The sequence below is a fragment of the Mycobacterium paraffinicum genome (assembly GCF_025822865.1).
GTDB lineage: Bacteria > Actinomycetota > Actinomycetes > Mycobacteriales > Mycobacteriaceae > Mycobacterium > Mycobacterium paraffinicum.
On the sequence record NZ_JACKUR010000017.1, the window covers coordinates 1 to 56,726 of the forward strand.

Sequence of the window (56,726 nt, forward strand, 5' to 3'; positions counted from 1 at the left end):
GACTCCTACCGCATCAAAGACCGCGACCTCGGGAGAGTCCCGGGCTCGACAACCGAAGAATGAACACCGAGGGGGTCAATTTTCAACCGACGAAACGGGGTCAATTTTCAGCCGCCGTTGACAGCCCCATCCCGGAACTCACGGTCATACTTCTTCCGTTTCTCTGACATCGCTACCCCTTATAGCTGATGCCTCTACGGTCTCGGGGGAACCTCATTACCCCGGTCCCCAGGCCAGACGATTGCCGTCCCATGGCCGGCTATGGCTTCCCCGGATCGCAAACGCGGCTCGCCGATCTAGTATCCGAGGCCGCAGCGACCGCGGAGAGACCGTTCGCGTTCTGGACGAGGTATGACGCGCCGCTCGGCTCGGTTGAGGGGGACCCGTTTGGTGGTCCAGTCGCTATGCGACTTGGGGTTGGTGGGTCGTGGTCCACTGTAGAGCGAACTCGGTGGGGGTGAGTTCGCCGTGGGCGGTGTGGGGTCTGTTGGCGTTGTAGTCACGGCGCCAGTCCTCGATGATCACGCGGGCTTCCAGGAGCGAGTCGAAGCGCCACGTGTTGAGCAGTTCATCGCGGATCCGGCCGTGGAACGACTCGACCCAGGCGTTCTGCCATGGCGAGCCGGGATCGATGAATAGTGAAGCGGTGCTGTTGAATCGGCAACAGTCGTTGATGGCGCGGGCCACGAACTCCGGACCGTTGTCGAAGCGCACATAGGTCGGCGCGCCGTGGGTGAGGGCCAGACGGTCCAAGACGGCAACGACGCCGTCAGCGTCGATGCGGCGATCAACCTCAATGGCGAGAGCTTCACGGGTGAACTCGTCGATCACGTTGAGCAGCTTGAGGGCGCGGCCGTCGCCGGTGGTATCGAACTGGAAGTCCATCGCCCACTGGCGATGTCAACTTGAAGTGGTCCCGGGGTGACGGCTCGAATTGGCTCCATGCGTGGGGTTGGTTGCTCGGGTTTTGTGGACCGGCAGACTCGGTGGTGTGGCGCAGTTGTTGATTGCGGTCAACCCGGATGAAGATTCCCGGCTGCCGTTTTTGTTGCGGATCCCCCAGCCCAGTGGTGACCTGTTGTGAAGCATCCCGATGCTCCTATGGTTGTCAAGCCGCTGTGGGAATTTCGTCTCGTTCGGTGTTTGTGCTGGTGAGGGCCTTGTAGACCTGTCGGGCAAGGTAGCGTTTGAGGCAGCGCAGGATGTCCTTGGGCGACAGTTGTTCTCGTGCGCGGCGATCACGGTAGGCCCGGGTCCGCGGACACGTGGCCAGGCGGGTGCAGGCGATCATGTGCAGGGCGCGATTGGCTTGCCGGTCGCCGCCGCGGGATAGCCGATGCTTTCGTGTCTTGCCGCTGGATGCCGGGATCGGCGCGACCCCGCACAGCGCGGCGAAAGCGGCCTCGGAGCCGATCCGGTCGGGTTTGTCGCCGGCGGTGACCAGTAGCTGGGCAGCGGTCTCGTAGCCGACGCCGTGGATGGCGAGCAGTTGCGGGCAGGCCGCTCGACGAGGGGTCGCAGCTGGACGTCATGGTCGGCGATCTCGGCGCTCAGGGCTTGGTGGCGCCGCGCCAGGCTACGCAGCGCGACGCGGACCGCGACCTGCGGGTCGCCAAAGTCGCCGGTGGGTCGCAGCCGCGCGCAGGCGGCCACGAGCGCAACCGGGGTGAGGCCGCGCATTCGGTCGCGCAGGTCGGCGGGTGCGGTGACCAGCAGTGCACGCAGCTCGTTCATCGCCGCGGTGCGGGCCTTAACCGCGCCCGCCCTGGTGGTGTGCAGGGCCCGGATGGCTTCGACGATGCCGGTGCCCAGTTTCGTTGTGACGATAGCTCTTTCGGACAAGACCGCCTCGGCGGCGGCGTAGGCATCAAGCGGGTCGGACTTGCCCTTGATACGGCGCTGGCGCCGGTCCGGCGGGTTCACCTCGACCGCCCGCACCCCCTCGGCGGTGAGGTGGCGGGCCAGGCCGGCGCCGTAGGCCCCAGTGCCCTCGACGCCAACCGCGAACAGCCGCCCAAACGAGCGCAACCAGGCCAGCAGCAGCGCGTAACCGGCGGCGGTGGCCGGGAACTCGGCGTCGTCGACGCGGATACCGTTGAGCAGCACCACCGCAGCGTGATGAGTATCGCCGTGGGTGTCCACCCCGCCGACGATGCGCCGCTTCTTGGGGTTTTTCCCCTTGCCTTGCTGTGTCATCCTGGAACCACGAGTGCGATCAGGTGATGGCCGCGTTGGACGCCGGGGTGGCGCACTTCGGCCGGCTCGACATCTTCTGTGCCAACGCGGGAATCGCTTCCGTGGCCTTCCGGCAGCTCACATCGAGGAGGAGCTGGCACAGTGGCGGGCCGCGGTCGGGGTAAACCCGACGGCGCTTATCACACCGCGTGGGCGGCCGTGCCGCATCTCTGTCCCGGCAGCGCGGGCGGTGCAATCGTGTTCACCAGCTCGACTTCCGGGCTGCAGGGTTCGGTGGTCTGAAAGGCGGCGGCCTGGGCTACGCCTCCAAGCAGGGCGTGTCGGGTTGATGCGGGCACTGGCGAACTCGTTGGTGCCCTTCGGGCAACACCGTTCATCCCACCGCGGTCCGCACGATGATGGCCGTCAATCCGGCGGTGACCGAGTTCCTGGAAAGCTCTCCGAAAACGGCGCGCACCCAACCTTGGGCCCATCTTCATGAACGCGCTGCCGGTTCTGATGACGGAGGCGGTCGACGTGAGCAACGCGGTGCTGTTCCTGGTTTCCGACCGAGGCGCGGCACGTGACGGGCTTGCAGTTCACCGTCGACGCGGGGGTGACCATCAGATGACGAGCAGCCCGGATCAGAGACGCGATCGCGACCCGCGGGCGTTCGCGGAGGTGATGACCGTCATGCGCCGACGGATGCCAGCCCGGCGATCGCCGATGGGCTCATCGACTTCGTGTTCGCGCAGGTGTGGGCGCGCCCAGGCCTGAGCCGGCGCGACCGGCGGTACGTCACCTGTTCGCGCCTTCGCCGAGACAACCCGTACTCCGGTGCGGGCATCCTCAACTTCGTGTTCGGTGAGATGTGGTTGCGGCCGGGGCAGGGGATGAAGGAACGGCGCCTGATCACATTGGCGTGCGTCGGATTTCAGGACGCCCAGTATCCGATCATGTCCCACGTCAACGCCGCACTGAAAAGCGGTGACGTCTCGTTTGACGAGATGGACGAGCTGGCCCTGCATTTCGCCGCGTATTACGGATGGGCCGAAGGCGTCCTACCTCAATCAGGTCATCGCCGAGCAAAAGCAACGCGTTCTCGACGAGGCGGGCTCGAACGCATCGGTGCTGCGGTGACGCTTCATGAGCGATCCTCGAGCACCGGAAGCAGCAACCGCGACGACGAGCGCACGGTGTTCAGGCTGGAGGTGCCGACGCTGGCATGCCGGAAGTTCATGATTGCCGGCGTCGAGGGGTTTTGGTCGTCGCTGGTGAGCGTCAGCCGAATGCGGTGGTCAGCCTTGAACCGGCGTGCGTTGGGAACCAACGGGATCCGATACTCGACATCCACTCCCGGGGGCACCGCTTGCGGGGTACGGCAGGGGAGCACCGGCGCACCGGGCCGGCTGGACGCGTCGTCGACCTCCCGCAGGCTGGCACGCAACCAGCCCGCGGTCACGTCGGTCGTTTTCCCGTCGGGCGCCACGTCCTGCAGCGTCGCGATCCACGCGGTGTCCATCGCCGTCGCCGAGGCCACCAGCCGCAGCTCGATATCGCCGACCACATCGACGTCCTGGCTCAGCGGCGCGCCGGTCCACACCAACAGCGACGGCGGATCGATCTCGCTGGCTTTGACGCGGCCCAGGCCCGACCCCAGCACCATGAATTCACGACCGCCCGGCTCGCCCTCGTCGGCGTCCAAACCGCCGTCAGCGCGCAGGGCCAGCTCGCGATGCAATGCCTTCGGCGGCCAGGAGTCGGCGGTTCGCCATTCGTCGGCGCCGGGCAAGAAGTAGCGGATCGGCGGTCCGTCGGTGATCCCGGTGTCGTGGCCCTTCAACCAATGGTCATACCAGGCCAATGCCTCGGTGTGCATGCTTTCCCATGGCCAGGTCAACCCGAACTCGCCTAGCATCCCCACCCGTACGCACGCGTTGTCGGGCAACGCTTTCCAGGTGGCGAAGGTCGATGGCAAGTGCAGCGGCACGTTCTGCCAGTCGCACCCCAAGTAGACCGGGATGTCGATTCCCTTGAGCAGTGGCAACAGGTTTCGTTCTTCCCACCACTCGTCGCGCGTCGGGTGCTTGACCGCCGCCTCTTGCCATAGTTCGTCCCACGGATGGGGATTGTGCCGCAGCCTGAGCAATTGGCGCAGCATGGTGACCGCCGCCTCGCCGTTCATGGTCTCGAACTTCTTATGGACGCCCGGCCTGTTGAGGACGCGCCGCGCCAACCCGACTGGCTTGCTGCGCCACAACTTGTCGCTGCGGTCAGAGGTCAGGCCCATCATGGCGAGAAACGGGGTGATGAACGACGAACTCAACAGCCCGTGGTGGTTGGCGCCCTCGTACAGGTCACTCGTCACCGCAAGGGGGAAAATCGCCTTGAGGTGTGGCGGCCGCTCGACGGCCGCCTCGAGTTGGGTCATCGCGAAATAACTGATGCCGATCATGCCGACGTTTCCGTCGCACCACGGCTGAGCCGCGGTCCACTCCACCAGGTCATGCACATCCTGGCGCTCCTGTGCGTCGAAGAAGTTGAACGTGCCCTCGGAGCCGCAGGTGCCGCGTAGGTTGGCGATGACGTGCACGTAGCCGCGTGGCACCCAGAAGTCCGATTTACCGGCCTCAATGAAACCCGCCGGGGCGCCGAGGTCCTGCATCTGCCGGGGATAGGGCGAGGCGGCCAACAGCGCCGGGAACCGGCCGTCGGCATCGGGTCGATGAACGTCGGCCAAAAGCATTGCGCCGTCCCGCATTCTGATCGCGGTGTTGATGTCCGTGCGCGATGCGTACCGCGGCTCGCTCAGGTTCCGGTATTCCCGGCCGGTGGTCTGCGGCCCATTGAGCATCGACATAGTTTCACGCTACGTTGAAACTAGTCTCAACGCAAGATGAAACTTCGGGTATGGTGGGACGGTGCCGCAGCGATCGATCACCCCAGGCCCGCGCGACGAGCGCGGCGTGCTGGCGGCGCGCATTCTGACCGCTGCCCGCGACGAATTCGCCGAACATGGGTGGGCCGGCACGCCCATCCGTGCCGTCGCCCGGACCGCGGACGTCGATCCGGCGCTGATCTATCACTATTTCGGCTCCAAGGAGGGTTTGCTCGATGCCGCCACCACGCCGCCGCAGAAGTGGCTCGATGCGGTGGCCGCGACGTGGGCGACGCCCAAGGCCGACCTCGGACGGCAATTGATCCGCACCGTGCTGGACACCTGGACCGATGAGGAAGTCGGGCCGATCCTGCGGGCGGTGGTGCTGACCGCCGCCCATGAAGACAAGACCCGAGACAAGCTGCGGCTGATCGTCGAACGCGGACTGATCGGCGGTTCCACGCTGGGCGCCGACGAGGACGAACGGCTTCGGCGCAGCGGCTTGATCGCCACCCAGCTGATCGGCTTCGCATTGTTGCGCTACGTCTGGAAGATGGAGCCGATCGCGTCGATGCCCGAGGACGAAGTGGTGGCGGCGATGGCGCCGAACCTGCAACGCTACGTCGAGGGCGACATCTCCTAGCAGATAACGCGACTCGGCGCCTCGAACCGCGACAATGACCAGATGCGTCACTTGCGCTCCGCGCTTGCGCTTGCGGTCGCGGTCTCCGGGATGGGGACCGCGCACGCGAGTCCCGATGTCCCGCCGGTAAGCGATGCGGCGCGCGCGGCGGGATTCGTCGACGTCCGCAGCGTCGTCTCCGACGCCGTCATCGACCTGCGCTACGCGACGACCAACAACTTCACGCACACACAGCTGTACCCCTCCGACGCCCGATGCCTGGTGCATCAATCGATGGCCCCCGGACTGGCGGCGGCCGCCACGGCGCTGCGCCCGCAGGGGCACCTGCTCGTGTTCTGGGACTGCTACCGGCCCCACGACGTCCAGGTCAAGATGTTCAACGTCGTGCCCAACCCGGCGTGGGTCGCCCGGCCCGGGCAGTATGCGCACAGCCACGAGTCGGGGCGTTCAGTGGACGTGACGTTGACGACGACTCAGCAGCCGTGCGCGTCCGGGCTGCACGCGGACGGGCTCTGCTTGGCCGACATGGGCACCGACTTCGATGATTTCTCTTCGCGCGCAAACGCTTTCGCAACGCAGGGAGTCGGTACCGACGCCCAGGCGAACCGGGCGGCGCTGCGGGACGCGATGAAGTACGGCGGGCTCGCTCCGTACTCCGGCGAGTGGTGGCATTTCGATGGTCCCGGCGCCGCGGTCGACCGCCCGATCCTCAACGTTCCGGTGGATTGATCTCATATAGTGAGATACAAGTTTCATATTATGGATTAGCCGCTTACGCTACAGGCATGACGGACGAACGCGGGGCCACCTACACGCATGGCCACCATGAGTCGGTGCTTCGCAGTCACCAGCGGCGCACCGCGGAGGACTCGGCGGCGTACCTGCTGCCCCACCTGAAGTCCGGCTCGTCGGTGCTGGATATCGGATGCGGGCCCGGGACGATCACCGCTGATTTGGCCGCCCGCGTCGCGCCGGGACAGGTGACGGCCGTCGACCAGTCGGCCGACGTGCTTGGCGTCGCCCGCACCGAGGTCCAGCAGCGTGGCCTGTCGAACGTGTCGTTCGTGACCGCCGACGTGCACCGGCTCGACTTTCCGGACGGCGCATTCGACATCGTGCACGCGCACCAGGTGCTGCAACACGTCGCCGACCCGGTAGGGGCACTGCGAGAGATGAAACGGGTGTGCGCACCCGGCGGCGTCGTGGCGGCCCGGGACGCCGACTACGCGGGATTCATCTGGTTCCCGCAGTTGCCGGCGCTGGAGCTGTGGCGAGAGCTGTACCAGCGGGCCGCTCGTGCGAACCGCGGCGAACCCGAGGCGGGGCGGCGGTTGCTGTCCTGGGCCCAGCGGGCGGGCTTCGCCGACGTGACGCCGACGGGCAGCGTGTGGTGCTACGCGACGCCGGCGACGCGCGAATGGTGGGGAGGCATGTGGGCCGACCGGATACTGCACTCGCGGGTCGCGCGAGACCTGCTGGATCTGGGTCTGGCCACGACGGCGCAACTCGACGAGATCTCCGCGGCGTGGCGCGCATGGGCCGCGGCGCCGGATGGCTGGCTGTCGATCCCACACGGCGAAATTCTCTGCCGCTCATAGGCGGAACAAAGCCCGATCGGGGCCGGAACACCGCCGAGCTGCGCTTGTTTCCCCAGCTCAGGTATGTGGTATTGGCATTCTCTTTTTTTGCAAGTACGTTATTCATCGATGGATAACGCTGCTCAGACACCATCCGGCATTCCGCTTGCGCCGGTGTACGGCCCGGGGGACGTTAACGCGTCGCCTCCGGCGCCCGGGGAGTTTCCGTTCACCCGGGGCAACTTCGCCTCCGGCTACCGCGGCAAGCTCTGGACCTTCAGGCAGTACTCGGGATTCGGCACCGCCGAGGAATCCAACCGCCGGTACCGCTACCTCCTGGAGCAAGGCGGGACCGGGCTGTCGGTCGCACTGGACCTGCCGACCCAATGCGGATACGACTCCGACGATCCCGAGTTCGGCGAGGAGGTCGGCCGGGTCGGCGTCGCGGTGGACACCCTGGCCGACTTCGAGATCCTGTTCGACGGGATTCCGTTGGACAAGCTCAGCACGAGCATGACGATCAACGGGACGGCGGCGATCCTGCTGGCGTTTTACGTCGCCGCGGCCGAGAAAAAAGGCATACCGCGGGCGAAACTCACCGGGACCATCCAGAACGACATCCTCAAGGAGTACGCGTCTCGCGGCACCTGGATTTGGCCGCCGGAACCGTCGCTGCGGCTGATTGCCGACACCATAGAATTCTGCGCGGCCGAGGTGCCCCGATTCAACGCGATCTCGGTGGCGGGCGCACACTTTCGCGACGCCGGGGCCAACGCGGTGCAAGAGATGGCGTTCACCTTGGCCGACGGGGTGACCTACTGCGACACCGTGGTGGAACGCGGCCGGATGACCATCGACCAGTTCGCACCGCAGATCTCGTTCTTCTTCTACACCCACGGCGACTTCTTCGAGGAGATCGCCAAATACCGTGCGGGGCGGCGGCGTTGGGCAACGATCGTGCAGGACCGTTACGGGGCGACGACGGCCAAGGCGGCGATGTTCCGCTTCGGCTGCGTCTGTGGTGGCGCATCGCTGTACGCGCCGCAGGCCCACAACAACATCGTTCGGGTGGCCTACGAGGCGATGGCCGCGGTGCTGGGCGGGGTCCAGTCGATGTTCACCGCGGCCTGGGACGAGCCGTTCGCCCTGCCCACCGAGGAAACCACGACACTGGCGCTGCGCACCCAGCAGATCCTGGCCCACGAGACCGGCGTGGCCAGCGTCGCGGACCCGCTCGGAGGCTCCTACTTTGTCGAGGCGCTGACCGACGCCACCGAGGCCCGCATCATCGAAATCATGGATGACCTGGAGCGGCACGGCGGAATGGTCCATGCCATCGAGGACGGCTACCTGCAGGGCCTGATCGCCGACGAGGCCTACCGGGTGCATCAGGACATCGAGTCCGGTGCCCGGCCCGTCGTCGGGGTCAACCGGTTCGTCACCGAGGAGCCCGAACCGGATGTCGTGACGTATGAACTGGACGCCGAGGGCCGCGATCTCCAGCTCAAGCGGCTCTCGAAGGTGAAGGCCGAAAGGGATTCGGCCGCCGTCAAATCCAGTCTCGCGGCACTATCGCGGGCCGCCGAAGGAGACGACAATCTGATGCACAGGCTGGTCGACTGCGCCAACGCATACTGCACGGTCGGTGAAATGGTCTCCGCGCTCAAGGCGGTGTGGGGCGAATTCCAGCAACCGGTGGTGTTTTAGTGGCCGCCCGGATTCTGGTCGCCAAGCCGGGCCTGGACGGACACGACCGCGGCGCCAAGATCGTCGCCCGCACGCTGCGCGATGCCGGCTTCGAGGTGATCTACACCGGCATCCGGCAGCGCATCGAGGACATCGCTTCGATCGCCGTCCAGGAGGACGTGGCGGTCGTCGGGCTGAGCATCCTGTCCGGTGCTCACCTGGCGCTCACCGCGCGCACCATCGAGGCACTGCGTGCCGCCGACGCCGCGGACATCGCGGTCGTGGTCGGGGGAACGATCCCGCACGCCGACGTGCCCAAGCTGCTCGCCACCGGTGCTGCCGCGGTATTCCCCACCGGGACATCGCTCGACGTCCTCGTGCGTGAGATCCGCGCATTGACCGGCACCCCCGAACCCGTTGTGGAGGACCAGTGCGCGTCGGAGTAATGATCGGCGCCGAGCGTGGCGACATGGCCCGCAAGGTGGACAAGCTGGCCTCGGACATCGAATGGGCCGAATCCGCGGGCCTGGACACCGCGTGGATGCCGCAGGTGCCCGACGACTTCGACTGCCTGACCATGGCGTCGCTGATGGCGGCGCACAGCTCGCGCATCGAGCTGGGCACCGCGGTGGTGCCGCTGCAGGCCCAGCATCCGATCGCCCTTGCCCGCCAAGCGCTCTCGACGCACGCCGTGGCCGGCGGGCGGCTGGCGTTGGGTGTCGGACCGTCGCACCACTGGATCATCCGGGACATGCTCGGCCTGCCGTATGAGAAGCCGGCCGCCTACACCCGCGACTACCTGCAGGTGCTCAACGCCGCGATCGCCGGACCGGGACCGGTTGACGTCGAGAATGATTCGTTCACGGTGCACAATCCGCTGGCGATCGGGGCCGATACCCCGATGCCGGTTCTGGTCGCCGCGTTGGGGCCGGTGATGCTGCAGATCGCCGGTGAACTCGCCGACGGCACCGTGTTGTGGATGGCCGACGAGCGGGCCATCGGTGACCACATCGCACCCAAGATCACCAAGGCCGCCGCGGATGCCGGGCGGTGCGCGCCGCGAATCGTCGCGGGCATCCCGGTATGCCTTTGTGCGCCGGGGCAAGTCGACGAAGCCAAGGAGCGGGCCAACCGCATCTTGGGCGAGGCCGAGGTGTCGCCCAACTACCAGCGCCTGCTCGAACGTGGCGACGCCCGCGATGTCGGGGATCTGTGCGCGGCCGGCGACCCGGAGGCAATCCTCGCCCGGATGCGCCGTTTCGCCGATGCCGGCGTCACCGATCTGTCCGTGCGGCTGCTGCCCATCGGCGACAACCGTGACGAGCTTGTCGCCTCCAAGCGGCGGACACGCGAGATGATCGCCTCGCTCGCAACGGAATTGCGTTGACGCCGGCATCCGCCGGACCGCTCGAGGGGATACGCATCCTCGAGGTCGGTACCATGCTGGCGGGCCCGTACGCCACGATGTTGCTCGCCGACCTGGGCGCCGACGTCACCAAGATCGAGCCGCGCGGCGGGGAGATCTCGCGTGGGGTAGGGCCCAGCTACTTCGCCAGCCTCAACCGCAACAAAACCAGCATCTGTCTGGACCTCAACTCCGAAGCGGGACAGCAACGGCTGGGTGAGCTGCTAGTGGAATCCCATGCGCTGCTGGTGAACCTGAAGCCGTCGGCGATCCGCCGGCTGGGCCTGACCTACGAGCAGCTGCGCCGGCACAACGAGCGGATCGTCTGCGTGGCCATCACCGGCTTCGGCCTGCACGGCGGCGACGATCCCGCCTTCGACTACGTGGTGCAGGCGGGCTTCGGGATCGCCGCGCTGACCGGTGACCCGGATGGCCCGCCGACGCTGCCCGGCTACTCCTCGGCCGACAACTCCACCGGAATGTGTGCGGCCCTGGGACTGTTGGCCAAAATCATCTCCGGCACCGGCGGGCAGGTGGACGTCTCGCTGCGCGACGTCATGCTGTCGCAGCTCAATTATCACGCCTCCGCCTACCTCAACGAGGGCGTCGAACCACAGCGAAGGCCCCACGGCGCCCATTCGTATTATGTTCCGGCGCAACTCTTTCCGACCGCCGACGGGTATTTGGCGCTGTTCATCACGCATGACGGCTTCTGGAAATCGTTCGCGACCGAGGCGGGTATCGGCGGCTTCGAGACGATGGCCGAACGGGTGTCTCGCCGTGACGAGGTGCTCGCGGTGGTCACCGCGATGCTGGCGACCGACACCGCCGCCGATTGGGAACGTAGGCTGCGTCCATTGGGCGTGCCGGCAGCTGCGGTCAGGACGCTGCCCGAGGCGCTAGAAGCGACCCCCGAAATCGTTGTGACTGCAGGCGATTTCCGCCTCGTCGGGAGTCCGATCCACGTTTCGGGTTACGAGCCCGAGTACCGACCGCCGCCGAGCTGAGCGAATAGGCCGCTGCGGAGCCTGCCGGAAGCGACTACGCGTTGACCGGGCCCGTGAGGTGCGCCTCGGCGACTCTGGTTACGACGAGTCACCGGCGGGCACCACCGCCGACACCACCAGCTGCAGATACGGGCGGTATAGATTTACTCCGTCGAGTTGGCTGCCGAGGGTGACGCCGTCGTTGACGGCAAGGATGACGCGGGCCAGCGCATCGGCCGGCATCGTGAGTGACGCCCCCAGTCTGGCAACGTTCTTGGCGATGAAATCGGCCAGCGAGCGGACGGTCTCCAATCGCTGTGTGGCGAGCCTGTCGCGGGCTTCCGGGCTCCGCAACAAGAACAACGTGAGTTCGTAGTTGAGCGCGGCACGGTTCGGGTCGTTGCTGGCTTGGCCCCACCGCTCGGCGAGTTCGTCGATATCGACGTCGCCGAGCCGATGGAAGGACTGGATGACTTCGGTGAAGCCGTCGAGGAACCGCTGCCGTTGACGGTCAGTTACCGCTAGGAACAACTCTTCCTTGGCGCCGAAGTGGGAGTAGATCGCGCCGCGCGTGTATCCGGCCGCGTCGGCGATGTCCTCGAGCGCGGCGCCGCTCAGGCCCTTGCGCGCGAAGATCTCCTCCGCGGCATCCAATAGCAGGCCGCGGGTGTGTTCGAGGCGTCGTTCCCTCGTCCACCGTTCCGCCACCCGCTCATCCTCCCACACCGCAGCACGCCTGCGGCCCTTTCATGCCGCGCGATCTACCTAAAAGATTTGTTGCGCAACAGTATTGACCGCTCATCCACGATCCGGAACACCCTTCTACCGCCGCGACGTTTCGATCAAGCGGCCGCGGGCGCGAGCCCCGTCGTGTGACATGAGCCACTTTAATACACTCTTGTATATCTAATACAGCGATGTATATGGTGACACCCGTCACAGGATGCTGCAGCCCGCTCGCGTCCGACTGTCGCCACGATGAGGAGATCGGCATGAGCCAAGTGACACGACCGGGGCAGTGGGTGGAGCGGGACGCAGCTGTGGGGCTCGACCAACACGACCTCGAAGCCTTCAACATGTCCATCTCGACCGACCGCTACACGTCGCGCGACTACGCCAAGGAGGAGCACGAACGCATCTGGATGCGGGTATGGCAGATCGCCGGGCGAGTCGACGAGCTTCCCAACGCGGGTGACTGGAAGCAATATCGGATCCTCAACCAATCGTTCGTGATCGTCCGCGGCAAGGACGAGAAACTGCGCGGATTTGTCAACGCCTGTCGTCATCGCGGAAACATCCTGTGCAACGCCGCCGCCGGGAACGCCAAGCGCGGGTTCCTGTGCCAGTACCACCTTTGGTCATACGACTTGGACGGCAAGCTGCGCGGGATGCTGCGAGAGAACCTCGCCGGCCCGATCGACAAGAACGAAAACTCCCTCCTGGAAGTGCCGGTCGACACCTTCGGTGGATTCATCTTCGTCAACCCGGACCCAAATGCTCAGCCGCTCAGCGACTTCCTCGGCCCCGACGTCATTGAACTGCTCACCCCATACCACCTCGACGACATGGTCACCGTGATGAATGTCCGAGAGCCCCTGGAGTGCAACTGGAAGGTCGTCATGGACGCCTTCGAAGAGGGCTACCACATCAACGGCATCCACCCGCAACTCCTCACCGTGCTCGTGATCGATCCGACGACAGCCCGATACCGTTTCTTCGAAAACCACAGCGTCGCGGTTGCTCCGTTCGAAGTGAAGGGTGCCAGTGCAGAGAAGCAGATCGAGGGCATTCTGAACCTTCCTGACACGTTCCCCTCGACCGTCGCGGTCATCCCGCGCTTCCAGGAGCTCGTCGCCGAATACCGCGCGCCGGACGGCTCGGTCGAGTTTCCTGAGGGCGTCACCGCGCGCAAGCTGCTTCAGCGTGCGACCCGCGACACCCTGACCGGCATGGGGCTCGACGTCAGTGGCCTCACCGACGACCAGATGAGCGACAACCAGGGCTGGGTGCTGTTTCCCAACTACTTCATGACGATCCGCGCCGGCGAATGCCACGTCATCATGGCGGTGCCCCATCCCGACGGCGACCCGAACCGGTGCATCTGGCACGTCAGCAGCTACATGTACCTGCCGCAGGAACACCGCGACGCCTTCAGGGTCCCGCTGACCGAAGTCGACGAGCCCGGCAGCTACAAGTACTTCGAAGCGTTGCAACAGGATTACGAGCAGATGCCTCGACAGCAACTCGGACTGCGCAACAGCAGACTCGACCACATGTCGCTGGTCAAAGAGGAAGTCGTCATCGGCCACTACCACTCCGTGGTGGATCGCTACATGGCCAATGGTGCGGTGAACCGGGAGGAAGTCCAATGAATATCGACGAACGCATCGCCCACCACCACCGGATGGCCGAGGCTTACCGTGACGCCTACCTGCGCCAGGGAGTCCAGGACGGCGAAGCGTTCGCCGATGCTTGGAAATTCGCCGACGACGGCATCTACGTATCGCCGTATTTCACCGGCGATCAGGTGTTCAAGTTCAGTGAGTTCCCCGAGGACACCGCACGCGCGTCGACGATGGAGGCCAAGGCGTACTCGCTGACCTTCCCGGACTGGAAACCCGCCGACTTCAAATACTGGCCGGCCGAAAACGGTGTGGTGATGAAGACCCGATGGGAGGGCCACACCAAGGACGGCGTCCGGATGGGCTTCTACTCATACAGCTTCATCGAGACCAACGAGGCGGGGGAGTTGACGCGCTGGGAGACCCACGTCAATGACGAGTACAACGCCTTCTTGGACGTCGCCATCGGAGTGCATGGTCCGTTCCACGGCACCGGGGAGTACGTCGAGGCGCTGGAACGTTGCCTGGCGAAGGCCGGGGTGTCGGTGTGAAGGTGCCGCTCAGGGTCGAGGACGTCATCGGCGCGCACACCGGTCGACCTCGCGCGGTACTGCAGTACTGCAACATCACGAAACGTCTTGTCGACGAGGCGAAGAAGCCGGGCTTCTCGGCAGACAGTTGGGGGCCGCTGGCCGAACTGGTCGCCGTCGGCGAGTTCGAACGAGTCGGCGCCTTCAAAGAGGTGATGAAGTGGCCCGATTATGTCGAATTCCTCACCAACTGGGCGACGTCATCGAAGTGGGAGTGCTCGTTCAAACGCATCACGGAGTCCGGCGGCCGGGTGTTCCTCGAGCTGGAGGAGCGCAGCGAAGTAGGCGATTTCAGCAGCGTGGTCAATTCGCTGTCGGTATACGAGTTCACCGACGATGACAGGATCCGGCACATCGACCTCTACCTGCAGATGACGCCGCCGCAACCGGAGATGTTCAAAAGCTTTGAGGGAGTGGAACTGCCGCGGTGAAGGCCGACGAGATCGACAAGAGGGACTTCTTCACCGACAAGAGGTGCTGGCCGATCCGTACGACTATCTCGCCGCGATGCGCGAGGATTGTCCGCTGCGACGCGAGCAACACCACGACGTGGTGATGGTTACCGGATACGACGAGGGCGTCGCGATCTACAACGACACCAAGAGGTTCTCGTCATGCATCTCGGTGACGGGCCCGTTCCCCGGGTTCCACGTAGCGCTGGACGACCGGGGTGACGACGACATCAGCGAGCTGATCGCGGCGCGGCGTGGCGAATTGCCGTTCAATGACCAGTTGCCCACCTTCGATCCGCCGGTGCACACGGCGCACCGCGCGTTGCTGTCCCGGATGATCACCCCCAAGCGGCTCAAGGAAAACGAAGAGTTCATGTGGCGCCTCGCCGACCGGCAGCTGGACGTCGCTCTGAGCGGCGAACGGTGCGAATTCATCGGGGATTTCGCCTCTCCCTTCGCGATGCTGGTGATCGCGGACTTGCTGGGTGTTCCCGAGTCGGATCACGAGGAATTCCGTGCCGCGCTGCTCAGCGAAGCGGGCACGATCGGTAGCAGCGAGGGCGACACCATGCGTCATTCACCGCTGGAATACCTCTATGGCAAGTTCACCGCCTACATCGACGACAGGCGGCGAAATCCGCGCGGTGACGTGCTGACCGGAGTCGCATCCGCCACCTTCCCGGACGGCAGCACGCCGGAAGTGATAGACGCGGTGCGCGTAGCGGCCAATCTGTTCGCGGCCGGGCAGGAAACGACGGTGCGCCTGCTCAGCGCCGCAGTGATGATGATCGCCGAAAACCCGCAACTGCAAGACAAGTTACGCGCCGACCGCGAACTCGTTCCCGATTTCATCGAGGAGGCCTTGCGCTACGAGAGTCCGGTCCGCGGTGACTTTCGTTTGTCCAAGTGCCCGGTGGCTGTCGGCGGGGTCGACCTTCCGGCAGGCACCACCGTGATGCTCGTCAATGCGGCGCTCAATCGTGATCCTCGCAAATTCCCCGAGCCCGATGTGTTCGACATCCACCGTCCTAACGCGCGCAGTCATGTCGCGTTCGGCCGCGGTCCGCATGCCTGTCCCGGGAGCGCCGCTGGCACGCACCGAGGCACGGGTCAGTCTGGAGCGAATGCTCGCCCGCACCAAGCACATTTGCATCGACGAGGAAAAGCACGGCCCTCCCGGCGACCGCCGGTACCGATACTTGCCCACCTTTATATTGCGGGGGCTCACCCGGCTACACATCCGATTCGAGTAGTGCGATGCCGTTTCAGGGGACAACCGCAATCGTGACCGGTGGGGCTATGGGACTGGGCTTGGCCATCACGGAGGCACTCGCCGCGCGCGGCACCAAAGTTGCGATGTTCGACGTCGCCGCCGAGTGGGTGCAGACGCAAGCGGCTCGGCTGAATCGAGACGGCGCCGACGTCCGGGGTTACGTCGTCGACGTGTCCGACCGCGCGCAGGTCGAGTCCGCGGTGTCCAAGGTCCGCACCGAGCTTGGGCCGGTGCTGATCCTGGTGAACAACGCCGGCATTGAGCAATTCGGCAAGTTCGCGGAGATCTCGGACGAGCAGTGGGATCGCGTCATGGCGGTGAACCTGCGTGGCCCGTTCGTCTGCACACAGGTGGTGCTGCCCGACATGCTCGACGCTCGATGGGGTCGCATCGTCAACATCTCGTCGTCCAGCGCCCAAGGCGGTCAGGCCCGGATGGCTGCGTACGTCAGCTCCAAGGCCGGTGTGATCGGGCTGACGAAGAGTTTGGCCTTGGAACTAGGCCCGAAGGGCATCACCGTCAACACGATTCCGCCCGGGATGGTGGTGACGCCGATGCTCGAGAAGGCGATCGCCGAGGGTAGGTTCACCGCTAGCCTGGAGCACTTCGCGAGCATCACGCCAGTGCGGCGGGCCGGCCGGCCGGAGGATATCGCCAACGCGGCGGTATTCCTCTGTCAAGACGAATCGTCTTACATCACCGGACAAGTCATCGGCGTCAACGGAGGGCGGAGAACATGACCGACGAGGACAGCGGCATGCGGCAAACGCTGACCCCCCTGGCCGCCGACCAGTGGGGGGATGCCGAGTATGCGGCTTTCGGTGTGCTGCTGGGCATTCCGGGGGACAGGGTTCCGCGCGCCGGGTCGGGTCACGCCATGGACCCGTTGAAATTCGACATCATCGGGCTGCTCGCCCGCCATCCCGCGATGGCCCAAGCCTTCCTGACCTTCAACGGCTTCCTGTTGCGGCGCGGTGAGCTGTCGCCGCGCCTACGTGAGTTGGCGATCCTTCGTGTCGCGAACAATCGCCGCTCGGCCTTCTTCTGGGGCGAGCACGCCAGACTCGCCATCGACAACGGTGTCCCGGAGGAGGACATCGCGAGACTCGCCGCAGGCAACGCGGGGTTCGCCGGCGCCGACTTGCTTGTCCTGCAAGCGACCGACGAAATGCTCGCCGACGGCCGTGTTGACAGCGGGACATGGGAGCGGCTGGTCGCCACACTCGATACCCACGCCGCAATGGAATTGATCTTCGTCGTCGGCACATACACCATGTTGGCCATGGCCTTCCAGACCTGGGGCCTCGCACCCCCACCTGGCAGCGCGCCGCTGCCCTGAACGAAAAACGCCGCCACCGCGCGAGTGTGCAGCTAGCCGCACACTCGGTGCCGAATGTGAATCGAGCCGCGCGCTCGCGTCACCTGCGCGTGCGAAGCCGCCCCGCTACGGCAGCTTGGCGAGTTGCTTCTCCTGATAGCGCCGGGCCCATTCGGCGCGCGACCGAATCGACACATCCACGTCAACCGCATTGGCGCGCAAGGCTTTCACGGTCGCCTCGTCGCGGGGGGTGCGCGCGAACGGATCCCAACCAAAGAACCGGCACGAGTTCTGCCAGGTGATCTTGTCGATGTCGCTGTCGTCAGCTCCGGCGGCGTTCAGCTCGGCCAGCACCTGCTCGGGCGCGTCTGGCCAGAAGCAGTCCGAGTGCGGGTAGTCACATTCCCAGGCGATGATGTCGATGCCGATCTCGTGACGCAGCTTCAGCGAAGTCTTGTCGGTGACATAGCAGGCCAGCGAGTGTTCGCGGAAGACCTCGCTGGGCAGCTTGTCCCCGAAGTCGCGGCGCAGCCACTTCTGATTGGTGTAGTGGCGGTCGCTACGGTCCAGATAGAAGGGGATCCAGCCGATGCCGCCTTCGGAGAACGCGAACTTCAGGTCGGGGTACTTGCGCATGGCGGGTCCCCAGAGCAGGTCCTGCGCGCACATCGCCGAGACCTGGGTGGCCAGGATGATCAGGTTGTCGATCGGCGCGTCGGGGGCCATGCTGATCGCCCCGAATCCGGTTCCGATGTGCAGGCACATCACCACGTTCTGATCGGACAAGGTGCGGAACACCGGTCCCCAGTACTCGTCGTCGTGATAGCTCGGAAGTCCTTCCAGGTGCGGCAGTTCCGGCATGGTCACCGCCCGGCAGCCCTTGGCCGCCACCCGGCGGATTTCGGCGCACATCGCCTCCGGGTTCCACGTCGGCAGGATGGCGATCGGAATGAACCGATCCGGGTAGGAGCCGGCCCACTCGTCGATGTGCCAATCGTTGTATGCCGAGACCATCACCAGGGTCGCCTCCTCGCGGTGCATGTTGAGGTGACGCGCGGAGAAGCCGGTGAAGGTGGGGAAGCACATCGAGGCCAGGATGCCGTTGCGGTTCATATCCCGGACGCGCTCATGGACGTCGTAGACGCCCGGGCGCATTTCGGCGAAACCGGCCGGGTCCCGGCCCCATTCATCGGGCGGCCACGACACCACCGCGTTGAGCCCGCTCACACCCTGCGGCCTGCCCTGGTACATCCACTGGTCGACGCCCTTGTCGTCGACCACGACGATCGGGGCCTCTGCCTTGTACTTGGCGGGGACGTGGCGCAGGAACATGTCCGGCGGCTCCACGACGTGGTCGTCAATGCTCACCAGGATCAGGTCATCGACATTCATCAGGCTCAGCGGCTCTGCTCGCTGGTCGTCTCGAGCAACCGGGGGACGGGCGCGGGATCCAACAGCAACGCATCGGACATGTGCAGCTGGCCGGCGTTGGCGATCATGTTGTCCAAGATGGCCTGCAGATCATCGCCTTCGAGTTCGTAAATGGCGACATAGGGGCCCTGGCCGTCAATCGGGCGCAGCCGGCGAGCCGCGACGATTCCGTCGAGCGCCAGCAGTTCGGGTATGTGGACTTCGTCGTACCAGGTGTTGTACTCCTGTTCGCGATCGGGCGAACTGGGCCGACTTTCGACGTACATGATTCCCTTGGCCATCGCCGTCACCTCTCTTCGGGCTGCTATTCGTAACGCACCGTTACCGAATCCGTGTCCGGCACGCCCTGGCACGTCAAAATGTAGCCCTCGGCGACCTCGTCTTCTTCAAGAGCGTCGTTGACCCGCATGGTGGCGTGGCCTTCTTCGAGCTTGGCCATGCACGTGCCGCAGTTGCCCGCCTCGCAACTGAACGGCGGTTCCAGTCCGGCCCGCCGCGCGCTCTGCAAGAGCGTTTCGCCGGGAACCAGCGGCACCGAGACCTTCTTCCGGTCCATGTGGATGGTCACCGTGCCCGCCCCGGAGCCGTTTGACGGATTTGTCACCCGTGGGGCCTCCTCGATGCTTCGGGCCACTGTCACTCCGACCGCCCCCTCCCCGTACTTGCATTCTTCACTGTAGAGAATACTATTCTCACAGAGCGATAGGATCTTCTCAAGTTTGCGCGGATGTCAGGTCGGCCCGGCCTGTCAGGGAAGGACGGGACGTGACCGAGCCGGCCGCGGTCGTGTTCGAGGAGCGGCGACTGAGCCTGCCCCAGCTCGACGCGCTGGCCGACGGCTGGGCCGCGACCCTGGCAAAAAAGGGTATCTCAGCCGGTCAGCGGGTCGCTGTGATGGCGTCCAACCGCCCGGAATTCGTCGCCGTTTTGCTTGCGATCTGGCGGCTGGCCGCCACGGCGGTCCTCATCAGCCCGGCATGGAAGCGTGACGAGGTCGACCACGCGCTCGCCCTGACCGATCCCGCCCACGCCGTCGGGGACCATCCCATACTGGCCGGCGCCATGCCGATGCTGCACCTCGATGAACCGACCGGGCCGGGGGAACCGATGGCCGGCCGGCCACCGCCCCGGTCCGACGCGGTGCTGGTGTTCAGCTCCGGCACCACGGGGCTGCCCAAGGCGGTCCGGCACACCCACACAGCGCTGGAAGAGGCCGTGCGGCACTGGCGCGAAGCACTGCGGCTGACGCCGCGCGATCGGATTCAAATCGCCACGCCGCCTTCCCACATCCTCGGGCTGCTCAACATTGTCACGGCGCTGCGCACGGGTGCCTGCGTGCGGCTGCATACCCGGTTCGACATCGACCGGATGCTCCATCACATCGAAAGCGACCGCATCACAGTCGAAATGGCGCTCGCGCCCATCGCGCTGGCCATCGCCTCGCATCCCAGGCTCGAGTCCTACGACCTGTCCTCACTCCGCTACATCATGTGGGGAGCGACGCCGGTCAGTGCCGACGTCGCGGAGACCGTCACCCGGCGCACCGGCGTCGGCTGGGTGCCGGCCTACGGGACCACGGAACTGCCTGTCATCGCATGCAATCCGATCGAAGGCGCCCGGTTGGACGCTGTCGGGCGTCCAGTACCGGGCGTCCACCTGCGGGTGGTCTCGCTGGAGACCGGTGAGCAGGTCCGTCCTGGAGAGATCGGTGAGATCCAGGCCCGGTCGTCGTCGCTGATGGCCGGCTACCTCCCGGCCGAAGCGACCGCCGAGGTGATTCGCGATGGCTGGTACCGGACCGGCGACGTCGGGTGGATCGACACCGGAGGCTGGCTGCGAATCACCGACCGCCTCAAAGAAATGATCAAGGTGCGCGGCTTTCAGGTTGCGCCCGCCGAAATCGAGACGGTGCTGCATGGTCATCCGGCGGTCAAAGACTGCGCGGTGTTCGGCGTACCCGACGGGATCAACGGGGAAGCGGTCGTCGCCGCCGTCGCGACATGCGCACCCGTCGACGCCGGCGAGCTCACCGCCCGGGTCGATCAGCGGCTGGCTTCCTACAAACAGCTGAGCCGGGTTGTGTTCGTGCCCGATATTCCGCGCCTGCCGTCGGGCAAGGTATTGCGCCGAGTCCTAAAGGAGCGCTATGGATGTACGTCTGACAGCTGAACAACAGCAATTGCGCGACGCGGCCGCCAAGCTGGCCGACGACCTTGGTCCCTCGGCGGTCCAAGACCTCGACGACCAGGGCCGGATTGCGCGGCTGGACAGGCAAATCGCGGGTACCGGCTGGAGGTCGCTGCGTTCCGACGGCGCGTCGGGTGTCGAAGTCGCCATTGTCGCTGAGGAATTCGGACGCCGGCTGGTCGACACACCGTTTCTCGGCCCGGTGCTCGCCGACGACCTCGCCCGCCGCGTCGGCGCCGACAGCGCCGGCGCGACGATAGCGATCGACGATCGCGCCCTCGACGCGCGCGGCGCCCAGCGGGCCCTGAGCCTCACGGGCGGGCGGGTCCTGGCCGCCGATGTGCGCGATGTGACCGACGGCGCGGACTTGACGCGGGCCGATGCCACAGTCGCGGAAACGAAGGCGACACTGGGCGAAGTCTCTTCCGATGTGGCGGGGCAATGGCGAGCGCTCGCGCTCGTCACCACGACGGCGGACCTGGTGGGCATCGCGCGGGGCGCCCATGCCGTCGCGTGCGACTACGCCAAAATCCGGGAGCAATACGGCAAGCAGATCGGGTCCTATCAGGCGATCGCCCACCTGCTCGCCGAAAGCCTTGCGCTGATTGAAGGTTCGATCAGCGTATCGCGGCACGCCGCGTGGGCGGTCGACGAGCTGCCACCCCCCGAAGCGATCCGCGCCGCCCAAGTCGCGAAGGTGTACTGCGCCCGCGCCGCGAGAACCGTCTGTGAGACGGCCATTCAGGTGCACGGCGGCATCGGCAACACCTGGGACTGCCTGGTGCACGTCTACCTGCGCCGCGCCCTGACATCGACCGAACTGTGGCCCGTCGCGTTGAAGGAGATCGATCTTGGACTTTCGTGACTCGCCAGACGAAGCGGCCTTCCGGGAGCGGCTCAGGTCCTGGCTTTCCGTGTACGCCAAGGAATTCTCCGGATCCGGCGACGAGTATTGGGCCCGGCAGGCCGAATGGCACCAGGCCTTGTACCGAGAGGGCTTCTTCGGGTTGTCGTTTCCCCGCGAATACGGCGGACAGGAATTGCCGCCCGTGTATGACGTCATCGTCGACGAGGAGCTCGCTCGAGCCGGTGCCCCCCCTCGTCCCAGCGTAGGTTACTTGATCTACGGGATCGGCCGACACGCGAACGATGAAGTGCGGCAACGCTTCCTGCCCGGCATCATCAACGGCACCGAGCGCTGGTGCCAAGGCTTCAGTGAGCCCGGCGCCGGTTCCGATCTGGCCTCGCTCACCACCACCGCTCGTCTCGAGGGCGACACCTATGTGGTGAACGGTCACAAGATCTGGACCAGCTACTCTGATGTCGCGGACTGGTGCCTTTTGCTGGCGCGCACCGACCCAGAGGCCAAACGCCACCGCGGACTGTCGGCTTTCGTGCTGGAGATGAAACAACCTGGCGTGCAACAGCGCCCGCTGCGCATGATCAACGGGGTGACCAACGAATTCGGTCAGGTGTTCTTCGACGGCGCCAAGGTGCCGGCCGACCGGATGGTCGGCGCGCCCGGTGACGGCTGGGCGGTCGCCATGACCGTCGTCGGGCATGAGCGCGAGCCGTCCACGCTCGGTTACGCGGCCCGATACGGCAAGCTGGTGCGAAGCCTCTACGCTCGCAACGGGAGTTCTGGTGGTCCGGTTCCCGAGGAGCTCGCGTGGGCTGCGGTCCAGGCGGAGATGCTGACCCATCATGTCCGGCGGCGGCTGTCCGAGCAGCTCGACGGGGTGTCGCACGGGCCCGAAGGGTCGCTCGACAAGCTGCTGATGACCTGGGTCGAGCAATCCGTCGGACACGCCGCGCTGGCGGTCACCGGTACCCGCGATGCGGACCTGCTCGGCGCCTATCTGTACAGCCGCGCGCAGAGCGTGATGGGCGGGACATCGCAGATACAAAAGAACATCATCGCTTCACGCATCTTGGGATTGGTGGAGTGATCGCGAACGCGGGCGAAGCCCGGGTGAAGCGGGTCACGACCATAGAAGGAGTGATCGCGAATGCGGGCGAAGCCCGGGTGAAGCGGGTCACGACCATAGAAGGAGTCTGACATGTACGACATGCCTGCCGAAATCGACGTCCAAGCCGACGGCCCGCTGCGGATCATCACCTTGAACCGGCCGGAGTCGCTCAACTCGGTCAACGACAATTTGCACGTCGGCCTCGCGCGACTGTGGCAGCGATTGACCGACGACCCCGCGGCTCGCGCGGCGGTGATCACCGGGGCCGGCAGGGCTTTTTCGGCCGGCGGCGATTTCTCGTATCTCAAGGAGTTGTCGGCCGACGCCGACCTGCGCGCCAAGACCATCCGGGACGGGCGCGAGATCGTCTTGGGCATGGCGCGCTGCCGAATTCCCGTGGTGGCCGCGGTCAACGGCCCGGCCGTCGGGTTGGGCTGCAGCCTGGTGGCGCTGAGCGACATCGTCTACATCGCCGAAGAGGCCTACCTCGCCGATCCACACGTTCAAGTGGGGCTGGTGGCCGCCGACGGCGGCCCGCTGACCTGGCCGCTGCACATCAGCCTGCTGCTCGCCAAGGAGTTCGCGTTGACGGGCACCCGTATCAGCGCGCAGCGTGCCGTCGAGCTCGGGCTGGCCAACCACGTCGCGGCCGATCCCGTCGCGGACGCGATCGCCTGCGCCAAAAAGATTCTGGAGCTGCCCCAGCAGGCGGTCGAAAGCACCAAGCGGGTGCTCAATATCCATTTGGAGCGGGCGGTCTTGGCCAGCCTCGACTACGCGCTCTCCGCCGAGAGCCAGTCGTTCCTCACCGAAGACTTCCGGTCGATCGTCACCAAGCTGGCGGCCGGCAAGAACTGATCCCGGTTACGCCCGCGACGAATCGTGTTGCCGCAGGAAGTCACGCATCACGGAGTCGAACTTGGCCGGCTCCTCAATGAAGGGCATGTGAGCGCTCTTTTCAAAGAACACGAACCGTGAGCCGACGATGCGCTGGTGCATGTCCCACATGTGTTCGGGCACGCATTCGTCGAACCTGCCCGCGAGAATCAGGGTGGGCAAAGTGATTTCGCCCAATCGGTCGAACACGTCCCATTCCTTGATTGTTCCGACGATGTGAAAATCACTGGGGCCGAACATCGTCTCGAAGATGTCGGTGCCCATCGTGGCGAAGGCTTCCAAAAGCTCAGGCGGCCAAGGGCGCACGCGGCACAGATAGGTTTCGTTCCAGGTGCGGATGGCGTCCTGATATTCGGCCTTGTACGTGGTCCCCGCGGCTTCGTGACGTTCGATGGCGGATTGCGTTGCCGGATCGAGCTCCGATTTCAGCCGGGCTACCATCTCCGAGAACTGCGGTATCGACGCGATGCTGTTCGAAATGGTGAGGCTGAACGCCCGCGATGGCACGTCGAGCGCGTACTGCTGAACCATCATCCCGCCCCACGAGTTGCCGAAGATGTGGAAACGGTTGAGGCCGAGGCCCGCCACGACGGCATCCATTTCGGCCACCGACCGCTGCATGGTCCACAGTTCGCGGTTCGACGGGCGCTCGGACTTGCCGCACCCGAGCTGATCCCAGTAGATGACTTCGCGCTCGTCAGCCAACCGCTCCAATGAACGCAGGTAGCTGTGCGGCAGACCGGGACCGCCGTGCACCACCAGCAGGGGAAGGCCCGGTCCGGCACCGACCCGCTTGAACCACACGGTGCCGCCCGGGACCGCGATCGTTCCCTCCATTGCCGACGATGCCTCCTGATTGGCGAGCAGACGCAAAACCGCAGCCTACGATGCCGGTTCATGCGATTTTCCGTCTGCTCGCGAGTCCGTCGCTCCTTGCAACGCTGACTCTCGTAATGAGAGAATATTGTTCTCATAAGCTGCGGGGGCTCTCGAGCACTCGCGACGCGCTCGCCGAAGTGGAGAAGACCGTGCCCGAAGCCGTCATCGTGTCCGCCCTGCGCACCCCCATTGGCACCGCCCGGAAGGGCACGCTGCGCGACACCAGCGCCTTCGACCTGGCACACCACGTGGTCTCCGAATCGGTGAAGGACCTGGACCCGGCTCAGGTTGACGACGTGATCCTGGGGGAGGGGCTCTATGGCGGCGGCGTGATCGCACGGCATGCGGCCATCACGGCCGGCCTGACCCAGGTGCCCGGTCTGGCGAACAATCGCCACTGCGCGGCCGGGCAGGCGGCGGTGCAGAGCGCGGCGGCAAGCGTGCGTGCCGGGATGGATCGGCTCGTCATCGCCGGCGGTGTGAACTCCGCCTCCACATCCCCACGATCCCGGATGCAGGTGGACGGCGAATGGGTCGACTGGTTTCCCCCGACCCATCCAGACAGTCCCGAGGCGCCGAACCTTGACATGTCGATCACGGTCGGCTGGAACGCCGCGGTGAAAGCCGGGGTGAGCCGCGAAGAGATGGACGCGTGGGCGCTGCGGTCGCACCGCAACGCCATCGCCGCGATCGACGAGGGCCGCTTCAAACAAGAGATCGTCCCGATCGAAACGCCGCACGGACTGTTCGCCGTCGATGAACACCCCCGGCGCGACACCACCATGGAAAAGCTGGCCGCCCTCAAGCCGCTGCATCCCGAAATTGAGGGCTTTTCCATCACCGCCGGCAATGCCTGCGGCGCCAACGACGGCGCGGCGGCGCTGACGATCGCAAGCGACGAGCTTGGGCTACCGGCGCTGGCCACGGTGCGGTCCTGGGCGTCGGTCGGGGTGGACCCGGCGATCACCGGTTTGGCGCCGGTGGAGGCCATCCCGAAAGCTCTTGCCCGCGCTGGCCTCTCGCTCTCCGATGTGGACCTCTTCGAGATCAACGAGGCCTTCGCCGCAATGTGCGTGGCCACCGTCAAGCTGCTCGACCTCGACCCGGACAAGGTCAATGTCAGCGGCAGCGGATGTTCGCTGGGCCACCCGGTGGCGGCGACGGGAGCGAGGATGCTCGTCACGCTGATCCACGAATTGCGCAGCCGTGGCGGCGGAATCGCGGTCGCCGCCATGTGTGCGGGCGGCGGCATGGGGTCCGCCACGGTCATCGAGGTCCCAGCTCCCTAAATGGAGATCGCCGACTTGATCGCCGGCGCGCGCAACGGATCACCGCGCGCGGTGGGTCGGCTACTGTCTCTCGTCGAGGGCGAGCGCCGCGACGAGGTGCTGGCCGGTATCGAGCCCTCATCGGTGAGCGTTATCGGCATCACCGGGCCGCCGGGCGCGGGCAAGTCCACCACGATCGCCGCCCTGGTCGGCGCCTACCGCGAGCGGGGGGACCGGGTGGCGGTGTTGGCGGTGGACCCGTCGTCGCCGTTCAGCGGTGGTGCGCTGTTGGGCGACCGGATACGAATGGCCGCGCATATCAACGACTCCGACGTGTTGATCAGGTCGGTGGCGACCCGCGGTCATGTCGGGGGGTTGGCCGCCGCGGTCCCCGCAGCCATCCGGCTGTTGGGGGCGATCGGTTACCACGTCGTCTTGCTGGAGACCGTGGGGGTGGGGCAATCCGAGATCGAGATAGCCGCGGTCGCCGACCCCACCGTTGTCATCCTCAATCCCGGTGCGGGCGACGCGATTCAGGCGGCGAAGGCGGGGGTGCTCGAAGTCGCCGACATCGTGGTGGTCAACAAGGCCGACCGCGAAGGTGCCGAACGGACGGTGCGGGATCTGCGGGAGGAGACTGATGCCCCGATCGTCAGCCTCATCGCCGCTCGCGGCGAAGGCATCGCGGAGTTGATGGCCGCCATCGAGGCCCACCACCGCGCCGACAGTCGTGCCCGTCGACTGGCCCGCGCCCGCGCGCAGATCCTGTCGCTGGCGCAAACCCGGCTGCGTAGCCGGCCGGATCTCGACCGGCTGGCCGAAACGGTCGTCGACGGCGACCAGGACCCCTACTCGGCGGCCGAACAGTTGCTGTCACCGACCGATGGCCCGCAGGACTGACCATCCGTCTTGTCCCCCGATTGGGGGAATGGGGATTCATCCCCTTTGCGGACCGATCGGCGGAGGTCCGGACGCGGCACTCTCCCTACGTTGATCTTGTGTACAACACGGCGGTCACCTCTCGACGCCACCACCCAGATCAGTTAGGAGACCCGCACATGGCTCGCACACCCGAATTGTCGGCCGTAAACCTCGGTGAACAGCTGGAACTGTACCGCCGGATGTGGGTGACGCGACTGCTGGACATGGCGCTGGAAGAGCGGCGCATCGGAGGTCTGCTCAAGGCGACGACGGTCGCGGCATGCGGCCAGGAGGCGGTGGCCGTCGGCGCCGTCGCGGCGCTTCGACCGGGCGACGTCATGAGCACCGCGATGCACCACTTCGAGCACGCCCAGCGGGTCGGCCTCGCCCTTCCGCTGGGCCCGGCTATCGCCGAGATGATCGCGCCGAGCCGGGCTGCGGCCGGCGGCGCGAACGAAAGCCCGTTCGCGACGGAATGGAAGCAGTTGTTCGCCACCACCGACCCTGTGCGGCAGTCGATCTTGTTCGCGTTGGGTGATGCGTATGCGCAGCGGCATGCCGGCGAGGGGAAGGTGACCCTGTGTGTCATCGGGGACGAAGCCGTGAACTCCGCCGAGTTCAAGTCGGCCACGCAGATCGCGCTGTCGTGGCGACTCCCGGTGGTGTTCGTCGTCGAAAACGTCCGCGACGCGTCGGGCGTGCGCCGGGGCCCCCGTGAGCACCACGGCCTGCCCGTGCTGTCGGTGGACGGCAACAGCGTTGCAGCCGTGCATGATTCGGTCGCCGAGGCGGCGGAACGAGCGAGCGCCGGCGGCGGTCCTGCGATGGTGGAAGCGGTGACCTTCCGGACCAACCACCCCGCCGCGGTCGATCCGTTAGTTTCCGCCAAGCGGCAGCTGACCCGGGCCGGGGTGAGCGCCGGACACCTCGACGCGGTGGAACACCGGGCTCGCCGGCTGGTGGCCGAGGCCGCGGCCTTCGCGAACGCGCTGCTGCGGGCGGACGGGCCGGCGCCGGTCGGACCCGACCACCGGTCGGCCGCTAGCTGAGCAGACCTTGCCGCATCGCCTCGGCAACGGCGGCCGCGCGATCGCTGACGCCGAGCTTCTCGTACAGGCGTTGCACGTGGGTCTTCACCGTCGACGGAGCCACGTACAGCTCACCCGCGATCACCGGGATGCTTTGACCACGCGCAATCCGGTTGAGCACCTCGCGTTCTCGCGCGCTGAGTACCGGACCCGTCGGCTCGGCCCGGTGCCGGATCTCCGCGGTAAGGCCTCCCACCAGAGCCGGTGCCACCACGTCGCGGCCCTGGGCGCAGTCGAGCACTGCCTTGACGATTTCGCTGCGGGTCGAGTCCTTGAGCACGAACCCGGCTGCGCCCTGCTGCAGCGCCTTGTACACGATGGCGGGCTCGTCGTGCGCCGAGATCAGCAGCACTCGGGTCGGCAACTCCTGGCTCCGCACCGCCGCCGCCACCTGACCACCGTCCATGCCGGGCATCCGGTAGTCGAGCAGAGCGATGTCGGGCAGGTGCTCCTTGATCAATTCCAGCGCCGCCGAGCCGTCCTCCGCCTCGCCGACGACGTCCACCGAACCGCTCGACGAAAGCGCACGCACCACGCCCTCGCGAAAGAGCGGGTGGTCGTCGCCGACAACCACCCGCACCTTTTCTGGCGTTGCTGGCCCGGCCATGGCGATGAGTGTAGCGGTCTGCTCAAGAGCGCCGTTCTCAATTTCCGGGCAATCTGATGGGGAATCTGCCGGTTTGCTTCGGCGGGGCCGCCGCGGATTACTACGGTGATCGGATGGCCGATAGCAGCGACACAGAACTGGACCGGGTGCGCAGGGTCCACCAGTTGCGCTCGTATCGAATCGTTTCGGTGCTCCGGATCTGTGTGGTGGGCCTCATGGTTGCCGCCATGGTCGTCGACACCCCGCGGTGGGAATGGCCGCAGCAAAGCGCTCTCGTCGTCGCGTACGCCTTCGTTGCGCTCTGCGCGTTCGTGCTTGCCTTCACCCCCGTGCGCCGATGGGTCGGGTTGGGCGGCTCGGCCGGGGTCGGCCGGCTGGAGCCGTTTACTTTCACCATCCTCGATGTGGTCGCGTTGACGGGCTTTCAATTGCTGTCCGCCCTCGGGATCCTGCCGCTGCTGATCATGGTGCTGCTACCGGTTTTGGTGGGCGTGGATGTGTCGTCGCGGCGTGCGGCGGTGGTGCTCACCTTCACGCTCGTGGGCTTCGCCATCGCCGGCATTCACGACGGGGTGCTGATGAGTCCGGGGCACTGGCCAAGCACGGTATTCCTGCTCGGGCTCTACGGGTTTCTGTGCGCCACCGCGTTCGTCGTGGTCCGGATCGAGGAGCGACACGTGCGATCGGTCGCGGGCCTGAGCACACTGCGTGAGGAGTTGCTCGCTCAAACGATGACCGCGTCCGACGTCGAGCAGCGGCGGATCTCGGAATCCATTCACGATGGGCCACTGCAGGACATCTTGGCGGTGCGCCAAGAACTCGTCGAGTTGGGCGCGGAATTGCCCGGCGATGATCGTGTCGGACGGGCGCTCACCGGCCTTCAGATGGCGTCGGAACGCCTGCGGCAAGCGACTTTCGAGCTGCATCCCGCGGTTCTCGAGCAGGTCGGCCTAGCGGCCGCGGTGCAGCAGCTGGCCGTCTTCGCCGCCCAGCGTTCGGGCATCGAGATCTCCACCGACATCGATTACCCGATTCGCAATGCGATCGACCCGATCGTGTTCGGTGTGGTGCGCGAATTGCTGTCCAACGTCGCGCAACATTCACGGGCTCGCAGCGCTTCGGTCATGCTTGGAATTACCGACGACAGGTGCGTCCTGCACGTGGTCGATGATGGTGTGGGATTCGACGTGGGGACCGTGGCGCGCCGCCTCGGTGAGGGACACATCGGATTGGCGTCGCACCGGGCGCGCGTGGACGCCGCCGGAGGAGAGTTCGTCTTCCTCGATGTCCCGGTCGGGACGCACATCTGCGTCGAAGTGCCGGTCGCGAAATAGACCGATCGGCGGCTCGTTACTTCAGGTCGATGGACTTCCCGGTGGCGGCCGCATAGCCGGCGCGGTAACCGAAAACCATTGCGGGACCCAATGTTCCGCCAGCGCCACCGTAGGCGCGTCCGGTCACGCCGCCCATCGCATTGCCGGCGGCGTAAAGACCCGGGATCGGCTCACCGCCCACATGAAGCACGCGCCCGTCGCGATCGGTCCGGGGACCGCCCTTGGTGCCCATCGCGCCGATGCACACCGGCACCGCGTAGAAGGGGGCGGTGTCGATCGGGCCGAGGGTTTTGCCGGCAAGTGTGGTCGCGCTCTCGTCGCCCCAGTAGCCGTCGTACGCGCTGGAGCCGCGCCCGAAGTCGGGATCGGCGCCGGCGGCCACGTGGCGGTTCCAGGCCTCGACGGTGCGGATCAGGCCGTCCGCATCGATGCCGGTCTTGGCGGCCAACTCGGCGAGGTCCGCCGACTCACAGAACCAGTCCGGCACGGGCTGCCCCGGTTCGATGCCCAGGAACCCGTAGCGCTGCAGGTGAATTGAATCGAACACCATCCACCCGCGGTCGTTGACGTATCCGCCGCGGGGATCGAGGTAGTGGAATGCGCCGGCCATCGAGTTGTAGTCGCAGGCCTCGTTGACGAATCGGCGGCCCGCCGAGTTGACGATGATGCTCCTTGGCCGCGTTCGTTCCAGCCGTACGCTGCGGCTGCGTGGCTTGCCTTCGATGGTGTCGCCGGGGATTTGGACGATCGGCACCCACCAGGCCTCGCCCATGTTGGCCAGGTCCGCACCGTGTGCCATCGCCATGCGCAGGCCATCGCCGGTGTTGTTGGGCGGCGAGACCGCGCCGTGCATCGGGCCGCGCAGAAAGGCTTGCGCCAGAGCGGGATCCCACTCGAAGCCGCCCGTGCCCAGGATGACGCCGTGTCGGGCGCGAACGTTGATGTTGCGTCCTTGCAAGCCGATCCGCACGCCGGTGATTTCTCCGTCGTCGGCGATGAGGCGTTCGGCCCGCGCGTTGATGTGCGGGGTGACGCCGGCATCCAGTAGTCCCTTGAGGAGCCCCGCGATCAGCGCGGTGCCTGCGACGCACAGGTGGCCGGTTCGTTCGTCGATCGCCGCGTGCAGACGGGCCCTGGTCTCGGCATCGAATCCGACGTTGGACCAGTCGGCCGGAAACGATGTGATCCAAGTGGCCCACTCGCCCAGCTGCGCCAGATCGAAGGGAGCGGCACTCAGCGAACGGCCGCCGGCCGGTTGCCCGCCCGGCAATTCGGGCCGATAGTCGGGGAAGCCGGTGGCGATCTCGAAGCGCAAACCGCTGTGCGCCTCGACGAAGTCGAGCATCGCCGAGCCGGTGTGCACGAATGTCTCGACCAACTCGTCGTCCATCGAGCCCAGGGACTGCGCGCGCAGGTATCGCAACGCGTCGGCGGGCGTCAATTCGCCGTCGGGCGAACGGTTATGGGCCGGGATCCACACGACGCCACCCGACACCGCGGTGGTCCCCCCGACGGTCGGCGCCTTGTCGAAGACCTCCACCGAGGCCCCGGATGCGGCCGCGGTGAGGGCGGCGGTAAGCCCGGCGCCACCACTGCCGAGCACGACGACGTCGGCTTGCATGTCCCACGACATTGATCGTTATCCCTTCAGCCCAGCAGCTCGGACAACTGCTTCGCGGCTTTGATGACCGCATCTTTTCCACGCATCACGACGTCTTCTCGGTGGGAGATGAGGTTGATGCACGTGGGTGGGGAGGGCGGGTGGCGGCGCACCGCCACGGCCAGGCCGTAGGTGTTCGGCTCGATCTCCCCGTAGGTGCTCACCCAGCCACTCTCGCGAGCGCGGGTGACCAGGTCGCGTTCCCCGGGGCGCGGCGGCATGCTCGCGAGCAAGGCGATTCCGGCCGCACCCCGTTCGAGCGGGTATCGACTTCCTTCGTGGAAGGACAGTTGGTAGGCAACGTGGCTCGGCACGATGACCGCGATCGCCACCTGCTGGTCACCCTCGGCGATGAGCAACGACACCGTGGTGCCGAGTTCGTCGGCCAGCGCGCGCAGGGTCGGCAGGCTGACTTGGCGCACGTTGCGGTCGAACGATGCGCCGAGAACGGCGAGCCCGGAAGCCGGCCGGTAGCGCCCATCCTCTCCCTTGGCCACTAAACGGAATTCGGCCAGTGTCGACAGCAGTCGATAGGCGATGGTGCGATGCACCCCGACCTGTTCGGCGAGCTGTTGCACGGTAAGCCCACCTGGGGAATCCGCCACCATCTGCAGCGCCGTCAGCCCCCGGGCCAGCGTCTGTGAACCTGTCACCGAACCTGCCACAGCCTTGACAGACCTCCCTGCGAGAGCGAAGCTCTATTAATAACGCACGTTAGTGTGCGATATTAGCACACGAAGTTGGTCAAGAACGAGAATACGATTTCCACGAGCTGAAGGCCAGAGAGGAACCGTGGCGGAGTTCGAAAGCATCTGGAGCGATCTCCAGGGCGTCGCGTTTGAGCAGGGCTACGTCGACGCCGGTGGCGTGCGGACCCGCTATCTGCGGGCCGGCGACCCGGGTAAGCCGGTGTTGATGCTGTTGCACGGATCCGGTGGCCACGCCGAGGCGTACGTCCGCAACCTGGGGGCGCACGCCGAGCACTTCTGGACCTGGTCGATCGACATGCTGGGCCACGGTTACACCAGCAAGCCGGGCCACCCGCTGGAAGTTCACCACTATGTCGAGCACCTGATGGCGGTCCTGCGCACCATCGGCGTCAATCGCGCCAGCATCAGCGGTGAATCGCTGGGCGGTTGGGTCGCCGCCCGCGCCGCCATCGACCATCCCGGCGTGGTCGACCGGCTCGTCCTGAATACCGCCGGCGGCTCCCAGGCCGACCCGGTGGTGATGAAACGCATCATCACGCTATCCATGGCGGCCGCCGAAGACCCGACGTGGGAAACGGTGCAAGCGCGGATCAAGTGGTTGATGGCCGACAAGTCCAAGGGCTACGACGACCTGGTCGCCAGCCGCCAACGCGTCTATCGCCAACCGGGATTCGTCGACGCCATGCGCGACATCATGGCCCTGCAGGATCCCGAGATTCGGGCGCGCAACATCATCGGCCCGGGCGAATACGGTGCGATCACCGCGCCGACGCTGGTGCTGTGGACCAGCGACGACCCCACCGCGGACGTGACCGAGGGCCGCCGCATCGCGTCGATGATTCCGGGCGCCCGCTTCGAGGTGATGCCCGGCTGCGGGCACTGGCCGCAGTACGAGGACCCCAAGACCTTCAATCGGCTGCATCTCGACTTCCTCTTGGGGCGGTGATGGTCGACGCGGGGCGCGAGCCGGCAGGAATCGAGACCGAGGTCGTCGTTGTCGGTGCCGGCCCGGTCGGCCTGACACTGGCCAATATCCTTGGGCTGCAGGGCATCCGGACGGTGGTGGTCGACGAACGCGACACGCTGATCGACTATCCGCGCGGGGTGGGGCTCGACGACGAGGCGTTGCGGACCTTCCAGTCGATCAGGCTGGCCGATCGCATCGTGCCGCATACGGTGCCCAACCAGATCCTGCGGTTCGTCGACGCCAAGCGGCGGGTGCTCGCTGAAATGGCGCCGCCCGATGCGCGGTTCGGGTGGCCGAAGCGCAACGGTTTCGTGCAACCGCTGGTCGACGCCGAATTGCTGGCCGGGCTAAAACGATTCGGGCACGTCGAGGTGCGGTGGGGGTGTCCGATGGTGGCGTGTCAGGACGACGCCGACGGGGTGACCGTCGAACTCGGGGGTGAGCGCGACCATGAAACGTCCAGCCTGCGAGCGCGTTACGTGGTGGGTTGCGACGGCGGTCGCAGTATGACCCGCCGCATGATGGGCGTAACTTTCGACGGTACGACTTCGTCGACCCGTTGGCTGGTGGTCGACATCGCCAACGACCCGCTCGGTCACCCCAACAGCGAGGTCGGCGCAGACCCGGAACGCCCATATGCCTCGATCTCGATCGCGCACGGAATTCGCAGGTTCGAGTTCATGATTCACGCCGACGAGACCGACGAGCAGGCGCAGGATCCGGCGTTCCTGACGCGGATGCTGGCCCGGATGGTGCCGCACCCGGACCGCGTCGACGTGATCCGGCGCCGGGTCTACACCCATCATTCAAGGATCGCCGGCGCGTTCCGCAAGGGCCGGATGTTGCTGGCCGGGGACGCCGCGCATCTGATGCCCGTCTGGCAGGGCCAGGGTTACAACAGCGGCATCCGCGACGCGGCCAATCTGGGTTGGAAGCTCGCCGCGGTCGTGAACGGGCGTGCCGGCGAAGGCTTGCTGGACACCTATGACATGGAGCGCCGCAAGCATGCGCGGGCGATGATCGACCTTTCCACCATGGTGGGGCGAGTGATTTCGCCCACCAACCGCCGGGTGGCCGGCGCGCGAGACCTCCTCGTGCGGTCGGCGTCAATTGTGCCGTCGCTCAAGCGGTATGTCCTGGAGATGCGGTTCAAGCCGATGCCGCGCTACGAACAGGGGGCCGTTGTCCACGAACCCGGCACCGGCCGGGCCGATTCGGCGGTGGGCACGCTGTTCATCCAGCCCCGGGTCGACACCCGCGATCAGCAGAACGTGCTGCTGGACGACGTGCTCGGTGACTGGTTCGCGGTGCTCTGCTGGAACAACAACCCCCGCAAGATCCTGGGCGACGTCGCCTTCGCGAACTGGAAAGCCCTGGGCGCCCGATTCATTGCATTGCGGCCGCTGACCCAGCTGGACTGGACCGGCCACGACGATCCCGACGTCGTCGTCGTGGGCGATCGCGACGGCGCGGTCAAATCCTGGTTCGACACCCACCAGGAATCGGTTTTGTTCCTGCGCCCCGATCGGTGCATCGCCGGTGCGTGCATCGCTCAGCGCGCCCCAGACTTGAGCGCCGCGCTCATTGATGCACTCACGCTCACGCCGAGAGGGGGTGATCCGCAAAGTGACACTGGCTCTGTGCTGTATGTCGCACAGCCCGCTCCTGAATCTTCCGGGGCCGTCGCAGGACCTGCTTGACGACATCGAAGGCGCGATCGCCGGCGCGCGGCAATTCGTCGCCGACTACGACCCCGAACTCGTCGTCATCTTCTCCCCGGACCACTACAACGGGTTCTTCTACAAGATGATGCCGCCCTTCTGTATCGGGACGAGCGCCAACGGAGTTGGTGACTACGGCACCCATGCGGGGCCGCTCGACGTTCCGGAAAAGCTGGCCACCGAGTGCGCCAAAGCCGTCCTCGACGCGGGGGTCGACGTCGCGGTCTCGGCCTGCATGGACGTGGATCACGGGACCGTTCAGCCCCTTGAGAAGCTGTTCGGCGAGGCCACCGCACACCCGGTGATACCGATCTTCATCAACGCGATCGGCGTCCCACTGGGGCCATTGCATCGTTGCCGGGCACTCGGTGCGGCCGTCGGCAGCCATCTGGCCACGCTGGACAAGCGGGTCCTGGTGCTGGGATCCGGTGGGCTTTCCCACAGCCCGCCGGTGCCGACATTGGCGACCGCACCGCCGCCGGTACGGGAGCGCATCGTGCACGGCCGGCCGATGACGCCCGAGCAGCGCCAGGCCCGGCAGGCGGCCGTGATCGATGCGGCCAAGCGCTTCGCCGCCGGCGAGGACGAGCTGCAGCGACTGAACCCGGTGTGGGACCAGCGATTCCTCGAGATCATCGACGGCGGGTGGCTCGCCGAACTCGACCAGTGGTCGAACTCGTTCGTCGCGCACGAGGGCGGCGGCTCCGCCCAGGAAATCAGAACCTGGATCGCCGCATTCGCGGCGCTGGCGAGCGCCGGGCCGTACGAAACCGTGGGGCGCTACTACAAGCCGGCCGCCGAACTGATCGCCGGGTTCGCGATCAGAACGGCAGTGCTGAAATGACGGGGGAGGACGGCTTCGACCACGTTGTCGACGTACTCGTCGTCGGGTCGGGCGGCGGCGGCATGACCGCCGCCCTGACCGCCCAAGCCGCGGGGCTGGACGCGCTGGTCGTGGAGAAGTCATCGTTCTTCGGCGGTTCCACCGCGCTGTCCGGGGGCGGCATCTGGGTACCGGGAGCGCCCGCGCAGCGCAGGGAGGGCTACCTGCCCTCACCCGAGGGCGTCGTCGAATACCTGCAACAAATCACCGACGGATTGGTCAGCGAGGCGCGGATACGGCAGTACGTCGAGACCGCACCGAAAATGCTCGAATTCCTCGAACGGCTCTCCGGGTGGTGTGAATTCGTCTGGAAACCCGGTTACGCCGACTACTACCCGGAATTGCCCGGTGGATCCGAACTCGGCAGCACGATCAATGTGCCGCCCATCGACCTGCGGAAGCTGGGACCCGACGAGCACAAGCTTCTCCAGCCCTTGGCGCTGGCTCCCAAGGGAATCTGGCTGGGGCCCAAAGAACTCCGGACCTTCTACCGCATCCGGCAATCGTGGGCCGGCAAAGGCGTCCTCCTCAAGCTGATTTCGCGGATGGTCCGGGCGCGGCTGTTCGGCGAACGGATGGCGGCGATCGGGCAGTCACTGGCCGCGCGCCTGCGGCTGACCATGCGGGAACGCGGCATCCCGCTGTGGCTGGACTCGCCGATGACCGCGTTGCTCACCGACGCGGACGGAACGGTGACCGGGGTGTCATTGGAGAGGGGCGGTGAAACGCAGCGGATCGGGGCGCGCCTCGGGGTGATCCTGGCGTCCGGCGGCTTCGATCACGACCTGGCCTGGCGCAGGGAACTGCTCCCCGTGGTGGACCAGGACTGGAGCTTCGGCAACCCCGCCGCCATGGGCGACGGCATCCGGGCGGCGCAAAAGGTCGGCGCCGCAACCGAGTTGCTTGACGAGGCGTGGTGGTTCCCGGCCATCCAATGGCCGGACGGCCGCATGCAATTCATGCTCAACGAACGCATGATGCCCGCCCAGTTCATCGTCAACGGCGACGGCAAGCGCTTCATCAACGAGGCGGCGCCCTACATGGACTTCGGTCACGCCATGATCGACGGCCACAAATCCGGGGTCACGCACATCCCCTGTTGGCTGCTCACCGACCACAGGTCGTGGAATCGCTATGTCATCGGCGGCCATCTGCCGATACCGAAAATCCCGGGAGCACCGGTGCCCACCGGCCGCAAGGTCCCCTCGGCGTGGCTGGAATCGGGTGTGGTCAAGGCGGCGATGACGTGGGAGGAGATGGCGGACAGGATCGGTGTCCCCGCGCACAACCTGTCCGAAACCGCCAGACGCTTCAATGAACTCGCCCGCAAAGGCCACGACGACGACTTCAACCGCGGCGACAGCGTCTACGACAACTACTACGGCGATCCGACACTGCCCAACCCGAACCTGTACCCGCTGGGCGATCCGCCGTACTACGCATTCCGGATCGTCCTGGGCGACCTCGGGACGTCCGGCGGCCTGCGTACCGACGAACACGCGCGGGTGCTGCGGGACGACGACACCGTGGTACCGGGGCTGTACGCGGTGGGCAACACGTCCGCGCCGGTGATGGGACGCAGCTACGCCGGTGCGGGGGCGACGATCGGGCCCGCGATGACCTTCGGCTTCGTCGCGGCGAATCACCTTGCCGCACAAGCCGCCAACCGAACCCTTAATTCTCATAGGAGGTAGCAATGAAGATATCGCTGTTCTACGAATTCGCCCTACCGCGGCCCTGGGCGCCCGACGACGAGCACGTCATGATGCAAGACTGCCTCGACGAGGTCGAGGCCGCCGATAAGGCGGGCTTCTCCACCGTCTGGCTGACCGAGCACCACTTCCTCGAGGAGTACTGCCACTCAACGGCACCGGAAATCTTCCTGGCCGCGGCCAGCCAGCGGACCAAGAACATCCGGTTGGGCTTTGGCATCATGCACCTGCCACCCGTTGTCAATCATCCCGCCCGGGTCGCCGAACGCATCGCCACGCTCGACCTGCTGTCCAACGGCCGAGTGGAATTCGGCACCGGGGAGTCGTCCTCCGTCGGTGAACTCGGTGGATTCAACATCGATCCGGCTGACAAACGAGCCCAGTGGGAGGAGGCCCTCGAGGTCTCGATCCGCTGCATGATCGAGGAACCGTTCGCGGGCTTCAACGGCGAGCACGTGCAGATGCCGGCACGCAACGTCGTCCCCAAGCCGCTCCAAAAGCCGCACCCGCCGGTCTGGGTCGCCTGCACGCGCCCCGCGAGCGTGCAGATGGCTGCCCAAAAGGCAATTGGTGCACTGAGTTTCGCCTACACCGGGCCCGGACCGCTGACCGAGCGGGTGAACGGTTACTACAAGGAGTTCGAAGAGAACGGCGTGCCGGTTACCCCGCGGATCAATCCGAACATCCTGGCCATCGGCGGCGACCTGTCGATGATGGTCGCCAAGTCCGACGAGCAGGCGCTGCAACGGCTCGGGCAGGGCGGCGGCTTCTTCTCGTTCGGAATCATGCACTACTACATGACGGGAGTGCACACCCCCGGGCGGACCGGGGTTTGGCAGCGGTATCTCGAAGAGGTCGCGAAGGATCCGACGCTGGCGTACGGCCCCGGGCGGGGCGCGATCGGTTCTCCGGCCACGGTGCGGGAGTTCCTGCGCGGTTACGAGGAAAGCGGCGTGGACGAGATCATCCTGCTGCTCAACCCGCGCAGCCACGAGGGCACCATGGAATCCATCGAGCTGATGGGCTCCGAAGTACTGCCCGAGTTCATCGAGCGCGATGCGAAAGCAGTGGCCGAAAAGGCCAAGCGGTTGGAGCCCGTCATCGAGAAGGTTGAGGCGCGGCGGCCGGCATCGACGGCGCCGCAATTCGACGAGCACTATTCGTTCGGTGGCCTGCCGACCGGTCGGGGCGGTAAGTTCACCGCCAGCGAGATCCCCGAAGCCATGGCGGAGATCAATGAGGGCCGCGTCCAGGCGGCCCAGCGGTTGAAAGAACAGCAAGGCAAGTGACACCGGAAGCCGGTTGAGTCTTGGGACGAATCGACGAGCTGTGGCGTTACGACGGGCGCCGGGCGGTGGTGACCGGCTGCGCGTCGGGCATCGGCGAACACGTGGTGCGCCAGCTCACGGAGTTGGGGGCCGAAGTCGTCGGACTGGACAAGCGGCCGCCAGCCTTCGAAATCAACGACTTTCACGAGGTCGACCTTGCCGACCAAGGATCGATCGACGCAGCGGTCGTCGCCGTCGAGGGGCACGTCGACGCGCTCTTCAACGTCGCCGGCGTCTCGTCGGGCATCGGCAACCCGTCACTGGTCGTCACCATCAACTTCCTTGGGCTGCGGCATATCACCGAGGCGCTGATTCCGAGGATGCCGGCGGGGTCGTCCATCGTGAGCGTCTCGTCACTGGCGGCGGCGGCATACCGCGACCATCTCCGGTCGGTGGCGCCGCTACTGAACACCGCGACCATGCGGGAGGGCATCGACTGGTGCCACGCTCACCCCGACGCGCTCGCGGGCGGCGGCTATCAGTTCTCCAAGGAAGCGATCATCCTCTACACGATGCGAAGCGCCACCGTCCTCGGCGGGCGGGGAATCCGCATCAACTGCACCGGTCCCGGGGTAACCGAGACCCCGATCTTAGATCAGCTGCGCACGGCGTACGGTCAGGGTTTCCTGGATGACATCCCGAAGCCGTTGGGTCGGGTTTCCTATCCCGCCGAGCAAGCCGCGGTGTTGCTCTTCTTGAATAGTGCTGCGGCGAGCTATATCACGGGACAGATCATCTGGGTCGACGGTGGCAATGTGGGCGCCGCGATCGCTCGTGAGCTTGAGGAAGGAGCCCCGTGGCCGACTTGACTGATTTTCGCCGGGTCGCGCGTGACGTCTCTAATTGGGGACGGTGGGGAGACGACGACGAGCTCGGCACACTGAACTTTATTACCGAGGATAAGATTGCCCGGGCCGCAAGTCTGGTTCGGCATGGCAAGGTGTTTCCGCTCGGCGTCGACTTCGGTTCGTCTGGGCCACAGGGTGCCTTCGGTTTTCGGCACAACCCGATGCTTCTCATGACCGTGGACGGTGGGGATGCGAGCTCGCTTCCCCAGTATGGTCCCGAGTGGACGCAAAACCCGACGGCGCGGCAGTTGGGCAACTACTTCGTCGACAACCTGTTTCGCTTCAACGAGGACATGATCATCATGCCGTTGCAGGCGGCCACCCAGTGGGATGCGTTGTCGCATGTCTACTACGAAGACAAGCTTTACAACGGCTTTTCGTCGGGATCCGTGACGAGCTTGGGGGCCTACCACTGCAGCATCGACAAGGTTGATGTCAAGGGCATCACGTCGCGAGGCGTGCTGCTGGACCTCGTCCGTCACCGCAACGCGGAAGTCTTTCTCGAACAGGGTAATCCGATCACTCCCGAGGAGCTCGATGACGTCGTTCGCGCCCAGGGATTGACGCTCGAGAGCGGCGACATCGTGCTGATCCGGACCGGTTGGTGGACCAGGTTCTTGCAGACCGGCAACAAGACGGAGCCATTCTCCGGTCTGCACTGGCGCTGCGCCTCGTGGCTGCACGACCACGAGGTCGCGGCGGTCGCCTCGGACAACCTCCAGGTCGAGGACCTGGTATCCGATGTCGAGGGCGCATTTTTACCCTTGCATTTGCTGTGCCTGCGCGACATGGGGCTCATGCTCGGCGAGTACTGGGACCTCACCGCGCTGGCGGCCGACTGTGCCGAGGACGGGGTCTACGACTTTCAGCTCGTCGCGCCGCCTCTGAGATTCGTTGGGGCCGTTGGCTCACCGGTGAATCCGATAGCGATCAAGTGATGCAGATCCAGCGCAGAACCGCCACGGTCGACGGGCTGATCACCAGTTATCTGGAAGCGGGTGACGGCGACCCGGTGGTGCTGTTGCACGGCGGTGAGTTCGGTGCCAGCGCCGAACTCGGCTGGGAACGCAACATCGCCGCGCTCGCCGCGCGATACCGGGTGCTGGCGCCGGACCAGCTGGGTTTCGGGCAGTCGGCGAAGGTCATCGACTTCGTTGACGGACGTGGGATGCGGATCCGGCACGTGGCGCGGTTCTGCGAGTTACTCGGCGTCGACTCGGCGCACTTCGTGGGCAACTCGATGGGCGCCATCAACCTGCTGACCGACGCCACCTCGGACGCACCGCTACTGCCTGTCCGCACCCTGACGATCATCTGCGGGGGCGGCGAAATTCAACAGAATCAACACTTTGAGGCGCTACAGCAATACGACGCGACGTTGCCCGGCATGCGGCGCATCGTCGAGGCCCTGTTTCACGACCCGGGCTATCCCGCCGACGATGACTACGTGCGGCGCCGCTACGAGTCGAGCACCGCGCCCGGAGCGTGGGAGGCCGTCGCCGCGGCCCGGTTTCGTCGCCCGGGGGCCACACCGTCCGGCACGCCCTCGAGCGGCCGGCCCTACGAGCGCATCACCGCGCCGACGCTCGTCGTCGAGGGCGGAGACGACAAGCTCCTTCCGGCCGGGTGGGCCGCGCAGGTAGCCAAGGAGATCCACGGCGCCCGTTCAGTCGTGGTCGACAAGGCCGGCCACTGCCCGCAGATCGAGCAGTCGACGACGGTGAACCAGCTGCTGCTCGACTTCCTCGCCGCCGCAGTCTAGAAGACATACTCCAGGCGGGTCTGCATGCCGGCCTCCTGGTGATAAGTGTTGTGGCAGTGCAACATCCACACACCCGGATTGTCGGCCACCAGCACGGCGAGCAGCTTCTGCTTGGGCAGCACCATGAGCGTGTCCTTGCGTGCGCCGGGGCTGCCGTCGGCCTTGATCAGTTGGAACGTGTGGCCGTGCAGGTGGATCGGGTGATACATCATGCTGGCGTTGTCGAACGTGATGGTGGGCCGTTCTCCCTCTCGGATGTGCAGCGGCTCCGCGGCGCTGTAGGGCTTTCCGTTGATCGTCCAGTTGTATTGGGTCATGTTGCCGCCCAGCACGACCGGTAGGTTGAGGCCGGGCTGGGGCCGGCCCAGGTTGACGGGCGTTGTCGCCGTGAACATTTCCACCGTGCCCACCCGCCGGTTGAGTTCGGGCGGTTGAAGCCCCGGATCGGGCGCGCTGCCCGCCCCGGTCGACAACAGCGCCCGCCCCACGGCATTCTTTCCTTCCGCCAGTGCGACCAGCGGGAAAACGCCGTCGGCGGCGGTCACGATGACGTCGTAGCGCTCCGCCATGCCGATGAGCAGGGCGTCGACCTGGGCCGGTACCACGGGGTAGCCGTCGGTGTGGGTGACGGTCATCGAATGACCGCCCAGCGCCACACGGAACGTGGTGTCGGAACCGGTGTTGATGAAACGGATCCGGATACGCTGCCCGGGCTTCGCGCTGAAAGTCATGGGAGCGGCGGGAACTCGGCCGTTGACCAGATAGTAGGGGTAAGCGATGTCGCCGGCGTCGCCGCCGAGCAGATCACTTCTGCCGACGCTCCCGGCCGCCGGGGCGGTCGGACTGCTCGACGTGGTGGGGCTGGCCGACGTCGTCGAGGTTTCACTGGTGGACGATGTCGTCGAGGTCTCACTGGTTGTCGTGGTCGTCGAAGTGGTCGACGGTGTTGTTGACGTGGTCTCGGGGGCGCTTGACGGGGCGGGCTTGTTCGGGCTGGTCAGCTCGGTGTAGAGCTGCTGCGGCGATTTTCCGACGCCGTCGGTCCAATCATCAAGGACCACAATCCATTCGGCGTCATAGTTGCCCTCGGTGGGGTCGTCTACGATGACCGGTAGGTATAGGCCCATGTCGGCGTCCAGACCGGTGTGCGGATGGGCCCAGTAGGTGCCCGAATTCGGGACCGAGAACCGGTAGGTGAAGTCCTGGCCGGCAGGAATGTTGGGGGTGGCGGGGGCGGCGCCGTCCATGTCGTTGCGCAGCGCGATGCCGTGCCAATGCACCGACGTCGGATGGTCGAGCCGGTTACTCACCGTCACGACTAGTTCGTCGCCGATTCTGGCGCGGATCGGCGAGCCCGGGATGGTGTTTCCGTAGGCCAGGGTACGGACGACCGGTCCACCCAGGTCGACCTGGACCTGCTGGGCGGTCAGGCTGGCGGTGACGGTGCGGCCACTATGCGGCCGGGCGGCCTCGGCCGCGGCGATGGCCGCGGACATCTGGGCGTTGCCCGATAGTGCGGGCTTGGACTGACTGCACGCCGCCAACCCGAATCCGCCCGCGATGCCTGCGGCCATGAATCCGCGTCTGGTGAGGCGCGATTTGTCGACGGGGGCGCCGGGTGTGGGTCGCACAGGCATTGATCGCTCCTCGTCGTCATCGATCTCCGGCGCCTTATACCGTGCTCGGCCGCGGGGCTCAGCGCAACTACCTACGTGGTGGATGTCGGGATTGCCGCCAGGGCCATGCCGCGGAGGACAATGACAGCCCGCACGGCAATCTCGATGTGTTGTTTCCTAACGGGTGTCACTCGGCGCGCTGGAAGCCATCCAGACGCTGAATGTGGTCGGGTAGACGACCACGTCTTCGCCATCGACGGGGACGATGCTGCGGTCGTCGAGCACCGCACCGTAGTAGCGGGCGTCATTGTCGGTGACCACCTGGCGGTCATCGCCGGTTGCGGTGAACCGGGTCCGGATGAAGTCGTCCATACCCTGCTTCTCGGGGCCGGCGATGTTGATCACCCCATTGACCGGATCGCCGGTCGCCGCGCGGGTCACTGCCGTGGCGACGTCCGCGGCGGCGATGGGCTGGAACGCCCCGTGCGGTGCGCGAACCGTGTCGCCGTCCGCCATCGAATCGGCAATGCCGTCAACGAATTCGAAGAATTGAGTCGCCCGCACTATCGAATACGGAGATCCCGATTCCACGATCTCCTTCTCCTGGGCGGTTTTGGCCCGCATGTAGCCACTTTCGGCCGTCCGGTCGGCTCCGACGATCGAGAGGGCGACATGGTGTTGTACGCCGGCGGCCCGCTCCGCCTCGAGCAGGTTGCGGGTGGACGTGGTGAAGAAGTTCAGGACATCGTCGTCGGCCCAGGACGGCGAGTTGGAGACGTCGACGACCGTGTGGACGCCGGTGAGTGCCTCGGCGACGCTGTCGCCCGTCACCGTGTTAACCCCCGAACTCGGCGAGGCCGGGACAGCCTCGTGCCCCAACTCGGTCAGCTGGGCGACAACCTGCCTTCCGATAAGTCCGCTGCCACCGACGACCAATACCTTCATGAGCGCGCCTCCCCGAGTCTCCCGATGAACTGGCCCACTCAGCATGGCGCTTGCGCAAGCCGAGCGGAACCCTCAAAGTCTGCACCAGGTGGCGCCCGGGCCGGGGTAGCGCCTTAAATCAATTGCTTGACTTAACGCGCTAGGCGCCGATTAACTCATCGGGTGGTCAACGAATTGGACGGCAAGGTTGCCATCGTCACCGGCGGTGCGTCCGGCATCGGGCGCGGAATAGTGGAACGGTTTGTGGCCGAGGGGTCGCGGGTCGTCATCGCCGACACCGAGACCGACCGGGGAGAGGAACTGGCCGCAACGTTGGGCGCCGTCGCCGCGTTTCGGCGGACCGACGTCTCCGATCCCGAACAGGTCGGGGCGCTGATCGGCACCGCCGTGGAGAAATTCGGCGGTCTGCACGTCATGGTGAACAACGCCGGCATCTCGAGCCCGCTGCGCCGACTGCTCGACGACGATCTGGCCGATTTCCACCGGGTGATGGGGGTCAACGTCCTGGGAGTGATGGCCGGGACCCGCGACGCCGCCCGGCACATGGCCGAATCCGGTGGCGGATCGATCATCAACCTGACGTCGATCGGCGGCATCCAGGCAGGCGGCGGGGTGATGATCTACCGGGCATCCAAAGCCGCGGTCATCCAGTTCACCAAGTCCGCGGCAATTGAATTGGCGCGCCACGAAGTTCGGGTCAACGCCATCGCGCCGGGCAGTATCCCCACGCCGATCCTGGCTTCGTCGGCGGTTGACTTGGGCCCCGATGAGCTCGCGGGGTTCGAGGCGCGGATTCGCCAGGGAATGCGTGACGACCGGCCACTTAAGCGGGAGGGCACGCCCGAGGACGTCGCCGAGGCGGCGTTGTACTTCGCCACCGATCGGTCCCGCTATGTCACCGGGGCCGTGCTGCCGGTAGACGGGGGGACTTCCGCCGGGAAGGTGATCCGCCCCCGCAACGAGTCGCGCAAGGGTGAGTGAGGGCTTAGATGAGGGCTGAGTCAGGGCCCTTCCGCGGGATGTCCCGCGTGGGTCTCCAGCCGTAGCTTGGCCAGGGCTTCCGCCCGCTTAAGGTCTTCCACGCCAGCGCTTTCCACGATCACGTCGTGGGAATGCGCCAGCACGCTGAGCACAGCCTCGGGGGGTAGGTCGGGGAACTGGCGACCCAGCACCTCGGCCGCGCTCCTCAACTCGAACAGTTTCGGATACGCGCGATCGGCGGGCGCCGGCGGCACGACGCGGGTGACGTCCTGGGCGTGCTGCAGCACGGCAACGGTCTTCTTGCCCTCTTTGATCGGGGAATTGACCGGCGTCCAAACCTTGTAGATGAACTCGCCCGGATTCCGCCAGTCGGGAATGTCATAGCGCTGCACCCCGAGCCAATGCCGGATCCCGCGACGAAGGACCAACTCCAGCGACGCTGAAGCGTTGGCCACTCCGTCCGCTTCCGGATCACCGGGGTTATCCGGGAAGACGTCGAACAGCTGGTTGCCGAGCAGGCCCTCCCGCGGGTGCCCCGACACGCGCTCGCAGGCCGGATTCACCGCGCGGATGCGCAAATTCGCATCGGTCAACAGGTAGGGAGCCCACTTGGACTGAAACCACGCCGACTCCTCGATTGCCGAGACTCGGCTCGCTGACAACATGACTACCCCCGCAATGATTTACCGTCCTGACACCGCCACGTTGCAGCCGCGCAAGAAGCCATCGTCGCCCAGTGGGGCGGCTGGGGGCGAGGGACCTTTGTCACCCGTTGTCCGCTATGCGGCACCGAAGTGGAGATCGCCGAACTACACCGTCCCGAATTAAATCAATCGCTTGACTTAATCGACGGCGCACGGTTGACTAACCGCATGACCACCATCGGCCGGGCCGTTCGCACGGAGCGGGCCAGCTCAACCCAGGAAGCGATCCTGGTCGCGGCCGAGCGGTTGTACGCCGAGCACGGCATGTTCGCGGTATCGAATCGGCAGGTGAGCGAGGCCGCGGGTCAGGGCAATAACGCCGCGGTGGGCTACCACTTCGGGACCAAGGCCGACCTGGTGCGCGCGATCGAACAGAAGCATCGTGGTCCGGTCGAGCAGCTGCGCGAGCAGATGGTCCGCGAGCTACGCGAATCGGGTGGTTCGACCGAGATGAGGGACTGGGTGGCGTGCCTGGTGCGCCCGCTCACCGATCACCTCGAAGAGCTCGGCAACCCCACCTGGTACGCGCGTTTCGCGGCGCAGGCGATGACCGATCCGGCGTACTACAACATCATCGTCAAGGGTGCCCTCAGCTCGCCGTCCCTGGTTCAGGTCGTCGAGGGCATCAACCGCTGTCTGCCCGACCTGCCGTCCGAGGTGCGCTTCGAACGAAACATCATGGCCCGCAACCTGTTGATGCACACTTGCGCCGATCGGGAACGGGCGCTTGCCGCGGGCGCCTCGCCGCCCCAGCGATCCTGGCGGGCTGCCGCATCCGGTCTCATCGACGCGATCGTGGGTCTGTGGCTGGCGCCCGTGACACCGTACGAGTGAAGGGTCTGCAGATGAAAGTTACTGTCGACCAAGATGTTTGCGCTTCATCGGGAAACTGCGTGATGAACGCCCCCGAGGTGTTCGACCAGCGTGACGACGACGGTGTAGTCGTTCTGCTCAACCCCAATCCATCTTCCGAACAGGCTGAGGGCGCGCGGCGAGCTGCCGCGGCGTGCCCCGCACTGGCCATTCACATCGAGGAATGACATGTCAGAGACGCTGACGAACACTTCTGCGGCCGAGGCGGCCCCCGAAATCCCGGACTACCCGATGCCGAGGCAGGCGGGCTGCCCCTTCGCCCCGCCGCAGGGTGTCATGGCGCTGGCCGAAGCGCGCCCGCTGGCCCGAGTCCGGATCTGGGACGGCAGCACACCGTGGCTCGTCACCGGCTATGAGCAAGTGCGGGAGCTGTTCTCGGACTCGCGGGTCAGTGTCGACGACCGGCTGCCCGGGTTTCCGCACTGGAATGCGGGCATGTTGTCCACCGTGCACAAGCGTCCGCGATCGGTCTTCACCGCCGACGGGGAAGAGCACACCCGATTTCGGCGCATGCTGTCGAAACCCTTCACGTTCAAGCGCGTTGAAGGTTTGCGTCCGACCATCCAGCAGATCACCGACGACCACATCGACGCGATGCTGGCCGGCCCCCGCCCCGCCGACCTGGTCACCGCGTTGGCGCTGCCCGTCCCGTCGCTGGTGATCAGCCAGCTGCTCGGCGTTCCGTACGAAGACGCCGACATGTTCCAGCACCACGCCAACGTCGGACTCGCGCGTTATGCGACGGGTGAGGACACCGTCAAGGGCGCCATGAGCCTGCACAAGTACCTCGCGCAGCTGGTCGAGGCCAAGCTGGACAACCCGGCCGAGGACGCGGTTTCCGACCTTGCCGAGCGGGTGAAGGCCGGCGAGCTCAGCGTGAAGGAGGCCGCCCAGCTGGGCACCGGTCTGCTGATCGCCGGGCACGAAACCACCTCCAACATGATCGGACTCGGGGTGCTCGCGCTGCTGGTGAACCCGGACCAGCTGGCAGTCATCCGCGATGCCGAGGATCCCAAGGTCGTCGCCAGCGCGGTCGAGGAATTGTTGCGCTATCTCAGCATCATTCAGAACGGCCAGCGCCGCGTCGCGCTCGAGGACATCCATATCGCCGGGGAGACGATCCGCGCCGGCGAAGGCATCATCATCGACTTGGCCCCGGCCAACTGGGATCCGCAGGCCTTCGCCGAACCCGACCGGCTCTACCTGCACCGCTCGGGGGCCGACCGCAACGTCGCCTTCGGCTATGGCCGGCATCAGTGCGTGGGGCAGCAGCTCGCCCGCGCCGAGCTGCAGATCGTCTACCGCACCCTGTTGCGCCGCGTACCCACGCTGGAACTGGCCGTCCCGGTCGAGGACGTACCCCTCAAGGACGACCGGCTCGCCTACGGCGTCTACGAACTTCCCGTGACCTGGTAGCCCCCAGGTCGCTACTGTGAAAATGCCGATCCGAATGGAGGGTCAATGATGACGACTCACACAAGCACCGTTTCGCTTTACCCACCTGAAGGCTTCGGCGCCCCGAAGGACCGGCGCGGCCACGCGTCGGGCGCGGATGTCGGCCTGCCGGCGGGAACCGTGGTGTTCTCCGCGGACAATCACATCTCTCTGGCGGACGACATTTTCTACCAACGCTTTCCGGACGACCTCAAGGACAAGGCGCCGCGAATCTGGTACGAGGATGGCGCCTACCAGGTCGGCCGCAAGGGACAGTCGTTCCTGCCGGGTGACTTCAGCGCGGTACTGATGCAGTACGACGACCTGCCCGGCGCGGCGAGCACCAACATCGAGGCCCGCATCCAGGAACTGCACGACGACGGGGTCGATAAGGAGTTGGCCTTCCCCAACGCGATTTTGGCGCTCTTCCACTATCCGGACAAGGATCTGCGTGAGCTCGCGTTCCGCATTTACAACGAGTACATCGCCGAACTGCAGGAGCGCTCCAACGGCCACTTCTACGGCGCCGGGCTGATCAACTGGTGGGACCCGCAGGGCACCCGTAAGACCCTGGAAGAGCTGAAGTCGTTGGGGCTCAAGACCTTCCTTATGCCGCTGAATCCAGGCAAGGGTGATGACGGTAACCCGATCGATTACTCCAGCACTTCCATGAGGCCGGTCTGGGACGAGATCGAGGCCGCCGGTCTGCCCATTACGCACCACATCGGGGAAACGCCGCCAAAGAGCCCGACCGAGTTCAACAGTGTCGTCGTCGGCATGATGATCAACATCGATGGCTTCCGGGAGACCTTCTCCAAGTACATCTTTGGTGGCATACTCGACGATCACCCGGGCCTGCGGATCGGTTGGTTCGAGGGTGGCATCGCGTGGGTTCCCTGGGCCCTGCAGGACGCCGAGCACCTGGTGGCCTCATACCAGCACATGTTCAATCGCCCGTTGCAGCACGACGTGCGGTACTACTGGGACAATCACATGAGCGCGTCGTTCATGGTCGACCCGCTCGGACTGCAGCTGATCGACAAGATCGGTGTGGACAAGGTGATGTGGTCCAGCGACTACCCGCACAACGAAAGCACCTACGGCTATTCGGAGAAGTCACTGGCCGCCGTGGTCGATGCGGTCGGGCCCGCGGACGCGGTGAAAATAGTGAGCGGCAACGTCACCAAGTTCCTGGGCTTGTAGGGCAGGGGCCGATGACGACGTTCGCGCACGCGGGCGCGCGCACCAGTAGCCTGCTGATCCCCGAGACGCCCGACCTGGGCCGGATGCGTCGCGAGACCGGGACTCGGCTGCGCTCGGCGATGGCCGAGCGCGGCGTCGATGCACTGATCCTGTTGGGCAACAGCGCGGTGGTCTATGCCACCGGAACCAGCTGGCCGCTGGGTGATGCAGGCCTGTCCTATGTGGAACGGCCGGTGGCCGTGGTGCTCGCCGGGGATGAATGGCCGCATTTGTTCCTGCCCTTCCGCGAGGGCGCTGCGTCGGAGTCGGATCTGCCCGCCGACCATCTGCACGGGCCGCTGTATCTCGAATTCGACGAGGGTGTCCAGGATTTCGCGCGCTTGCTGGCCGACCTGATTCCGGCGCAGGCGGTGATCGCGGTCGATGAGTGCACCGGCGCCATGTCGCGCGCCGCGAAATCGTTGTTCCGCGGCGGTGCGCCCATCGATGCCGCGGCCATCGTCAGCGCCGCGAAGGCGGTGAAGACACCGGACGAACTGTCCTGCATTCGCACCGCCATCCGGATCACTGACGAGGCGATGGTCGAGGTTCAGAAGCGCCTCGCCCCGGGTGTCCGCCAGATCGACCTGTCCGCAAGCTTTTTGCGGCGCGCCTTCGAGTTGGGTGCCACGGCCAGCATGCTGGAACCGATCTGGCAGGTGATGCCGCCGAGCAAGGCCGCCGGCGTATGGACCACACACGGCGACCTGGCGCTGCCCCTGCTGAGCACCGAGCGCGAACTGGCCGAAGGCGACGTGCTGTGGACCGATGTCAGCATCACCTACCACGGTTACTGTTCGGACTTCGGACGCACGTGGATCGTCGGCCGGGACCCGTCGCCGCGCCAGCAGGCGCAGCTCGACAAATGGTTCGCGATCATGTCCGCCGTGCTGGGTGTCGCCAAGGCCGGCGCCACGGCGGCGGATCTGGGCCGGGCCGCCATCAACGCCAACGGCGGTAGCAAGCCGTGGCTCCCGCACTTCTACCTGGGTCACGGCATCGGTGTGAACGCGGCCGAAATGCCGATGATCGGGACCGATCTCGGCCAGGAATTCGACGAGAACTTCGTCCTGCAATCCGGCATGGTGCTGGTCTTGGAGCCCGTGGTGTGGGAAGACGGCACCGGAGGTTACCGCAGCGAAGAGGTCCTGGTAATCACCGAGGAGGGCTGGATCCGATTGACCGACTACCCCTATGACCCCTATGACCCCTATGGCTCCCATGTCAATTGAAGTTTGCCCTGACGATCGCGCGCTGCGCTCGGGCCGCCGCCAGCGTGTGCTGGATGAGATGGCAGCGCACGACCTCGATGTCCTGGTCCTCGGCCGCCAGGCCAACGTCCGCTACGTCACCGGCGCACCACAGTTGTGGGTCGCCGGAACCCGGCCGTTCGGCCCGGCCTGTGTGCTGGTGCGCGCGACAGGGGCGATCCATCTCCTCAGCACCTGGGACGAGGGCATCCCCGACGACATCCCACATGAGAACCTGTACGGCATCTCGTGGAACCCGATGAACACCATGTCGGCGCTGCGGCGCATCGACGGCGCAGCCACCGCCCGACGTGTTGGAACCGACGCGATATCACCGGTTTTCGCACAACTGCTGCCGACGGCGTTTCCCAATGCGGAGCTCGTGGACGGCGAACTGGCGATGCGGGCCGCCCGGCGCATCAAGACGGCCGAAGAAGTGGTTGCGTTGCGGGAGGCGATCTCGGTCGCCGAATCGGGTTTGGCCGCCGCCGTTTCCGAACTGCGGCCCGGGGTAACGGAGCAGGCGCTGGCCGGTGTCCTGCTGGAGGCGGTCGCTGCCGGCGGCGTGAGTACCCCGTCGAACCAGGATGTCGCGTGGGTGACGTCACCCGATCATCCGTGGCGGCGGGCAACCGGTGACGGCCGGGTCAAAGACGGCGACCTGGTGGCGTTTTCGGCCGGTGTGCTGGCCGGTGGTTACATCGGCGAGGTTGGGCGCACGTGGCCGGTGGGCGCCGTGCGCGGCGCAGCCACCCTGTATCGACGCTGGGACAGCCTGTGGGGCAGGCTGCGGGCCGCATGCCGTCCGGGCGCCGCCGCGACCGAATTGCTGGGGGCCTACCAAGCCGCCGGTGAGGCGCCACCGCCGATGCCGGTGGCCCGCGGGCTGGGCATGGGCTTTGACCCGCCCGTGATCTCAACGCACCTGCCGGCGACCGCGACCGGGGAACGGTTGGATCCGGGCATGGTGCTGGCCGTGACGGGCTACGTCTGGGAACAGGGAATCGGTGCGGTCTTCGGGCGGGAAGCCGTATTGATCACCGCCGAGGGCTCCGAGGTACTGACCGACAGTCCTGCTTGGCGCGAATAGCCATGGACGGCAAGCCTAAACCTCCGGCGGAGGAGATCGTCAGGTACCACAAGGACGCTGAGACCCGCATCGCCACCATCACGTTCGATCGACCGGGCCAACTCAATGCGCCCACGATCGCCGCCAGGCTGCGCTACGCCGACCTGTTACACCGCGCCTCCATCGACGACGAGGTCAAGGTCTTGGTGGTCCGCGGGGCCGGCGACGATCTCGGCTCGGGTGCGGATCTGGTCGAGGAAATGGCGGCGCAGAACTCCGCGGACCCGAAGCACCGGCTCGCCGAGTACCGGATCGGCGACGACGAAATCAGCTTTCCGCCCGAGGGTTCGTTTCGGCGGGGTGCCACCCTGGGCCAGTGGTACGCCAACCCGAACTCGGGGATAAGGGGCTTGCAGGACTTCAAGAAGATCAGCATCCTCGAGGCCAAGGGCTACTGCTATGGCTGGCATTTCTACCAAGCGGCCGACGCGGACCTGGTGATCTCCAGCGACGACGCGCTCTTTGGGCATCCCTCCTTCCGGTATTACGGCTGGGGGCCGCGAATGTGGTGGTGGGCGCAGACGATGGGGATCCGGAAATTCCAGGAAATGGTGTTCACCGGAAGGGCTTTCACCGCCGCGGAGATGTACGACTGCAACTTTCTCAACAGCGTGGTCCCCAGAGCGGAGCTGGAAGCGGAGGTGCAGAAGTACGCGCTGGCCTGCGCGCGCAATCGCCCCACCGACACGGTCTTCATGCAGAAGGTCTTCTTCGAGATCATGAAACAGTTTCAGGGCGAGTACATGGGCAGCATGCTCAGCGGATTCTTCGGAGTCGATGGGCAGTGCCGTCCGACCCGACGGCGGCGACTTCATGCTCGGTGATGCCATCGACCGGGGTCTGGCCCCGGCGGTGAAAGACAACGATGACAAGTTCCCCCAGGAATGGCGCCTGAGCAAGAAGGGACGCAAGAGCGGGGGCGCCAAGAAGGAGCCGAATCGAAAGCGGAAGCGGTAGTGGCGGAGTCCACCATCGAGCCACCGCTGGCCGGCTATACCGTGGTTGAGCTATCCACCGGAATCGCAGGCGCCTACTGCACTAAGTTGCTGGGCGACGGTGGAGCGGACGTCGTCAAAGTCGAGCCGCCCGAAGGCGATCCGCTGCGCTCCTGGTCAGCCTCTGGCGCCGCCATATCGCCCGGCGGCGACGGGGCGTTGTTCAGCTTTCTGGCGGGGTCGAAGCGCAGCGTCGTCGCGGATACACAGCTCGATGTCGACGTCGAGCTGGTCGACAGGCTGCTTGCGGCCGCGGATGCAGTGGTGTGGTCCGCCGGTTCGAGAGTCGCGGCGCACCCCGAGTTCGCACCCGCGGTCATGCACCGCCGCCATCCGCACCTCACCGTCATGTCGATCACGCCGTTCGGACTGGAGGGGCCCTGGCACGATAGGGCGGCCACGGAATTCACGTTGCAGGCATGGTCTGGCGGGATCGTCGGCCTCGGACGTGGCGAGGCGGACCGCGCACCGGTGTTCGTGGGAGGGCAGGTCGGCGAGTATCTGGCCGGGGCCTACGCGAGCGCGGCCATGCTGGCTTCGCGCCACGGCCGGAGCGACGATGGCCCGGGCGAACTCCTCGACCTGTCGATGCTGGAAACGCAGATCCTTTCCCTCACCTACTATCCCGTCACCTATTTCGAGATGCTCGGGCGGCCCTGGCGGGACGCGCGCCGCGTCACCGTTCCGGGTGTGGCGCGCGCCAAGGACGGACTGGTGGACGTCGGATGCGGGACCGCGCAGCAGTGGTTCGACTTGTGCGCGATGGTCGGGCACCCTGAATGGATCGACGAGGACTCATCGCTGACGATCACCGAGCGGGCCAATCTCAATGCCGACGAAATCTACGCGTGGTTCGAAAGCAACACGGTCGACGAGATACGCGAACTCGCAACCGCCTTCCGAATCCCCAACGCCCCGGTGGCCAACGGTGCCAACGTCGCATCGCTCGACCAGTTCCGCGAGCGCGGTTCGTTCGTCGAGAACCCGGGTGGCCGCTTCCAGCAGCCGGGCCATCCCTACCGGATGACGCCCGCGCGGCTTCGCCGGCCGCAACCCGCACCGCGGCTGGGCGAGCACACGGCGCAATACCGGACCGCAAAATTGACGCCCCGGCCCGTGCCCACCGGAGACGGGAATCGGCTGCCCCTGAGTGGGATTCGCGTGCTGGACATGACGACGTTCTGGGCCGGCCCCTGTTGCACCCACTTTCTGGCGATGCTTGGTGCGGAAGTCATCCATGTGGAATCGACCCGCCGTCCGGACGGGACCCGGCTGATCGCGGGGGTGCCCGTCAGCGAGAGCCAGTGGTGGGAGAAGTCGCCGATCTTCGCGGCACTGAACACCAACAAGAAGGGCCTCACGCTGGACCTGCAAAGCCCGCGCGGCCGAGATCTCCTGCGCCGGCTCATCGCGACCTGCGACGCGGTCGTGGAGAACTTCACGCCCCGCGTGCTCGACCAGATGGGCCTTGATTTCACCGCGGTCCAATCGATCAAGCGCGATGTCGTGATGGTGCGGATGCCCGGCTTCGGACTGGACGGCCCATGGCGCGACAACCCGGCATTCGCGTATGTCATCGAGGCCGCGTCCGGATTGACGTGGCTGACCGGATACGCCGACCGCACACCGTATGACCCGTACTCGATCGGTGACCCGAATGCGGGCATGCATGCCGTGAATGCCTTGCTGCTGGCGCTGGAGCACCGGCGCCGCAGCGGCGAAGGTGTGTTCGTCGAAGCGGCGATGGTGGATGCCGCGCTCAGCATCGCCGCCGAGCAGGCCATCGAATATTCCGCGTACGGGGCGTTGCTGGAACGCGCGGGCAACCGGGGACCGACGGCGGTGCCGCAAAACCTCTACCGCAGCAACGACATCGACGAGTTCGGCCGGCCCGACAGCTGGGTCGCGGTCGCGGTGAGCACCGACGAGCAGTGGAAGAGGCTGTGCGCCGCGATCGGGTCACCCCGATGGGCAAGGGATCCCAAGCTGGCCAGCGCACGGGGCCGGAAAGAGCATGAGGACGCCATCGACGAACGGTTGGCCGCGTGGTGTGCGCGACGCAGCCGCGACGAGATCGTCGCTACTCTTTGGAGCGCCGGCGTTCCGGTGGCCAAGGTCATGCAACCGCACCGCCAAACAGAACTGGATCAGCTGGCGTTTCGCGGCTTCTTCGAGGAAGTCGACCACCCGGTCAACGGCCCGGCTAGGCTCAGCACCGTGCCGATGAGGCTGTCCGCGGGGCTGTCGAAATTCCACACCCAGCACGCGCCGCTGCTGGGGCAGCACAACCATGAACTGCTGGCCGAGCTGGGGTTGGACGGCGCGGAAATCGCCGACCTGGAGGCGGACGGCGTTATCGGTTGCGCACCGGCGATGTGACCGACGATGGCAATCGATCCCTCGGACATCATGCTTACCGGCCGGGTGGCGGTGGTCACCGGCGGGGGGGCGGGCATCGGTCGCGGCGTCGCGGCCGGTCTCGCCGCCTTCGGTGCGACAGTGGTGATCTGGGAGCGCGACCCGCAAACCTGTGCGCAGGCCGCGGAATCCATTGGCGCCCTGGGCATCGTGACCGATGTCCGGGACAGCGGCCAGGTGGACGACGCGCTGCAGCGCACGAACGCCGAACTCGGCACTCCGACGATCCTGGTCAACAACGCTGGAGGGGTGTTTTCGTCACCGCTGCTGGAGACCAGTGAGAACGGTTGGGATGCCCTCTACCGGGCCAACCTGCGCCACGTGCTGCTGTGCACGCAGCGCATCGCGAGGCAGCTGGTGGCGGCCGGCGTCGGCGGCAGCATCGTCTCGGTGACATCGATCGAGGGGGTGCGCGCCGCACCGGGCTACGCCGCGTACGCGGCGGCCAAGGCGGGCGTCATCAACTACACCCAGACCGCGGCGCTCGAACTGGCGCCGCACGGCATCCGGGTCAACGCGATCGCGCCCGACATCACGCTCACCGAGGGGCTGGCGCAGCTCGGCGGCGAGGCGGCGCTGACCCGAATCGGCCACGTGGTGCCGCTGGGCCGCCCGGGTCACGTCGACGAAATCGCCAGCGTCGCAGTATTTCTCGCATCCGACATGTCGGCATACCTGACCGGGCAGACTTTGCACGTCGACGGCGGCACCCACGCGGCGAGCGGTTGGTATCACGACCCGAAAACGGGCGAGTACCGGCTTGGCCCGTCCGGCTAGTGGCTCCACCCTTCGGCGGCCTGATCTGAGAAGGTGCGGTCGATGCGATCGAACCTACGACGGATCGACGCGCGGGCGGCTTCGTGCGGCAACACATACAGGCGGTTGGCCAGAATCGCATCCGCCGTCAACCGGGCGACATCTCGTACACCGACGCCCTCGTCCTGCGTCGGTAGCGTCCCGTCCGCCGCCTCCGGCGAAGACGACAGCCCGTAGTCCGCGCCCCGGATCCGTTCGGAGTTGGAGACCAGCTTGGTCTCCACCACCATCGGGCACAGCACCGAAACACCGATGCCGTCATCCTTGAGCTCGCGGGCCAGCGTTTCGGCCAGGCCGACCACGCCGTACTTGGCGACGCCGTACGCCCCGAGGCCGGCGTTGGGAACCAGGCCGGCGAAGGACGCGGTGAACGCGAGGTGCCCGCCCGTGCCCTGATCGAGCAGCCGCGGCAGGAAGGCCTCGACGGCGTGGATGTTGCCCCACAAGTCGATATCGATGACCCAGCGCCAGTCGTCGTGGGTCATCTGCGCGATCGGGCCCGCGACCACGATGCCGGCATTACTGAAGACCACGTCGACGCGGCCGAGCAGGCGAAAAGATTTCTCCGCGAGGTGAACCATTTCGCTGAGATGGCGGACGTCACACACCACCCCGTGCGCGTCGAATCCCCCTGCGCGCAGGTGGGTTACCGCCTCCTCCAGGCCGGGCTGATCGACGTCGGACAGCACCACGCGGGCCCCCCGGCGGGCGAATTCGGTGGCCGTGGCCAAGCCGATGCCACTGGCACCGCCCGTGACGACCGCTCCGCGACCTTCAAATCCGGCAATTCCGTTCACAGACCGGATGCTACTTAAGGCAGCTACC

The 56,726-nt window shown here is 66.1% G+C and carries 52 protein-coding genes and 5 pseudogenes (1 of these 57 running past the window's edge); 40 read left to right on the plus strand and 17 right to left on the minus strand.

Annotation, left to right across the window (positions count from 1 at the left end):
• Positions 1-402: 402 nt before the first annotated feature.
• The 3 genes and pseudogenes from H7J89_RS07800 to H7J89_RS07810 all read right to left on the minus strand — a co-directional run.
• Positions 403-891: pseudogene (locus H7J89_RS07800) on the minus strand (integrase core domain-containing protein); the annotation flags it as partial.
• 217 nt (positions 892-1,108) lie between these two features.
• Positions 1,109-1,489 carry a transposase gene (locus H7J89_RS07805; protein WP_308205109.1) on the minus strand — a complete coding sequence of 127 codons (381 nt, stop codon included), beginning with the start codon at positions 1,487-1,489 and terminating at the stop codon, positions 1,109-1,111.
• A gap of 278 nt (positions 1,490-1,767) precedes the next feature.
• Positions 1,768-2,196: pseudogene (locus H7J89_RS07810) on the minus strand (IS110 family transposase); the annotation flags it as partial.
• A gap of 606 nt (positions 2,197-2,802) precedes the next feature.
• Between H7J89_RS07810 and H7J89_RS07815 the strand changes: the two are divergent.
• Positions 2,803-3,315, plus strand: a pseudogene (locus H7J89_RS07815) (carboxymuconolactone decarboxylase family protein).
• Between the two features lie 4 nt (positions 3,316-3,319).
• Here the strand turns inward: H7J89_RS07815 and H7J89_RS07820 are convergent.
• The gene (locus H7J89_RS07820) at positions 3,320-5,035 is read right to left on the minus strand and encodes a CocE/NonD family hydrolase (protein WP_264040379.1); all 1,716 of its coding nucleotides are present in this window, start codon (positions 5,033-5,035) and stop codon (positions 3,320-3,322) included.
• A gap of 61 nt (positions 5,036-5,096) precedes the next feature.
• On the opposite strand from H7J89_RS07820, the gene H7J89_RS07825 reads away from it, so the two are divergent.
• From H7J89_RS07825 to H7J89_RS07855, 7 genes are all read left to right on the plus strand, one after another.
• Complete coding sequence (locus H7J89_RS07825; protein ID WP_264040387.1) at positions 5,097-5,696, plus strand: TetR/AcrR family transcriptional regulator; 600 nt, start codon at positions 5,097-5,099, stop codon at positions 5,694-5,696.
• 90 nt (positions 5,697-5,786) lie between these two features.
• A complete protein-coding gene (locus H7J89_RS07830; protein ID WP_264040842.1) occupies positions 5,787-6,425 on the plus strand; it encodes a M15 family metallopeptidase in 639 nt (212 codons plus the stop codon).
• Positions 6,426-6,481: 56 nt separating this feature from the next.
• Complete coding sequence (locus tag H7J89_RS07835) at positions 6,482-7,294, plus strand: class I SAM-dependent methyltransferase (RefSeq protein WP_264040396.1); 813 nt, start codon at positions 6,482-6,484, stop codon at positions 7,292-7,294.
• Between the two features lie 108 nt (positions 7,295-7,402).
• Complete coding sequence (locus H7J89_RS07840) at positions 7,403-8,980, plus strand: methylmalonyl-CoA mutase family protein (RefSeq protein WP_264040403.1); 1,578 nt, start codon at positions 7,403-7,405, stop codon at positions 8,978-8,980.
• Complete coding sequence (locus tag H7J89_RS07845) at positions 8,980-9,405, plus strand: cobalamin-dependent protein (RefSeq protein WP_264040423.1); 426 nt, start codon at positions 8,980-8,982, stop codon at positions 9,403-9,405. The genes H7J89_RS07840 and H7J89_RS07845 overlap by 1 nt, the downstream gene beginning before the upstream one ends.
• Positions 9,390-10,346: an LLM class F420-dependent oxidoreductase gene (locus H7J89_RS07850; protein ID WP_264040431.1), complete on the plus strand. Its 957-nt coding sequence runs from the start codon at positions 9,390-9,392 to the stop codon at positions 10,344-10,346. The genes H7J89_RS07845 and H7J89_RS07850 overlap by 16 nt, the downstream gene beginning before the upstream one ends.
• Positions 10,343-11,371 (plus strand): CaiB/BaiF CoA transferase family protein, encoded by a 1,029-nt coding sequence (locus H7J89_RS07855; RefSeq protein ID WP_264040440.1) that lies wholly within the window; start codon positions 10,343-10,345, stop codon positions 11,369-11,371. The genes H7J89_RS07850 and H7J89_RS07855 overlap by 4 nt, the downstream gene beginning before the upstream one ends.
• Positions 11,372-11,449: 78 nt before the next feature.
• Here the strand turns inward: H7J89_RS07855 and H7J89_RS07860 are convergent, their stop codons facing one another.
• The gene (locus tag H7J89_RS07860; protein WP_264040446.1) at positions 11,450-12,058 is read right to left on the minus strand and encodes a TetR/AcrR family transcriptional regulator; all 609 of its coding nucleotides are present in this window, start codon (positions 12,056-12,058) and stop codon (positions 11,450-11,452) included.
• A 284-nt stretch (positions 12,059-12,342) separates the two neighbouring features.
• Between H7J89_RS07860 and H7J89_RS07865 the strand changes: the two genes are divergently transcribed.
• From H7J89_RS07865 to H7J89_RS07890, 6 genes and pseudogenes are all read left to right on the plus strand, one after another.
• Positions 12,343-13,722 carry an aromatic ring-hydroxylating oxygenase subunit alpha gene (locus H7J89_RS07865; RefSeq protein WP_264040456.1) on the plus strand — a complete coding sequence of 460 codons (1,380 nt, stop codon included), beginning with the start codon at positions 12,343-12,345 and terminating at the stop codon, positions 13,720-13,722.
• Positions 13,719-14,243, plus strand: coding sequence for a hypothetical protein (locus tag H7J89_RS07870; protein ID WP_264040465.1), 525 nt, complete (start codon positions 13,719-13,721; stop codon positions 14,241-14,243). The genes H7J89_RS07865 and H7J89_RS07870 overlap by 4 nt, the downstream gene beginning before the upstream one ends.
• A 2-nt stretch (positions 14,244-14,245) precedes the next feature.
• Positions 14,246-14,713, plus strand: a complete 468-nt coding sequence (locus tag H7J89_RS07875) for a hypothetical protein (protein ID WP_372513738.1) — start codon at positions 14,246-14,248, stop codon at positions 14,711-14,713.
• A pseudogene (locus tag H7J89_RS07880) lies at positions 14,710-15,987 on the plus strand (cytochrome P450). The gene H7J89_RS07875 and the pseudogene H7J89_RS07880 overlap by 4 nt, the downstream one beginning before the upstream one ends.
• A gap of 4 nt (positions 15,988-15,991) precedes the next feature.
• On the plus strand, positions 15,992-16,747 hold the full coding sequence (locus tag H7J89_RS07885) for an SDR family NAD(P)-dependent oxidoreductase (RefSeq protein ID WP_264040481.1): 756 nt from the start codon (positions 15,992-15,994) through the stop codon (positions 16,745-16,747).
• Positions 16,744-17,346 (plus strand): carboxymuconolactone decarboxylase family protein, encoded by a 603-nt coding sequence (locus H7J89_RS07890; protein ID WP_264040498.1) that lies wholly within the window; start codon positions 16,744-16,746, stop codon positions 17,344-17,346. The genes H7J89_RS07885 and H7J89_RS07890 overlap by 4 nt, the downstream gene beginning before the upstream one ends.
• Positions 17,347-17,451: 105 nt before the next feature.
• On the opposite strand, the gene H7J89_RS07895 is transcribed toward H7J89_RS07890, so the two are convergent.
• Genes H7J89_RS07895 through H7J89_RS07905 form a run of 3 tightly spaced genes read right to left on the minus strand, consistent with a single transcriptional unit; the run spans position 17,452 to position 19,396 of the window.
• On the minus strand, positions 17,452-18,717 hold the full coding sequence (locus tag H7J89_RS07895) for an amidohydrolase family protein (RefSeq protein ID WP_264040504.1): 1,266 nt from the start codon (positions 18,715-18,717) through the stop codon (positions 17,452-17,454).
• Positions 18,718-18,722: 5 nt separating this feature from the next.
• Positions 18,723-19,037 (minus strand): DUF4286 family protein, encoded by a 315-nt coding sequence (locus H7J89_RS07900; protein WP_264040512.1) that lies wholly within the window; start codon positions 19,035-19,037, stop codon positions 18,723-18,725.
• A 23-nt stretch (positions 19,038-19,060) separates the two neighbouring features.
• Entirely contained in the window at positions 19,061-19,396 is a 336-nt protein-coding gene (locus H7J89_RS07905; RefSeq protein ID WP_264040519.1) for a 2Fe-2S iron-sulfur cluster-binding protein, read from the minus strand.
• Positions 19,397-19,521: 125 nt separating this feature from the next.
• Between H7J89_RS07905 and H7J89_RS07910 the strand changes: the two genes are divergently transcribed.
• From H7J89_RS07910 to H7J89_RS07925, 4 genes are all read left to right on the plus strand, one after another.
• Entirely contained in the window at positions 19,522-20,925 is a 1,404-nt protein-coding gene (locus H7J89_RS07910) for a class I adenylate-forming enzyme family protein (protein ID WP_264040529.1), read from the plus strand.
• The gene (locus tag H7J89_RS07915) at positions 20,903-21,808 is read left to right on the plus strand and encodes an acyl-CoA dehydrogenase family protein (protein ID WP_264040546.1); all 906 of its coding nucleotides are present in this window, start codon (positions 20,903-20,905) and stop codon (positions 21,806-21,808) included. Before H7J89_RS07910 ends, H7J89_RS07915 begins: the two co-directional genes overlap by 23 nt.
• Positions 21,795-22,892: an acyl-CoA dehydrogenase family protein gene (locus H7J89_RS07920; RefSeq protein ID WP_264040554.1), complete on the plus strand. Its 1,098-nt coding sequence runs from the start codon at positions 21,795-21,797 to the stop codon at positions 22,890-22,892. Before H7J89_RS07915 ends, H7J89_RS07920 begins: the two co-directional genes overlap by 14 nt.
• Positions 22,893-23,003: 111 nt before the next feature.
• Positions 23,004-23,771, plus strand: coding sequence for an enoyl-CoA hydratase/isomerase family protein (locus H7J89_RS07925; RefSeq protein WP_067202911.1), 768 nt, complete (start codon positions 23,004-23,006; stop codon positions 23,769-23,771).
• A 6-nt stretch (positions 23,772-23,777) separates the two neighbouring features.
• On the opposite strand, the gene H7J89_RS07930 is transcribed toward H7J89_RS07925, so the two are convergent.
• Positions 23,778-24,647, minus strand: a complete 870-nt coding sequence (locus H7J89_RS07930) for a proline iminopeptidase-family hydrolase (protein WP_264040851.1) — start codon at positions 24,645-24,647, stop codon at positions 23,778-23,780.
• A gap of 191 nt (positions 24,648-24,838) precedes the next feature.
• On the opposite strand from H7J89_RS07930, the gene H7J89_RS07935 reads away from it, so the two are divergent.
• From H7J89_RS07935 to H7J89_RS07945, 3 genes are all read left to right on the plus strand, one after another.
• The gene (locus H7J89_RS07935; RefSeq protein ID WP_264040859.1) at positions 24,839-25,978 is read left to right on the plus strand and encodes a thiolase family protein; all 1,140 of its coding nucleotides are present in this window, start codon (positions 24,839-24,841) and stop codon (positions 25,976-25,978) included.
• On the plus strand, positions 25,979-26,857 hold the full coding sequence (gene meaB, locus H7J89_RS07940; protein WP_264040577.1) for a methylmalonyl Co-A mutase-associated GTPase MeaB: 879 nt from the start codon (positions 25,979-25,981) through the stop codon (positions 26,855-26,857).
• A gap of 158 nt (positions 26,858-27,015) precedes the next feature.
• Positions 27,016-27,927 (plus strand): thiamine pyrophosphate-dependent enzyme, encoded by a 912-nt coding sequence (locus tag H7J89_RS07945; protein ID WP_264040586.1) that lies wholly within the window; start codon positions 27,016-27,018, stop codon positions 27,925-27,927.
• On the opposite strand, the gene H7J89_RS07950 is transcribed toward H7J89_RS07945, so the two are convergent.
• Positions 27,920-28,573 carry a response regulator gene (locus tag H7J89_RS07950; RefSeq protein WP_264040594.1) on the minus strand — a complete coding sequence of 218 codons (654 nt, stop codon included), beginning with the start codon at positions 28,571-28,573 and terminating at the stop codon, positions 27,920-27,922. The two genes, H7J89_RS07945 and H7J89_RS07950, sit on opposite strands and share 8 nt — an antisense overlap.
• A 113-nt stretch (positions 28,574-28,686) precedes the next feature.
• On the opposite strand from H7J89_RS07950, the gene H7J89_RS07955 reads away from it, so the two are divergent.
• Positions 28,687-29,907, plus strand: coding sequence for a sensor histidine kinase (locus H7J89_RS07955; protein ID WP_264040604.1), 1,221 nt, complete (start codon positions 28,687-28,689; stop codon positions 29,905-29,907).
• Positions 29,908-29,923: 16 nt separating this feature from the next.
• Here the strand turns inward: H7J89_RS07955 and H7J89_RS07960 are convergent, their stop codons facing one another.
• Both H7J89_RS07960 and H7J89_RS07965 read right to left on the minus strand, forming a co-directional pair.
• Positions 29,924-31,540 carry an FAD-dependent oxidoreductase gene (locus tag H7J89_RS07960; RefSeq protein WP_264040613.1) on the minus strand — a complete coding sequence of 539 codons (1,617 nt, stop codon included), beginning with the start codon at positions 31,538-31,540 and terminating at the stop codon, positions 29,924-29,926.
• Positions 31,541-31,554: 14 nt separating this feature from the next.
• Complete coding sequence (locus H7J89_RS07965) at positions 31,555-32,232, minus strand: IclR family transcriptional regulator (protein WP_264040622.1); 678 nt, start codon at positions 32,230-32,232, stop codon at positions 31,555-31,557.
• Between the two features lie 127 nt (positions 32,233-32,359).
• Between H7J89_RS07965 and H7J89_RS07970 the strand changes: the two genes are divergently transcribed.
• The 8 genes from H7J89_RS07970 to H7J89_RS08005 are packed head-to-tail and all read left to right on the plus strand — an operon-like array spanning position 32,360 to position 41,498.
• The gene (locus H7J89_RS07970; RefSeq protein WP_264040630.1) at positions 32,360-33,223 is read left to right on the plus strand and encodes an alpha/beta fold hydrolase; all 864 of its coding nucleotides are present in this window, start codon (positions 32,360-32,362) and stop codon (positions 33,221-33,223) included.
• Positions 33,223-34,944: a bifunctional 3-(3-hydroxy-phenyl)propionate/3-hydroxycinnamic acid hydroxylase gene (locus H7J89_RS07975; RefSeq protein WP_264040637.1), complete on the plus strand. Its 1,722-nt coding sequence runs from the start codon at positions 33,223-33,225 to the stop codon at positions 34,942-34,944. Before H7J89_RS07970 ends, H7J89_RS07975 begins: the two co-directional genes overlap by 1 nt.
• Positions 34,892-35,809, plus strand: coding sequence for a 3-carboxyethylcatechol 2,3-dioxygenase (locus H7J89_RS07980; RefSeq protein ID WP_264040644.1), 918 nt, complete (start codon positions 34,892-34,894; stop codon positions 35,807-35,809). The genes H7J89_RS07975 and H7J89_RS07980 overlap by 53 nt, the downstream gene beginning before the upstream one ends.
• On the plus strand, positions 35,806-37,542 hold the full coding sequence (locus tag H7J89_RS07985; RefSeq protein WP_264040653.1) for an FAD-binding protein: 1,737 nt from the start codon (positions 35,806-35,808) through the stop codon (positions 37,540-37,542). The genes H7J89_RS07980 and H7J89_RS07985 overlap by 4 nt, the downstream gene beginning before the upstream one ends.
• A gap of 2 nt (positions 37,543-37,544) precedes the next feature.
• A complete protein-coding gene (locus H7J89_RS07990) occupies positions 37,545-38,849 on the plus strand; it encodes an LLM class flavin-dependent oxidoreductase (RefSeq protein ID WP_264040660.1) in 1,305 nt (434 codons plus the stop codon).
• A 20-nt stretch (positions 38,850-38,869) separates the two neighbouring features.
• A complete protein-coding gene (locus tag H7J89_RS07995) occupies positions 38,870-39,697 on the plus strand; it encodes a coniferyl-alcohol dehydrogenase (RefSeq protein ID WP_264040669.1) in 828 nt (275 codons plus the stop codon).
• Positions 39,685-40,674: a cyclase family protein gene (locus H7J89_RS08000; protein WP_264040676.1), complete on the plus strand. Its 990-nt coding sequence runs from the start codon at positions 39,685-39,687 to the stop codon at positions 40,672-40,674. Before H7J89_RS07995 ends, H7J89_RS08000 begins: the two co-directional genes overlap by 13 nt.
• Positions 40,674-41,498, plus strand: coding sequence for an alpha/beta fold hydrolase (locus tag H7J89_RS08005; protein WP_264040682.1), 825 nt, complete (start codon positions 40,674-40,676; stop codon positions 41,496-41,498). The genes H7J89_RS08000 and H7J89_RS08005 overlap by 1 nt, the downstream gene beginning before the upstream one ends.
• On the opposite strand, the gene H7J89_RS08010 is transcribed toward H7J89_RS08005, so the two are convergent.
• Both H7J89_RS08010 and H7J89_RS08015 read right to left on the minus strand, forming a co-directional pair.
• Positions 41,495-43,135 carry a multicopper oxidase family protein gene (locus tag H7J89_RS08010; protein WP_264040688.1) on the minus strand — a complete coding sequence of 547 codons (1,641 nt, stop codon included), beginning with the start codon at positions 43,133-43,135 and terminating at the stop codon, positions 41,495-41,497. The genes H7J89_RS08005 and H7J89_RS08010 overlap by 4 nt on opposite strands.
• Before the next feature lie 156 nt (positions 43,136-43,291).
• Positions 43,292-44,059 (minus strand): SDR family oxidoreductase, encoded by a 768-nt coding sequence (locus H7J89_RS08015; RefSeq protein WP_264040697.1) that lies wholly within the window; start codon positions 44,057-44,059, stop codon positions 43,292-43,294.
• A 162-nt stretch (positions 44,060-44,221) separates the two neighbouring features.
• Between H7J89_RS08015 and H7J89_RS08020 the strand changes: the two genes are divergently transcribed.
• Positions 44,222-45,040: an SDR family NAD(P)-dependent oxidoreductase gene (locus H7J89_RS08020; protein WP_264040704.1), complete on the plus strand. Its 819-nt coding sequence runs from the start codon at positions 44,222-44,224 to the stop codon at positions 45,038-45,040.
• A gap of 20 nt (positions 45,041-45,060) precedes the next feature.
• Here H7J89_RS08020 and H7J89_RS08025 read toward each other — a convergent pair whose 3' ends face one another.
• The gene (locus H7J89_RS08025) at positions 45,061-45,705 is read right to left on the minus strand and encodes a PAS domain-containing protein (RefSeq protein ID WP_264040723.1); all 645 of its coding nucleotides are present in this window, start codon (positions 45,703-45,705) and stop codon (positions 45,061-45,063) included.
• A 207-nt stretch (positions 45,706-45,912) separates the two neighbouring features.
• Between H7J89_RS08025 and H7J89_RS08030 the strand changes: the two genes are divergently transcribed.
• The 9 genes and pseudogenes from H7J89_RS08030 to H7J89_RS08070 all read left to right on the plus strand — a co-directional run bounded on the left by H7J89_RS08030 (position 45,913) and on the right by H7J89_RS08070 (position 55,862).
• Positions 45,913-46,578 (plus strand): TetR/AcrR family transcriptional regulator, encoded by a 666-nt coding sequence (locus tag H7J89_RS08030; protein WP_264040729.1) that lies wholly within the window; start codon positions 45,913-45,915, stop codon positions 46,576-46,578.
• 11 nt (positions 46,579-46,589) lie between these two features.
• The gene (locus H7J89_RS08035) at positions 46,590-46,784 is read left to right on the plus strand and encodes a ferredoxin (RefSeq protein WP_066958072.1); all 195 of its coding nucleotides are present in this window, start codon (positions 46,590-46,592) and stop codon (positions 46,782-46,784) included.
• A gap of 1 nt (position 46,785) precedes the next feature.
• Positions 46,786-48,033 (plus strand): cytochrome P450, encoded by a 1,248-nt coding sequence (locus H7J89_RS08040; protein WP_264040748.1) that lies wholly within the window; start codon positions 46,786-46,788, stop codon positions 48,031-48,033.
• Positions 48,034-48,192: 159 nt separating this feature from the next.
• On the plus strand, positions 48,193-49,254 hold the full coding sequence (locus H7J89_RS08045; protein WP_264040876.1) for an amidohydrolase family protein: 1,062 nt from the start codon (positions 48,193-48,195) through the stop codon (positions 49,252-49,254).
• Between the two features lie 11 nt (positions 49,255-49,265).
• Complete coding sequence (locus H7J89_RS08050; RefSeq protein ID WP_264040765.1) at positions 49,266-50,525, plus strand: M24 family metallopeptidase; 1,260 nt, start codon at positions 49,266-49,268, stop codon at positions 50,523-50,525.
• Positions 50,515-51,633 (plus strand): M24 family metallopeptidase, encoded by a 1,119-nt coding sequence (locus H7J89_RS08055; RefSeq protein WP_264040785.1) that lies wholly within the window; start codon positions 50,515-50,517, stop codon positions 51,631-51,633. Before H7J89_RS08050 ends, H7J89_RS08055 begins: the two co-directional genes overlap by 11 nt.
• Positions 51,634-51,635: 2 nt before the next feature.
• Positions 51,636-52,629, plus strand: a pseudogene (locus tag H7J89_RS08060) (enoyl-CoA hydratase/isomerase family protein).
• A complete protein-coding gene (locus tag H7J89_RS08065; protein ID WP_264040793.1) occupies positions 52,629-55,046 on the plus strand; it encodes a CaiB/BaiF CoA transferase family protein in 2,418 nt (805 codons plus the stop codon). Before H7J89_RS08060 ends, H7J89_RS08065 begins: the two are co-directional and overlap by 1 nt.
• Before the next feature lie 6 nt (positions 55,047-55,052).
• Complete coding sequence (locus H7J89_RS08070) at positions 55,053-55,862, plus strand: SDR family NAD(P)-dependent oxidoreductase (protein ID WP_264040801.1); 810 nt, start codon at positions 55,053-55,055, stop codon at positions 55,860-55,862.
• On the opposite strand, the gene H7J89_RS08075 is transcribed toward H7J89_RS08070, so the two are convergent.
• Positions 55,859-56,689 carry an SDR family NAD(P)-dependent oxidoreductase gene (locus H7J89_RS08075; RefSeq protein ID WP_264040883.1) on the minus strand — a complete coding sequence of 277 codons (831 nt, stop codon included), beginning with the start codon at positions 56,687-56,689 and terminating at the stop codon, positions 55,859-55,861. The two genes, H7J89_RS08070 and H7J89_RS08075, sit on opposite strands and share 4 nt — an antisense overlap.
• Positions 56,690-56,708: 19 nt before the next feature.
• A protein-coding gene (locus H7J89_RS08080) for a mycofactocin-coupled SDR family oxidoreductase (RefSeq protein ID WP_264040808.1) crosses the window boundary here: on the minus strand, positions 56,709-56,726 show its 3' end. 831 nt of this gene lie beyond the right edge of the window; 18 of the gene's 849 nt are visible here — the last part of the coding sequence; the start codon falls outside the window, past its right edge — the gene reads right to left on this strand; it ends in the stop codon at positions 56,709-56,711.

What these genes read in the sequence shown, in the direction of transcription:
- H7J89_RS07820 (WP_264040379.1), bottom strand. Translation starts at nt 5,035, where the DNA reads ATGTCGATGCTCAATGGGCCGCAGACCACCGGCCGGGAATACCGGAAC.
- H7J89_RS07830 (WP_264040842.1), top strand. Translation starts at nt 5,787, where the DNA reads ATGGGGACCGCGCACGCGAGTCCCGATGTCCCGCCGGTAAGCGATGCG.
- H7J89_RS07835 (WP_264040396.1), top strand. Translation starts at nt 6,482, where the DNA reads ATGACGGACGAACGCGGGGCCACCTACACGCATGGCCACCATGAGTCG.
- H7J89_RS07840 (WP_264040403.1), top strand. Translation starts at nt 7,403, where the DNA reads ATGGATAACGCTGCTCAGACACCATCCGGCATTCCGCTTGCGCCGGTG.
- H7J89_RS07865 (WP_264040456.1), top strand. Translation starts at nt 12,343, where the DNA reads ATGAGCCAAGTGACACGACCGGGGCAGTGGGTGGAGCGGGACGCAGCT.
- H7J89_RS07870 (WP_264040465.1), top strand. Translation starts at nt 13,719, where the DNA reads ATGAATATCGACGAACGCATCGCCCACCACCACCGGATGGCCGAGGCT.
- H7J89_RS07885 (WP_264040481.1), top strand. Translation starts at nt 15,992, where the DNA reads ATGCCGTTTCAGGGGACAACCGCAATCGTGACCGGTGGGGCTATGGGA.
- H7J89_RS07890 (WP_264040498.1), top strand. Translation starts at nt 16,744, where the DNA reads ATGACCGACGAGGACAGCGGCATGCGGCAAACGCTGACCCCCCTGGCC.
- H7J89_RS07895 (WP_264040504.1), bottom strand. Translation starts at nt 18,717, where the DNA reads ATGAATGTCGATGACCTGATCCTGGTGAGCATTGACGACCACGTCGTG.
- H7J89_RS07900 (WP_264040512.1), bottom strand. Translation starts at nt 19,037, where the DNA reads ATGGCCAAGGGAATCATGTACGTCGAAAGTCGGCCCAGTTCGCCCGAT.
- H7J89_RS07915 (WP_264040546.1), top strand. Translation starts at nt 20,903, where the DNA reads ATGGATGTACGTCTGACAGCTGAACAACAGCAATTGCGCGACGCGGCC.
- H7J89_RS07925 (WP_067202911.1), top strand. Translation starts at nt 23,004, where the DNA reads ATGTACGACATGCCTGCCGAAATCGACGTCCAAGCCGACGGCCCGCTG.
- H7J89_RS07930 (WP_264040851.1), bottom strand. Translation starts at nt 24,647, where the DNA reads ATGGAGGGAACGATCGCGGTCCCGGGCGGCACCGTGTGGTTCAAGCGG.
- meaB (WP_264040577.1), top strand. Translation starts at nt 25,979, where the DNA reads ATGGAGATCGCCGACTTGATCGCCGGCGCGCGCAACGGATCACCGCGC.
- H7J89_RS07945 (WP_264040586.1), top strand. Translation starts at nt 27,016, where the DNA reads ATGGCTCGCACACCCGAATTGTCGGCCGTAAACCTCGGTGAACAGCTG.
- H7J89_RS07950 (WP_264040594.1), bottom strand. Translation starts at nt 28,573, where the DNA reads ATGGCCGGGCCAGCAACGCCAGAAAAGGTGCGGGTGGTTGTCGGCGAC.
- H7J89_RS07955 (WP_264040604.1), top strand. Translation starts at nt 28,687, where the DNA reads ATGGCCGATAGCAGCGACACAGAACTGGACCGGGTGCGCAGGGTCCAC.
- H7J89_RS07960 (WP_264040613.1), bottom strand. Translation starts at nt 31,540, where the DNA reads ATGTCGTGGGACATGCAAGCCGACGTCGTCGTGCTCGGCAGTGGTGGC.
- H7J89_RS07975 (WP_264040637.1), top strand. Translation starts at nt 33,223, where the DNA reads ATGGTCGACGCGGGGCGCGAGCCGGCAGGAATCGAGACCGAGGTCGTC.
- H7J89_RS07980 (WP_264040644.1), top strand. Translation starts at nt 34,892, where the DNA reads ATGTCGCACAGCCCGCTCCTGAATCTTCCGGGGCCGTCGCAGGACCTG.
- H7J89_RS07985 (WP_264040653.1), top strand. Translation starts at nt 35,806, where the DNA reads ATGACGGGGGAGGACGGCTTCGACCACGTTGTCGACGTACTCGTCGTC.
- H7J89_RS07990 (WP_264040660.1), top strand. Translation starts at nt 37,545, where the DNA reads ATGAAGATATCGCTGTTCTACGAATTCGCCCTACCGCGGCCCTGGGCG.
- H7J89_RS08005 (WP_264040682.1), top strand. Translation starts at nt 40,674, where the DNA reads ATGCAGATCCAGCGCAGAACCGCCACGGTCGACGGGCTGATCACCAGT.
- H7J89_RS08010 (WP_264040688.1), bottom strand. Translation starts at nt 43,135, where the DNA reads ATGCCTGTGCGACCCACACCCGGCGCCCCCGTCGACAAATCGCGCCTC.
- H7J89_RS08015 (WP_264040697.1), bottom strand. Translation starts at nt 44,059, where the DNA reads ATGAAGGTATTGGTCGTCGGTGGCAGCGGACTTATCGGAAGGCAGGTT.
- H7J89_RS08025 (WP_264040723.1), bottom strand. Translation starts at nt 45,705, where the DNA reads ATGTTGTCAGCGAGCCGAGTCTCGGCAATCGAGGAGTCGGCGTGGTTT.
- H7J89_RS08030 (WP_264040729.1), top strand. Translation starts at nt 45,913, where the DNA reads ATGACCACCATCGGCCGGGCCGTTCGCACGGAGCGGGCCAGCTCAACC.
- H7J89_RS08035 (WP_066958072.1), top strand. Translation starts at nt 46,590, where the DNA reads ATGAAAGTTACTGTCGACCAAGATGTTTGCGCTTCATCGGGAAACTGC.
- H7J89_RS08040 (WP_264040748.1), top strand. Translation starts at nt 46,786, where the DNA reads ATGTCAGAGACGCTGACGAACACTTCTGCGGCCGAGGCGGCCCCCGAA.
- H7J89_RS08050 (WP_264040765.1), top strand. Translation starts at nt 49,266, where the DNA reads ATGACGACGTTCGCGCACGCGGGCGCGCGCACCAGTAGCCTGCTGATC.
- H7J89_RS08055 (WP_264040785.1), top strand. Translation starts at nt 50,515, where the DNA reads ATGTCAATTGAAGTTTGCCCTGACGATCGCGCGCTGCGCTCGGGCCGC.
- H7J89_RS08070 (WP_264040801.1), top strand. Translation starts at nt 55,053, where the DNA reads ATGGCAATCGATCCCTCGGACATCATGCTTACCGGCCGGGTGGCGGTG.